We start from the raw sequence: 54,488 nt of genomic DNA on the forward strand, positions 1-54,488 counted from the left end.
GGGGGGGGGGGGGGGGGTGGGGGGGGGGGGGGGGGGGGGGGGGCGGGCCGGGCCCGGCCGGGCGCGGCCGGTGTCTTTCGCCCCCCCCGGCCCCCCCCCCCCCCGCGGCCCCCCCCCGCGACTCGCGGCCGTCGCCGGACGTGGGCATCATGAGGGTGGGCCCTTGGACACCGGGCCGCCGGGCAGGTGACCGGACCGGGAGGAGCGGCATGGGACAGCGCGGCACGCTCATCGTGACGGCGGGTCTGTGCGCGGCCGCGGTGCTCGGTCCGGCGGCGCCGCACCCCGCGTCGGCCGCCCCGGCCCGCTGTTCCTACACCCCGTCGGAGTACCGGCCCACGCTCACGTACGGCGACTCCGGTGCGGCGGTCAAACAGGCGCAGTGCCTGAGCAACGTGTGGGGAGGCGAGCCGCCCGAGCTGGCCCTGGACGGCCGGTTCGACGCCACCATGCAGAAGAAGATCGAGTGGATCCAGGGCTGCCACGGCCTGCCACAGAGCGGTGTCGTCGAGGGCCGCACCTGGCAGGTGCTCCACCATCCGGCCCTGGACTGCTACGACCCGTATCCCACCTGAGCCGGGCATCACGCCGTGGGTGTGTGGCGGTCACGACGACAACGCCCAAGTGCCGCGAGTCGGCCGCTGCTTCAGTCGGGTCGGCCGGTGCCGTCGCCAAGGGTTCGCCGTACGGCCGGAGTTGCTGCGAGGCGGGCTCCGAGGACGCCGCGGGTGCGCAGTTCGTCGAGGTCGGGGAGGCGGACTCCGGGCAGGGAGTCGAGGAGGTCGGCCGGCACCGCGTCGAGAGCGGAAGCCTGGGGGCCATAACCAAGGGTGCGGCGCACTGTCACGCGATCATCGTACGAGCAACTGGCGCCCCGTGGGCGACAACCCCGGCCGACGAAATGCCGGCCGGGGTCCGTGAACGGCCCCGGTCTCGCCCCGAACTCCCCCGCCGGGGCGCGGAGTTGCCGCCGAACACCTAGGAAAGGTCGCCGCCACGGCGGCCGTTGCCCGGCGACGCGGAACCGGCGGACGGACGGCGACCGCTCCGGCGACCCGAGCTGCGACCGCCGGTCCCGGCGGCGCCGCCCGTGGCCGAGCCGCCCGCCGTTCGCCGACCGGACCCGCGGGCGGCCGTGCCGGAGGCACCACCGGTCGCCGCACCGGCCGCGGGCTGACGGCCCGCGCCACGACCGCCCGCCGCGCCGCCGCCTGTGGCGGCGGCACCACCGGAGCCCGCTCGCCGGGCGCTCCCGCGCCCGCCGGTCGTGGAGGTGCCGCCGGACGCCTTCGCCCCGGTCTCGGACCGGCGGTCCGAGCCGCGGCCCCCGGTCCGGGTGGCGGTGTCCGTCGCCGCTTTGGCCCCGCCGCCGTTCCGGCGTCGGCGGCCTGATCGCCTGCCGGGCTCGGTGCCGGACTTCCGGTCGGCACCGGACGCGGCCGGTGCCGCCGGCTGGGGAACCTCGATGGTGACGGCCACCCCTGAGGGTTCACGGGCACCGGTGATGGTGGCCAGTTCCTCGTCGCCGGAGGTGACGCGGGCCGTCCGGGGGCGGATGCCCGCGTCCGACATGAGCCGGGTGACGTCCTGCTTCTGGGTGGGCAGCACCAGCGTGACCACACTGCCGGACCCGCCGGCGCGGGCCGTACGGCCACCCCGGTGGAGGTAGTCCTTGTGGTCGGTGGGCGGATCGACGTTCACCACGAGGTCGAGGTCGTCGATGTGTATGCCGCGGGCCGCGACGTTCGTCGCCACCAGGGCGGTGACCTGACCGTTCTTGAACTGTTCCAGGGTGCGATTGCGCTGCGGCTGCGAGCGGCCCCCGTGCAGCGCGGCCGCGCGGACACCGACGGCCAGGAGCCGCTTGCTGAGCCGGTCGGCGGACCTCTTGGTGTCGAGGAAGAGGATGACCCGGCCGTCACGGGCCGCGATGCGCGTGGTGACGGCCTTCTTGTCGGTCTCGTCCTGGACGTGGAACACATGGTGCTCCATGGTGGTGACCGCTCCCGCGGACGGGTCCACGGAGTGCACCACGGGGTCGGTCAGGAACCGCTGCACCAGGCGGTCGATGTTGCGGTCCAGGGTGGCCGAGAAGAGCATGCGCTGGCCGTCGGGCCGTACGTGCTGGATCAGCTTGGTGATCTGCGGCAGGAAGCCCATGTCGGTCATCTGGTCGGCTTCGTCCAGGACCGTGATGCGTACGTCGTGGAGCAGGCAGTCCCCGCGTTCCACGAGGTCGTTCAGCCTGCCGGGGGTCGCCACGACCACCTCGGCGCCGCGCCGGAGCGTACCGGCCTGCCGGGTGATCGACAGCCCGCCGACCACGGTGGCGAGCCGGAGGTTCACCGCCGTCGCGTAGGGGGTCAGCGCGTCCGTCACCTGCTGGGCGAGTTCCCGGGTGGGCACCAGCACGAGGGCGAGGGGCGCCTTGGGCTCCGCGCGCAGTCCGGCCGTACGGGCCAGGAGCGCCAGCCCGAACGCGAGGGTCTTGCCGGAGCCGGTGCGTCCCCGTCCCAGCAGGTCACGCCCGGCGAGCGAGTTGGGCAGGGTGGCGGCCTGGATGGGGAAGGGCGTGGTCACGCCCTGCGCGGTGAGGGTCTTCAGCAGCGCCGCGGGCATGTCCAGACCGGCGAAGTCCTCGACGGCGGGCAGTGCGGGTGTCGTACTTTCCGGCAATCGGAATTCCCTGGGCGCCGACACGGACGGCGAGGGTGACGAGGCGCGTCGGTTGGTCTTCTGGGGTCTGCGGGACATGCAGTTGTCTGCCTTCCTGGAAACAGCACAAACCGGGGTCCGCACCGTCATGGTGTGGACCCCGGTGAGCGAATACGCGCCCGGCGATCAGGCGGGGACGATGTTCTCCGCCTGCGGGCCCTTCTGGCCCTGCGTGACGTCGAAGGAGACCCGCTGGCCCTCCTGGAGCTCACGGAAGCCCTGGGTCGCGATGTTCGAGTAGTGGGCGAAGACGTCGGGACCGCCGCCGTCCTGCTGGATGAAGCCGAAACCCTTTTCGGCGTTGAACCACTTGACGGTTCCCTGTGCCATGACTTTCTCCTTCTGTAGGCAGAGGCCCCATCCGGAGATGCCGGAAAAACAAATAATGCGCCTGAAGGAGAAGCATTCCCGTCAGGCGCACATAGGTTCATGGGTACCACAACTGCAACATCAAAACCGTAGCACAACTCGGTGGCCCCCGGTGGATCACCGGGGTGCGCGTCGGGATGCCGCGCGGTCCGCCGGTGACCGCGGGTTTCGCCCGTCCGGCCCGAGGGCGCCCAACAGGGCCAGCCGCTCGGCGGTCGGTGTGCCCGGGACCGGGGAGAAGAGCGCGAGGACCTGGGTGCGGTCCTCGTCGACGAGCGACTGGCACTCCAGTTCGAGGAGACCCGCGTCGGGATGTCTGACGCGCTTGCGCCGGCGGCGGAGCACACCGACGTCGTGCAGCGGCCAGAGCGCCGCGAACTCCGGGCTGTCGCGCAGCAGCCGGGCCACGAGGTCCCGGGCCGGCCCGTCGTCGCGGCGCACGACCGCGGCCCTCAGGTCGGCGACGAGTGCCCGGGACTCCGTCGCGTGGTCCTGAACGGGATAACCGGTCCGGGCCCCGGGGTCCGTGAACCAGCGGTGGATCATGCTGCGGCCGGGCCCGGTGAGGTGGGTGAGGTCGCCGAACACGGCGCGCGCCAGGTCGTTCTGGGCCAGGGTGACACCGAGGTCCGTCATGACTTGGGCCGGTACGTCCGTCAGCCGGTCCAGTACGCCGAGCAGGACGGGCGAGACATGGTCGTCGGCGCGCCTGCGGTCGGGCACGTTGTGTCCGGCGAGACGGAAGAGGTGGTCGCGCTCGTCCAGGGTGAGCCGCAGCGCGCGGGTGATCGCGCGCAGCACGGCCGGTGAGGGCTGCGGAGCGCGGCTCTGCTCCAGCCGGGAGTAGTAGTCGGTGGAGATGTCGGCCAGCCGCGCGACCTCCTCGCGGCGCAGTCCGGGGGTACGCCGTCGGCCCGTGCCGGGCAGCCCGACGTCCTGGGGGCCGAGCGCTTCCCGGCGGACCCGGAGGAAGTCGGCCAGCTGCTGGGTGTCCACCCGGCCAGTGTGCGTGTCCGGCCGGGCGGTAGCCAGGGACCGCCGGTCCCTGGGTAAGCCGACTCTGGTTACCCCGTCGGCGCGGAAGCACGCTGGTCGCACGGCCGGGAGACACCCGGCCGCGGACATGCGGAGATCTTTCATGAGCACTTCTCAAGCCCCCCGGACCTGGTTCCTCACGGGTGCGTCCCGCGGGCTGGGCGCGCACTGGGCCGAGGCGATCCTCGCCCGCGGCGACCGGCTGGCGGCCACCGCCAGGAACGTGGACGCGCTGCGCCCGCTGGTCGAGCGCCACGGCGACCGTGTGCTGCCCCTGGAGTTCGACGTCACGGACACCGCCGCGGTGGACGACGCCGTGCGCACGGCCGAGGAGCGGTTCGGCGGGATCGACGTCCTGGTCAACAACGCCGGGCACATGCTGGTCGGCGCCGTCGAGGAAGTCACGGCCGACCAGGCCAGGGCGCAGATGGACGTCAACTACTTCGGGGCGCTGTGGACCACGCGCGCCGTGCTGCCGGGCATGCGGGAACGCCGCGCCGGCCGGATCATGCAGGTCTCCTCGATCGGCGGCCTGGTCGCCTACCCGGCGCTGGGCATCTACCAGTCCTCGAAGTGGGCGCTGGAGGCGATGAGCCAGTCGCTGGCCGCCGAGGTCGCGGCGTACGGCATCCACGTCACGCTCATCGAGCCGATCATGTTCCCGACCGGTCTCGCCTCGGCCTCTCCCCAGGCCCGCCCGGACCCGGCCTACGCCCACGCGCGTGAGGCGCTGTTCGCGGGTTCCCTGACCGAGGGGTTCGTCCCGGGCGACCCCGCCGCGACGTCCGACGCCGTTCTGGCCCTCGCCGACACGCCGGCGCCGCCCCTGCGTGTCCTGTTCGGCGTCAACGGCGTGGAGGCGCTGCGCACCGAGTACGCCGGCCGCCTCGCCGCCCTGGAGGAGTGGGAGCACGTCTCGCGCCTCGCCCAGGGAGGAGGTGCGGCGGACCCGCAGGTCCGCTGAGGCCGGTCGCGGCGGGGCGATCCTCGCGGAACGGCGGCCACCCGGGGCCGGCCGGCACGGGATTCGGCCAGGTGGCCGGTCGTGACGCGCTGTGGAATCGTGGCGAGAGGAGGCGAGGAGTGCCCATTCTTCATTGCGCCGCACGCGAGCGGGGAATCCTGGCCCTGCTCCTGGCGTACGTGTGTGTCATCTCCTTGGTGCAGGCCCTCGGGAGCACCGGGCTCGTCCGGTGGTCGGGCTACTCGCTGCTGGTCCCGCTGGTGGCCAGCGCCCTGCTGCCGTTCAGGCTCACCCTCTTCGTCAACGCGGTGACGCTGGCCGCGAGCGTCGGCATCTACGGGTTCCTGGTGTCGGGCGTGTCCGCGGGCGGCCGTTTTGTCGTGACCCTGGTCGTCGCGCTCGCCTCGGTGATCAGTCTGGTGGTCTGCCGGGTCCGGCTGGAACGCGAGGAACAGCTGCGGCAGGCCACGATCTCGCGTGCGCGTCTGGCGCTGCTGAGCCAGGCGAGCGACCGGGTCGGCAGCACCCTGGACGTCGTACGGACCGCGGAGGAGCTGGCCGACGTGGCCGTTCCGCGGTTCGGCGACTTCGCGTCGGTCGACCTGCTCGACGCCACCTTCCAGGACGCCTCCCAGGACGGCTGTGGCGCTCCCCTCGCGGCGGACGCCGGCCCTGTCGTCATGCGCAGGGCGGCCCACAGGTCCGTGCTGGAGGGGACGCCCGAGGCCGTGGTCGCGGTCGGCGCCGAGCTCTCGTATCCGAAACACTCCGCGCCCGCCGTCGCCCTGGAGACCGGCACGCCGCGCATCGTCCAGGTGCGGCAGGACGCGGCCTTCGCGCGCTGGATGGCGCAGGACCCCGAGCGGGCGCGGCTCGTCGAGTTGTACGGAATCCATTCGATGATGATCGTCCCGCTGTGCGCGCGGGGCGTGACCCTGGGCATCGCGGTGTTCATCCGGCACCTGCGCGCGGAACCCTTCGACGAGGACGACCTCGTCCTGGCCGGGGAGATCGCAGCCCGCGCCGCCGTGTGCATCGACAACGCCCGCCGGTACACCCGGGAACGGGAGACGGCCCTGACCCTCCAGCGCAGTCTGCTGCCCCGGGCCCTGCCCCACAGCGCGGCGGTGGACGTCGCGTACCGCTATCTGCCCGCCGACTCGCGCGCCGGAGTGGGCGGCGACTGGTTCGACGTCATTCCCCTGTCGAGCGCGCGCGTCGCGCTGGTCGTGGGCGACGTGGTGGGACACGGGGTGCAGGCGTCGGCCACCATGGGGCGGCTGCGCTCGGCCGTGCACACGCTCGCCGACATCGATCTGAGCCCCGACGAGCTCCTCACCCACCTCGACGACCTGGTCATCCGGCTCCTCGACGAGACCGGGACGGACGGCGCGCTCGGCGCCACGTGCCTGTACGCGGTCTACGACCCCGCCTCACACGGGTTCTCGGTCTCCGGCTCGTCCCATCCGCCCCCGGCCGTGATCCGTCCGGACGGCACCACGACGTTGCTGGCCTCCGCCACCGGACCGCCTCTGGGGCTGGGCGGTCTGCCGTTCGAATGCTCCGAGGTGACGCTGCCGGAGGGCAGCGTCGTCGCGCTCTACACCGACGGCCTCGTCGAGTCGCGCGAGCGGGACATCGACGCCGGTCTGGACGACCTGCAGAAGGCCCTCGGCCGACCGGCCGCCTCACTGGAGGACATGTGCGACAACGTCCTGGAGGACCTGCTGCCGCACCGGACCAACGACGACGTCGCCCTGCTGCTGGCCCGCACCCGTGTGCTCGACGCGGACCACGTCGCCAGCTGGGACCTCCCCGTGGACCCCGCCGGCGTCGGGCCGGCCCGCCGGTGGGCCACCCGGCAGCTGGCCGCCTGGGGACTGGAGGCCGCGGCCTTCGTCGTGGAGCTGGTGGTGAGCGAGCTGATCACCAATGCCATCCGCTACGGCGCGCCGCCGATGCGGCTGCGGCTCATCCGTGACGACATGCTCATCTGCGAGGTGTCCGACGGCAACAGCACCTCCCCGCACATGCGCCGCGCCCGCGTCTACGACGAGGGCGGGCGCGGTCTCTTCCTGGTGGCGCAGCTCAGCAAGCGCTGGGGCTGCCGCCAGACGGACACCGGGAAGACGATCTGGGCCGAGTACGCGCTGAACTGATGTTCCTGGCCCCTTCTAGTCCTTCGGGACGACAAGCACGGGGCAGTGCGAGTGGTGGAGCAGCGCCCGGACGACCGGGCCGGGTTCGGGGACGGGACGGTGGCCGCGACGGGCACCGACCACCACGACGGCCGCCTCCCGGGTGGCTTCGGGCAAGGCGTGCGTCGGCGCGGTGCGGACGGTGCGGAGGTCCACGTCGACCAGCGGATGCAGGTGCCGGAGCGCGGCGACGGCGAAGCGCGGTACGGCCTCTTCGGAGCGGTCCTCCTCGGCGAGGCGCCGTTGCCCCGGGCTCGTCCCGGGGATCGGTGAGGCCATCTCGAAGGTGACGTGGCGGTGGGTGACCGAGTGCAGGATCCGCAGGCGTACGGCACGGCGCTCGGCCTCCTCGAAGGCGTGGGCGGCCACCTCCGTGTCGGCGTCGTCCTCCAGGCCGAGCAGGACGTCACCGCCTTCCCTGGCCGGGTGGTCACCGCGCACCACCAGCAGCGGGGCGGGCGGGCACGCGGCGAGCCGCAGACTCACCGAGCCCGCCAGCCGGCCGGTGAGCGGGCCGAGGTCCCGGTGGCCCACCACGACCAGGGCCGCGTCCGCACCGGCCCGGACGAGGGCCCGTACCGCACCGCCTTCCACGGCCTCCGTCTCCACCGGCAGGTCGGGACGGCGCGCGGCCACGCGTGCCAGTGCCGAGTCGAGGACCGGCGCGGCCCCGTCGAGGTCGGTCACCGCGTACACGATGCGCAGGGCGCACCCGCGCGAGGCCGCCTCGCCCGCCGCCCGGTCCAGCGCCCGGACGGAGACCGGCGAACCGTCGACCCCGACGACCACATGACCGTTCTTCATCGTTCCTCCCCAGCGGGTACGACCACGACCGGGCAGTCGGCGTGGTGCAGGAGTGTGTGGGCGACCCGGCCGAGGTGTCCGGGGCGGCGCCGGCCGACGACCAGGAGGTCGGCGTCGCGGGAGGCGGCGAGGAGTACCCGGCGAGCGGGGCCCTCTGCGGTGCGCGGGCGCAGTTCCACGTCCGCGGGGGCGCCGGCGAGGGCCGCCTCCAGCTGTTTGGCCGCCCGCTCCTCGTGCAGGCGCTCGGCCTCGCCCGTGACCAGCGGCAGGTCGGCGGTGTCGTGCGTGGGGCACCGCCAGGCCCGTACCGCGTCCAGTACGGCGCCGCGCCGTCGTGCCTCGTCGTGGGCGAGGCGCACCGCCGCCGTCGGTGTGTCGGACGCGCCGACGACAACGCGGCCGTGCCGTCCGTCGGCGGCCCTGCCGCCGTCGCCGCCGCGGACCACGACGACCGGGCAGTCGGCCGCGGTGGCCACGGTCAGGCTGACGGAGCCGAGCAGCAGTTCGGCGAGTCCGCCGCGTCCGCGGGTCCCCACCACCACGGCGGTGGCGCCGTGGCCCTCGCGGACCAGGACGTACTCGGGTTCCTCGGGCACCGACACCGTGGACACGGGCAGGTCCGCGTGGTGACGGCGCGCGCGGTGGGCGGCGAGAGCGAGGATGTCCTCCGCGCCCACGTGCTCGGACGGTGTGTTGATCTCCCGGGCGAGCGCGGCGCCCTCGTAACGCTCCCACAGGGAGGCGTACACGATCCGCAGGGGTGCTCCGAGCAGGGCGGCCTCGTCGGCCGCCCAGTCGACGGCGCGGAGGCTCGGCTCGGAGCCGTCGACCCCGACGACCAGGGGCGGGTTCATCGTTCCCCACCTCCCGCGGCGAGGTCGAAGACGATGCGGGCCTTGACCTGACCGTGCAGGACCTCGTTGATGGACTCGTTGACCGCGGCGAGCGGGCGAGTCTCCAGGACGACCTTCGTCCGGCCCTCGGCGTGGAGTTGGAAGACCTCGGCGAGGTCCTGCCGGGTGCCGACGATGGAGCCGATCACCGATGTGCCGTTGAGCACGGTGTCGAAGATGGGCAGTTGGACGGTGCCGTGTGCCGGAAGGGCGACCATGACGAGCTTCCCGCCGCGCCGCAGGCCGGAGTTGGCGGCTTCGAAGGCGGCGGGGTTCACGGCGAGGGCGAGGGCGGCGTGGGCGCCTCCGTGACGCCTCAACTCCGCGCCGACGTCCTGCTTCCGGGCATCGATGAGGATGTCGGCGCCGAGTTCCCGGGCGAGTTCGAGCTTGTCGTCCGTGACGTCGACGGCGGCGACCCGCGCCCCGGCGATCTTCGCGTACTGCACCGCGAGATGGCCCAGTCCGCCCACCCCGGAGACGGCGACGAGCTGGGCGGGCCGGACGCCCGCGACCTTGAGTGCCTTGTACGTCGTGACGCCCGCGCAGGTCAACGGGGCCGCGTCGTAAGGGCTGACGCCGTCGGGCACCGGCTGCGCGAAGTCCGCCCAGGCCAGCATCTTCTCGGCGTACCCGCCGTCGCAGCCGTAGCCCGTGTTGACCTGGCTCTCGCACAGGGTCTCCCAGCCGGACCGGCAGTGCTCGCACCGTCCGCAGGCCCTGCCGAGCCACGGCACGGCGACACGCTGTCCGACGGCGAGGTGGGTGACGCCTTCGCCTAGTTCCTCGACGAGTCCGACACCCTCGTGGCCGGGGACGAACGGCGGGGTGGGCTTGACGGGCCAGTCGCCGTGCGCGGCGTGGATGTCCGTGTGGCACAGCCCGGACGCCTCGACGCGTACGCGGACCTGGCCCGGACCGGGCACGGGGTCGGGGCGCTCCTCGATGACCAGGGGCTCGCCGAACTTCCGTACGACCGCTGCCTTCATGATGTCTGCTCCTTCCGTACTTCTGTGGCGACCGCGTCGGTGGTGCGCGACGGCGGTGACGGGGTGGTGACGGGGGTGGTGGTGATCGTCCGTGCGGCCGGCCCGGACGGGCGGGCGGGCCCGGTGCAGGGCCCGCCCCTGCGGTGGTGCTCAGCGCAGCCACGTGTGGTCGCGGACGAAGGGGAGTCCGGCCCAGAACCGGCCCAGGCCGAGACGGTTCCCGGCGGAGACGGCCGCGAGCACGATGAGCAGCACGGCGTAGAGGAGGTGGTAGTCGGCGAACGGGTTCGTCGACGCGCTCGGGGAGCCGTCCGACAGGTGCTGGGCGGGCGGCCACTCGGCGATCCACATCAGCGCCATCATCACGGTGCCCGCGACGGCCGCGAGCCGCAGTGCCACTCCGGCGATCAGGGCGACGCCGACACCGAGCAGGCCCAGCATGAACAGCCAGTCCGCCCAGGCGTCGCCGGCCCAGGAGTGGAACGTCGACTCCAGCGGTCCGACGGCGACGTGGCCGAGGAATCCCTCGGTGGGCGAGCCACCGTCGATCCAGCCCTTGCCGGACTGGGTGGAGTAGCCGAGGCCGAAGACCTTGTCGAGGAAGGCCCACAGGAAGACGAAGCCCAGCAGCAGGCGGGCGACGCCGAAGACGTAGGCCCGTGCGGTGTGCGGGTCGGCGTGTGTGCCGGTGTCGGTGTCGGTGTCGGTGTGGGTGTGGGTGTCGGTGTGTGCCGACACGGTGGACTCGGAGGAGGAGGCGGTCCGGTTCCCGCGCAGGGACAGCAGGTGGGAGCCCGCACTCCGGTGAGGGCGCTCATGGACAGCCATGACGGTGATCCCTTCGGAACGGTCCTGGTGGTTCCTGACACCACTTACTCTCGATGCAGGTACCGGTACCGCGCCGGACGCCGATGGTCCGCAGTCGGGGGTCCAACAGCCCCCTCCTGGAAGGCCGTTCGGCCACCCCTCCCGGTCAGCGGCGGGTTCGGAGGGCGTCGAGTGCCAGGTCGAGCAGGCGCCGGGCCTGTTCCCGGCCGTCCGCCCCGGGCGCGACACGCCAGGTGCAGCCCATCATCAGGAGTACGTCGTACGGGTCCAGGCCGGGGCGAATGGACCCGTCCGCCTCTCCGGCCCTGAGCAGCTCACCGATGGCCTCCGTCACCGGGCCGTACGTCTCCGAGGTCACGGCGTCGTGGCGGGCGGTCGTGAGCGCGTCGCCGAGTCCGCGTTTGATCATGATGTACGAGGCGAGGCGCTGGAACCACAGGCGCAGGGCCTCCACCGGCGGTTCGGTGGCCAGCAGTTCGGAGGCCAGGTCGCCCATCTTGTGCATCTCCGACCGGAAGACCTCCAGGACCAGGGCCTCCCGGTTGGGGAAATTGCGGTACAGGGTGCCCGGTCCGACTCCGGCCCGTTTGGCTATGGAGTTGAGCGAAGCGGCCCCGTCCTGCGTGAGCACCTCCCTGGCGGCGGCGAGGATCCGTTCCCGATTGTGCTGCGCGTCGCTCCGCTGATGCTGATGCCGAGACACGGGCCTCTCCCCTTCCGACCACTCACGGGCAAGCCCACGTCTCGCACAATGATACGGAGACATCTCCGCTTGAGGGGGAACGGTAACGGGCCACCGAACCGCACGTCAACGCGGGGTACTCGGCAGTACACCGAGTGGAGCCCGGCACCTCGACGCGCGTGCGCGGCACCTGGACGCGCGCTTCCGGCGCCCCGAAAAGCCTTCGCCGTCCGGCGGCCGCCGGCGTTAGCCTCGCCGATCATGGGAGCACGAGCGCAGTACGTAGTGATCGAGAACGGCACCTGGCAGCGGTACCACTCGCACTGGGCCGCCAACCGGGTCGTCCTGGACCTGCTGCCCGGTCCGGTCGCGGCGACACGCTGCTTCCGCGCCAACCGGGAGATCGACGAATGGCTCGACGACGTGTGGTGCGAGGGCGCCGCACTCGTCGACCACGACCGAAAGGTCCTGCTCTGGTACGCGTTCGCCGACAGCTGGGCCAGCCATGTCGCCGCCCGCGCCGCACTGGCCAGGACATGGCCCGGCTGGGACGTCCGCTTCGCGCACGACGGCATGGGCGACCTGACCCAGCACGTGGGCCTCGGCAGGGACCTGACCCGGGCTCCGGGCTGGTTCGAGACCTTCGAGCCCAGCTGGTTCTCGGACACCGAAGACACCGAGCCCTGGTCCGTCGTCTCCCTGCGCCTGCCCGACGGGGACGTTCACGCGTGGGGCAGCGGCCGGGAGCCCATCGAGAACATCGCCGACGGCCCCGGCGTGATCGACCTGATCGCCGCGTCGCCGGCCACTCCCACGCTCACCGACATGCCGTACGGCGGCGTCCACGTCGACCCGCGGGCCCGCACCGTCTCGCTCTGGGCGGTGCAGACCGCGGCCGGCGTCCACGACTGGCCGCTGCCGGGCTGGGAGGGCTGGGAGCTGGACTTCCGCGGCGACGACCACACCCACCAGGCCGGGCTGCTCCCGGCGGACTTTCCCTTCCCCCGGCCCCCGCTCGCGCCCCCGCTGCGGCGCCTCGTCGACAGCGTGGGCACCCCGCCGCCCGACACCGGCGCCGTCATCGCCCGCGCCATGAGCGCGCCCGGCCCGGAGGGCACCACCCCCGTGGTCAACCCCGCCGCGCCGACCCCGCCCGACCCGACCGACCCCACCCCGGCCGAACTGGCCGAGCTGCACACGGTGCTCGACACGCTGATCACGAAGGCCGAGGCCGTCTGACCGCCGCCCGGCGCACTCCCCGTACCCGGCCAACTCCGCGCACCCGATGGACTCCCCCCGCCACGACCTCCAAGGCGTCTTCGACGCCCGCGAGATCGAACGCATCAAGGCCGCCATCCCCGGCTACGCCAACGTCTGACACCGCGTCGGCGGCTTCCGACGGGTGCCGCCCCGGCGGCCGGAGGAACTACCGCTCTTCGCCCGGAAGATCAACGAGGTACGCGACGAAGCTCTTGCAGGCAGCGGCGTTGCGGTAGCCCGACGTCAGCTCCCCTTCCTCGCTCCTGCACCTGGTGACCCAGCGCAGCACCGAGCGCTTCGATGTCCTCGTAGACCGTCCTTGCTTACGTGCCGCTCGACCTCCGTCCACCTCGGATCGGCCCCCTGGAACACGCAGCCCGCCGCGTGCGCATGCTGTTCCGGTGCCCGCGCCCGCGGAACCTCCGCCGACTGCCCCTGTTCCTGCCCCCGTTGCAGGGCCCGCGCCTGCTCCTGGGCGGAGTGTCCTCAGGGCCCGGCGACATCCGCGAGCCGGGCGCCGGGGCCGGGGGCGTGGACGACCTCGTGTACGGAAGGAACGTCGTGTCCGCCCGCGCAGTGCAGTCGGGCCGACACCTCGGCTCCGCAGTCGCGGTGGAGCATGACGAGCGGGGCGCCCGCGGCGTCGGCCTCGTAGTGGTCGCCCCACTGCCGCAGGGCCACGAGGATGGGATAGACGTCCTGCCCCTTGGGGGTCAGGACGTACTCGGCACGGGGGCGCACCCCGGGTTCCCGGTAGCTCTGCTTGCTGAGGATTCCCCGCGAGGTGAGGGTGGACAGCCTGTTCGACAGGACCTGGCGGGGTATCCCGGTCCGGGCGATGAAGTCCTCGAACCGGCGTACCCCGCGGAACGCGTCCCTGAGGACCAGGAACGTCCACTTCTCGCCGAGGATCTCCAGGGTGCGGGCGATGCTGCAGTTCTCCATCGAGTAGATCGGTGCCTCAACCATGCACCCCAGGCTAAGTCTCCTTGACAGACCCAGCAAGAGCGGTGAGGCTGAGTCCGTCGAAGAGACTCATGCCGAGTCGAGCCGGATCCACTCCTGGCCACCGGTACACCCGACACACCCGACACCGCATCGAGAGGCACGTCCGACCATGACCGACCTGCTCGACTTCGTGCTGGAGGCCCACGGAGGTCTGAAGCGCTGGAGCGATACGACGACGATCCGCGCGAAGCTCGACATGGGCGGTCCCAGCTGGGCGTCCCGGGGCCAGGACGGCATCCTGTCCGGGGTCGGCGTCACCGTCGACCTGCACCGGCAGCACCTGGTCTTCACCGGCTTCACCGGCCCCGGACTGCGCGGGGTCTTCACCCCCGACCGCGTCGCCGTCGAGGACGAGGACGGGGCCGTCCTGATGGAGCGCCACACGCCCCGTGACGCCTACGCGGGCCACGACCGCACCACCGCCTGGGACCCGCTGCACGCGCTCTACTTCGGCGGGTACGGCATGTGGAACTACCTCACCGCCCCTTATCTGCTGACCCTGCCGGGGGTCCGGACCGAGGAGCTGGACCCCTGGCAGGAGGCGGACGAGCGGTGGCGGCGGCTCCACGTGACCTTCCCGTCGTACATCGCCACCCACAGCACGGAACAGACCTTCTACTACGACGCGTCGGGGCTGCTGCGCCGCCAGGACTACCGGCCGTTCGTCATGGGGGGCCGCCCGGCCGTCCACCGGGTCGAGGCGCACCGCACCGTCTCCGGCCTCGTCTTTCCGACGCACCGGTACGTGCTGCCCGTCGTCGACGGCAACGTCCTGCCCAGCCCGATCATCACCGTCGACCTCGCCGACATCGGCATCGAATGAGAGCCGGACATGACGAACCGTCCTTACGCGGAGAAGAAATTCGCCGAGATCAACGGTGTCCGGATGGCCTACATCGACGAGGGGGAGGGTGACGCGATCGTGTTCCAGCACGGCAATCCGACGTCCTCCTACCTGTGGCGCAACGTCATGCCCTATCTGGAGGGGCTGGGCCGGCTGATCGCCTGCGACCTGGTCGGCATGGGCGACTCCGGCCGGCTTCACCCCTCCGGCCCGGACCGCTACACCTACCAGGAACAGCGGGACCACCTGTTCGCGCTCTGGGAGCACCTGGACCTCGGGGACAACGCCGTGCTCGTCCTGCACGACTGGGGTTCCGCACTCGGCTTCGACTGGGCGTTCCACCACCAGCACCGGGTGGCGGGGCTCGCCTACATGGAAGCCATCGTCGCCCCCATGAGCTGGGAGGACTGGCGGCAACCCGCGCGGGACACGTTCCAGCGCTTCCGCTCGTCCGCCGGTGAGGCCATGGTGCTGACCGACAACATGTTCGTCGAGGGAGTGCTGCCGAGGGCGATCCTGCGCCGACTGGACGAGGAGGAGATGGCCGTCTACCGCGAGCCGTACCGCGTCCCCGGGGAGAGCCGCCGGCCCACGCTGAGCTGGCCGCGCCAGTTGCCGATCGACGGCGAACCCCAGGACGTGGTGCGGATCGTCGAGGACTACGGCCGGTGGCTGGCCGGGGCGGACGTGCCCAAGCTGTTCGTCAACGCGGAACCCGGCGCGATCCTGATCGGCGCGCAGCGCGAGTTCTGCCGGACCTGGCCGAACCAGACCGAAGTGACGGTCCCCGGCCTGCACTTCGTGCAGGAGGACAGCCCCCACAGCATCGGCGCGGCGGTGGCGGACTTCGTCCGGGACATCCGCGGCATCGACCACGACTGAGCCCGGCCCCGTGCTGCCCGTGCCTCGGGCGCCCTGCCCGCGCCTCGGAGCCGGTCCGTCGGCCCCGGGGCGCGTCAGGGCCGCCCGGAGGCTCCGGGTTCCGGGCGCCGCAGCACGGTGAGGGGCAGCTCCCGCCGTACCTCGAACCCGAGGGTCCCGTACAGCCGCACCGCGCCCGTGTTGGTGGCCACCACGTGCAGGAAGGCCCGCTCCCCCCGGTCCGTGATCCGAGCCGTCAACGTCCTGACGAGACCGGTGGCGAGGCCCTTGCCCCGGTGCTCGGGCGCCGTGCACACCGCGCTGATCTCCACCCAGCCCGCGGCGCGCATCCGTTCGCCGGCCATGGCGACCAGCACACCGTCCTGGCGGACGCCGAGGTACGTGCCCAGTTCGATGGTCCGGGTGCCGAAGGGGCCGGGGGCCGTACGGCGTGCGAGGTCCACCATCTCCGGCACATCCGCGGGGCCAAGAAGCACCGCCCGTGTATCGGAAGCGCCCCGGGTGGTCTCGGACGCGATCATCTGTGTCACGTCGAACCGGTCGAGAACCGTCCACGCCTGCGGGATCGCCCCCAAGTGGTGGACGAACGCCGCCGTCCCGTCGCCCACCACGTCGGCCGCGTCGGCCCAGTCCTGCTCCGTCGGCCGGTCCGGGAGGCCCAGGAACGGCGCGACGTCGTCGAGGTACCGCAGGGCGCGTCCTCGCCCGCGGGCCAGATGAGCCTGCTGCGGACCGGAGAGCGAGGCGTGCACCGGGTTGTCCAGGACGTGCCCGGTGCCGGCCCGTCCGGCCTTCGCGAAGGGGTGGTCCATCCCAGACCTTCCTGTCGATCGGTGGGGTCATCCTGCATTCGCCTCCTGAGTCCGTCAAGTAGACTCAGGAGGTCCGTGGGCAGACGCGCCCGGACCGTCGCCGGCGGACCGCGCCCCGAGAAGGAGATGACGATGCCTGTGCCCCGTTCCGGCGGTTCACCGCAGAGCGTCCCGGCGCGGCCGGCCACCGCGGCGGACCGGCCGCGGAAGGGCCATCGCCCCGTGCGCACGGGGTTCCACTGGCAGCCCGGATGGAGTCCGTCGCCGTACGGCGTCACCGCCCCCGCCGCGTACCGCGGGGATCCGGCCGAGGCGGAAGCGAGGTTCACCGGTCCCGCCGACCCGGAGTTCGAAGAGACCGTCGGGCGGCTGGGCCGTGACGGCCGCACTCCCGTGACGTGCCTGGACGTCCTCCTCGACCCGGACCTGCTGCACCGGCCGTCCGCCCTGGCGCTCGGCCTGCCCACGGGGGAACTCCTGGCGAGCGCCCAGCCGGACTGGCGGGCGCCCCAACTGCACGGCTGCACCCTGCACAGCGGCGAACTCTCCCTCGCGGGTGCTCCCGGCAGCCGCCGGATCACCTGGACGCCGGACACCCTCCTCCTCGTCGAGGACGTCCCCCGTACGTCACTCGACGCACTGCCCGCGGATGCCTGCACCGTCGTCCGCACCAGCGACGACGACCCCGCCGACGCCTTGCGCCGGCAGGCGTTCGCCCTGCTCGGCACCCGGTACCACAGTGACGTTCCCCCTGCGCCCGACGATGCCGTTCCGCCCGAACCGGGAGGGGAGGACTCCCCCGGCCCCAGGCAGGTGCCGACCGACTACCCGGGGCTCTCCGGCGCCTCCGAGGTCTTCGTGGACGACCGGCGCTCGACCGTGACCGTTCGCCGCTTCGGGCACGACGGCCGGGGCACCGAGTACACCCTTCCCCTGACACGGGAGCGCGCCGGTCTGATCGACCGGATGGTCGAGGAGTACGAGCACTCCGTCACCGCCTATGCCAGCGTCGGCGCCGACCAGGACGCCGCGAGGGCGCTCAGGTCCACCTCGTGGACTCCGGCTGCCCTGCGGCTGCTGCTCCCGGTCATGCGGGTCGAGGACGCCGCCGACGCCGCCCGTCTGACCGCGCGTTCACCGCAGGAGTGGAGCCGGGACGGCTGGGACCTGCACGCGCCGAACAGTGTGCACGTGCTGCTCCAGAACGCCGATCCGCAGCGGAGCTGGCGGGCCTCGGAGGCCGCGGCGCTCGCCGCGGCGGGAATCTCGGCCGACCGTGCCCGGGAACTGCGGACCGCGGGCCTGCGCTCGGTCGAGACGGCCGTCGCCGCCCATGCGCGGCGCCCGACCGCCGCGGCCAGGCTGGCACGGGAGTTGGTGCGGTCGTCGCAGACCCCCGTGCCGGACGAGATCGGCGCCCGGCTCGCCCGGGCCCGGGAACACACGGCCCAGGAGATCGACTCCTGGCGGCACGACCACCGCAAGAGCTGCGGCCCCGAGGGCTGGGGCGTGTGGGTGAGCCTGACGCGCCACTCCTTCGGCCTGCGCGACGGCAGCGTGTGCGTGCTCTGGGACGTCACGAACGGCTGGTGGGCCATCAGCGACGAGGGCGAGGAGGGGCAGAGCTGCTGCCTGTTCACCGACGAGGCCCAGGCGCGGGACTCCTGGCGGTCGACGCTCGCGGCGCTCCAGGAGTACGAGCGGCAACTGCTCCAGGAGGACACCGAGGTGTGGAGCATCGAGCCGTCCGGCGCGAGCGGGGAGGCCGACGCGGAGACCGGCTGACCGGCGTCGGTGCCGACGACCCGGGCGGGGTGCGACGATCGAGCGGTCAGGCGCCGGCCAGCCTGCGGCGGTCGGAGAGCGTCGGCAGGTGACCGGTCGTCCCACCGTCGACGTAGATCAGTTGGCCGGTGATGAACTTCGACTCGTCCGACGCGAGGAAGACGACCGCGTGGGCGACGTCGACCGGCTCCCCGGGCGTGCTGAGCATCTGGGAGTCCAGGACCAGCTTCGCCGGGGTCACGCTCTCCAGGCGGTGCGCGGGGGCGCCCGGACGGGCGGGCGGCGGGATCAGTCCCGGGGCCAACGCGTTGCTGCGGATACCGAGATGGCCGAACGAGGTGGCCATGTGCTGCGTCAGGTAGTTGATCGCCGCCTTGCTCGTGCCGTAGGCGACCATGGTGAGTTCTCCGCCCGCGGCCTGGATCGACGAGGTGTTGATGATCGATCCGCCGCCGGACCGGGCCATCACGGGAACGGCGTGCTTGGCGCCGAGGAACACGCCGCCCGCGTTCACCTCGATGGTCCGCATCAGGTAGTCGCGGCTGACGCCCAGCACGTCCGTGTCCTGGAGGACCCAGTCGGCGCTCATCAGCCCGGCGTTGTTCCAGAGCACGTCGAGCCGTCCGTACGTCCCGGTGGCGAGCGCCACGACACCCGCGACGTCGTCCTCCACGCCGACGTCACCGACGTACGGCGTGACGTCGAAACCGTCCTCCGTGAGCTCCTTCGCCCGCTCGGCGACGGTCGGGGACAGGTCCATCATCACGACGCGGGCACCCTCGGCCGCCATCGCCCGCACTCCGGCGAACCCCAGGCCACCGGCCGCACCGGTGGCGATCACGACCTTGCCCTTCAAACGGTCCATACGGAACCCTCCTCGGGATAGTTGAAATTTCAGCACCGGATGCGACGATAGCATTGGGTGCTGAAATCTCAACCAACTCCGAAGAGGTCACGATGGCTGAGCCCCGCTGGCTGGACGACGAGGAACAACGGACGTGGCGCAGCTTCCTCATGGCCAGCCGGCTGCTGTTCGACCGGCTGGAGCGAGACCTGAAACAGGACTCGGACCTCTCGTTCGCCTACTACGAGATCCTCTCCAGGCTCTCGGAGGCGCCCGGTCGCTCGATGCGGATGGCCGACCTCGCGGCGGCGTGCGTCTTCGACCGCAGCAGGCTGAGCCACGCCGTCGACCGCCTGACGCGTGACGGCTGGGTCCGCCGCGTACCGTGCCCCTCGGACACCCGTGGCCAACTGGCGCAACTCACCGACGAGGGCATGGAGAAGGTCCGACGGACCGCCCGCGACCACGTCGAGCGCGTCCGGACCCTGCTGTTCGACCGCCTCACCCGAGAACAGCAGGCCGACCTGCGCGAAGCGAGCGAAGCGCTCGCCACGGGCATCGTCGACATGCCGAAACTCCTGTCCATGGGCTGGCCGTCAACACCCTGACCAGCAGCTCCCCCGCCCCGGGATACACTGCTCGGCCCCACCCCGACCGGAGGTCGTCCCAGTGTTCCCGTTACGGGTACTTGCCGGTGCCCCGTTGGCCCTGGTGGTTCTCACCCTGTCCGGCTGCTCCTCCTGGGGCTGCACCGACACGACGGCGAAGCGCGGTGAGGCCGGTGTGAGGGTGCAGGTCGTGAACACGTACGGGCAGCGCTCCGGCGTCACCGCCGAGGTCGTCGACTGGCGCCTGGAGCCCCACCCGCAGGAGCCCTCCGAAGGCGACCGGGTCCACTTCGACTACCGCTTCGATGGCGCCGACGAATATTCCGGCCCCGCGGTGGACGCCTGCGCGGTCGACAAGAAGCGGGTGGCATTGGGGTGCCTGACGATCCATTCGTCCGCGGCGCGGCCCCGGCCGGACGGTGCCCGCCGCACGGGCGACGACTGGCTCTTCGTCGAACACCCCGAGCGGGTCGCCGGAGTGCTGGTGATCCCCAACGACCAGTCCTACAACCGACGAACCTGCGACGAGGACGTCAAGGACGGCGGCGGACCACATCCCCCGGAACCAGCGACCGAGGGCGACCAGTTGTAGGAGACCAGGGCGGTCGAACTCACGACACGGGCCTGCCGACACCCCGGTGCCTGCGCCGAGGTACGTCGACGTCCAGAACGCCCATCCGGTCGGTCTCCCGTGTCATCCGCGCGCCGTCGGGCCCTCCCGGCTCGGTCCGGCCGGTCGGCCGGTCGGCCGGTCAGAGTACGGCGAGTCGGCTCACCAGTAGTTCCGTTCTGCGTTCGGTGTCCTCCGGTGGTAGCCGTCCCGCTCGGGTCAGGGTCGCCAGGCCGTGCAGGGCCGCCCAGAACACCTCGGTGAACAGTGCCGGGTGGACGCCGTCGCCGGTGGCCTCCGTGAGGGTCTCCAGCAGGGCGGCGAAGGCGTCCTTCAGAGGTTCCGGGGTGGCCTCGTCCGCGAACGCCAGGCCGCCGTCGAGCTGGAACATCGCGTCGTAGACCGCCGGGTTGCGTGCGGCGAAGTCGAGGTAGGCGCGGGCGAGGGCGGTGACCCGGGCACGCGGGCCGTCCGCGGCTGCGGTCGAGGCCCGCAGCGCCGCGGCCATCTCTGCGGCGCCCTGGAGAGCGACGGCGCCGATGATCTCCCGCTTGCCGCGGAAGTGGCTGTAGAGGACGGGCTGGCTGTATTCGATGCGCTCCGCGAGGCGGCGGGTGGTGACCGCGTCCCAGCCCTGCCGCTCGGCGAGTTCACGGGCCGTAGCCAAGATGAGGCGCTCGCGGTCCGCCCGTTCGCGCTCCTTGCGTTCCTGTACCGACATGATTCGATCCTAGCACCGCTAGACAATCGAGCGGCATTAGAACTAGCGTTGACTCATCAGCTAGCGGCGCTAGATCCCAGGAGGGGTCGTCATGCTCGACGCACTCGAGATCGTCACCACCGTGGTCGTCGGAGTGATGGTGGGGGTGGAGTTCTCCGTCGCCTTCTTCGTCAACCCGATCCTCAACGCGCTCCCCGGCGACAACGCCCTGCGCGGCCGCACCCACGGGGCCCGGCTGCTCGGTGCCGTGATGCCGTTCTGGTACGTCGCCTCGCTCGTCCTCGCCGCCGTCTGGGCCGTCGCCGGACGGCACCACCCCGGCACCGGCCTCGTCGTCACCGCCGCCGCGCTGCTGATCCTCAGCGTGATCATGTCGATCCTGCTGCTCGTCCCGATCAACAACCGGGGCAGGACGTGGACCACCGAGAACCTGCCCGCCGACTGGAAGGAGCAGATGAACCGCTGGGACCGCTACCACTACGTCCGCGTCGCCGTCGTCATCGCCGCCTTCGCCCTGCTGGTCACCGCCCTCACCTGAGCCGATACGCGCGCTGGTTGCCGGCAAGGGTCCTCCTCCGCACGGGCCTCGATCAGGTCGGCCGGCCGGTGCAGCACCCGGGCGCGGTCGCGGGGCCGGAACTCGCACCACGGACCCTCGAAGGCGCGTCGGGCCGCGGCGACGGCCAGGCCGACGTCGGCGGCGGCGCCGCGTGCGAGCGGAGGAAGTGCGCGGCCGATGGTCGGATCGACCGACTCCACGGTCTCGCCGGACGGCGCATCGACCCACGCGCCGTCGATCGGCAACTGCCTGGCACGCCCGGTCGTGAACTCCGGGATCGGGCACTCGCCCCCGCAACTCCTCCTCGTCATCGCCCGCTCATCCAGGCGTCGGCCGCCGGTCACGACATGACGGGAATCTCCGATCCTCGTCAGGCACTTGGCCCTCGTTCGTCATCCGGCGTCCGCCCGGCCCCGGCCGCCCCTGGCTAGCGTCGTCGCTGTTCGCATCACCGACCAGGGAAGACCCCCATGTGCAAGCACGGTGACACCCCGTCCCAGGAGACGACCGGACAGAGTCGACGAGGTTTTCTGCGCAACGCGGCGCTGGCCGGCGCGGGAGCGGCCACGGTGGGCGTCGGCGCGTCCGCACTCGGCGAAGCGCCCGCGTCCGCCGCCGAGAACACCGAAAGCTCCAAGACCGGTAGGACCGGCTCGTGGAGACCGGATCCGACCGCCCTCCGGTTCACTCTCGCGGTCATGCCCGACACCCAGTTCCTGTACTGGGGCAGCCAGGACAGCGTCGATCGGACGCCGCAGGAGGAGTCGTTCCGCTACATCGTCGACAACAGCGCGGACCCCGACAACAACATCGTGTTCATGGCGCACCTCGGTGATCTGACCCAGGACGCCGACCCGTTGTCGTTCCAGCAGGTCGACAAGGCGTTCGGCGTGCTCGACGCGCACGGTGCCGCGTACAGCGTGCTGGCCGGCAACCACGACGTGAGCGGCGACGACAGCCGCGGCGACACGGCGTACCTGCGGACCATGGGCCCGCAGCGGTTCAAGCGCTCGAAGACGTTCGCCGGATCGGACCCGACCGGCTACAACACCGCGCACATCTTCCAGGCCGCCGGCCGCTCCTGGCTGGTACTGGCCCTGGACTGGCGGACCAGCGACCAGGGTTTCGCGTGGGCCGACGGCGTCATCAAGGCCCACCCGAAGATGCCGGTGATCCTCACGACGCACGACCTCGTCTACTCCAACTACGATGACAACGTTTTCCCGTACGAGTCCGGCGACCCGGAGAACAACGCCGTGCTCTCCGACTACGGCCGGACGGTCTGGGACAAGCTGATCGACGACAACGACCAGATCTTCCTGACCCTCAACGGCCATTACTGGCCGCCCGCCCGTACGACCGGGAAGAACGCCGCGGGCAACGACGTGCACCTGCACATCACGAACTACCAGAACCGCTACTTCGGTGGCGGCGCCATGATCCGGCTGTACCACTTCGACCTCGCCCGGAACACGATCGACGTCGAGACCATCAACCCGTGGATCCTGGCGCAGGACCCCGAGTCCCGCAGCGAGTTGGCCGCCGAGCACGCCCGGATCACCGGCCCGGTCGACAACTTCTCCCTGTCGATCGACTTCGAGGAGCGGTTCTCCGGCTTCGCCCCGGTTCCGGTGCGGCCCGCGCGTCCGGCCAACAGGGAGTTGGTGAAGGGCACGTTGGCGTACTGGCGGTTCGACGGGCAGGGCGCGCCCGGCACCGCGCTCACCGCGGGCCAGACGGTCCACGACCTGTCCGGCAAGGGCAACGACCTGACGGTGGTGACCCTGCCGGGCACGGCGGCCGACGCGCTGACCTGGTCCGCCGACCACCACCCCGACCAACCGGCGCACGCCAGCCTGAAGTTCGTCGGTGGCAGGAACCCGCTCCACGGCTCGTACCTGACCACCGGGGCGAAGGCTCCGCTGAACACCGAGACGTTCACGTCCGGGTACACGTTCGAGACGTTCGTGATGATGCCGCTCGACTGGGACGCCGGCAACAACGGCTGGGCGGCGATACTCAGCCGCCGGGGTTCGGCCGGGGCCGCGGGCAAGCACGGCAGGAACACCGACCCGGACGAGCCCCTGGTCCAGTTCGCCATCTCGAACAACGGCCGCGAGCCTCAGTTCAACCACTACCCGCTCAACGACACCTACCCGACGACCAACTGGGGTCACGGGCTGGTCGAGCTCAAGTGGTGGCACCTCGCGGTGGTCAACGACGGGCGCTACACGAGGCTGTACGTCGAGGGCGCTCCCGTCGTCGACAACCCGCGCCGCGAGTCGGTCGGCCTCACCTCGCTCGGACTGCCCTGGCTGGTGGGCGGCCACGAGAACGCGGGCGCCGTCGACATCGTCTTCCACGGCAACGTCGGCGACATCCGCATCGTCGACCGCGCCCTGTCCCCGCGCGAGTTCCTGACCGCCGGATGAGCCGGCGTCTCCCGGCCCCGGCCCACCCGCCGGGGCCGGGAGACCCCCGCCGGGCATCACCCTGGGCAGCCGCAGCATGCTCTTCGTTCCTGTCCTGCTTCGTCCACGCCGAACCGGCCGGCGTGGTCCGGGATGCCATCCTTCCCGCGGGCCGATGACGCCCGGGGCGGGGTAGGTTCGGTCCATGTCCGAGTTGCAGCGGCTGCGCGCCGAGCACGCGTCGGCCGTCCTGGCCTTCGAGTTGGCCAACCGCGGGTACTTCGCGGCCACGGTCTCCGACCGCGGTGACGCCTACTTCGACCGGTTCGCCGAGCGGCACGAGGCCCTGCTGGCCGAGCAGGAGGCGGGTGTCTGCGCCTTCCACGTGCTCGTGGACGGGGACGGCTCGGTGCTCGGCAGGTTCAACCTCGTCGACATCGAGGACGGCGCGGCGTCACTCGGCTACCGGGTCGCGGAACACGTGGCCGGCCACGGCGTAGCGACCGCGACCGTCCGGGAGTTGTGCGAAGTGGCGGCGGCCCGGTACGGGATACGCACCCTCAGGGCGGCCGTCGCCCACGGGAATGTCGCGTCCCGGAAGGTTCTGGTCAAAGCCGGGTTCGTCCCGGTCGGCCCGGCCGATCCGGCCGATCTCGGCGGACGGCAGGGCACCTGGTACGAACGTGGGAGCGGGCCGTCAGACGGAGCGGTCGGTGGGCAGCGGGTTCCTGGGCAGCGGGGACGCCGCGGCGAGGCCGGGTCCGATCAGGAGGGGTCCGGGGGCGAAGGCCCAGGCGTCCGGGGTGCCGGCGACCGGGGCCAGCAGGACGCCTACGCCGACCGCGGCGAGGGTGAAGCCCGCCATGACGAGGGTGCGTTGGGCGCGCCACCTCGCCCACCCCGCAGGCGGCCATGAACCGGGTGGCCGACACCGCGATGTCCGAGAGGTACAACCGCCGGCCCGTGGCCTCAGCTTCGGCTTCGGCTTCGGCCGGAAGATCCGCGGCGCGCCGGAACGGCCCGCTCGAAGCGGACCGTCCTGACTTTCGGCACACGTGCGTGTGCACCGCCGCGCGCATCCCAGGCACCGGCAACCGTCTCCGCGTGTCGCCGACGGCCTCCCCGCGTCGGTGATCGAGAACAAGACAGCTGGTGAGAGCTAGTGCGCGGGGCCGGGATCACATGTTGATCAAGGACCTTCCCCGGGTCGCGCAAGTACCGTGCCGGGTCTGTCACGGAACGGGCGCGACCGGTCGGCACGCCGTGTCGGCCCACCCGCGGCGCACGCCCCCGCGATCCGATTGTGACTGTCCGCATTGGATCTAGTGCGGTGAGTAACTATCCCTTTATGGTCAAAGCGACGCCAACACCGCATCCATGGAGGATTCATGGCAAGCATCCGTACTCGCCTGGCCATGCTGGGTTCGACCGCGGCTCTCGCCGCAGGCGCCCTCGCGCCGGTGCAGCTCGCCGGGGCGCAGCACGCCGCCGCGGCGGCGACCTACCAGTGGGTCGCCCTGGGCGACTCCTACACCGCCGGGGTCATCCCGGCCGCGGGCGACACCTTCGAGGTCCCCCGTGACGGCTGCGAGCGCACCGACCAGTCCTACCCGCAGGTCGTCGACCGCGACCTCGGCTCGCTCTTCGACCTGACCAACGTCAGCTGCGGCGCCGCGACCGTCGAGCACGTCACCTTCCGGGCCCAGGAGCCGATCGGCCGCCACCTGCCGCCGTTCTCCGAGGACCCGGACTACCCCTTCCCTGCCGTACCTCCCCAGTCCGCCGCGGTGGGACCCGGCACCGACGTGATCACCGTCGGGGCGGGCGGCAACAGCCTCGGTTTCGCCGACATCCTCTTCCAGTGCCTGCAACTCGGCGCGGGCAGCGGCGGCGTGGGCACACCGTGCCGGGACGAGCTGGCCGCGGACGTCCCCGGCCGGCTGAACAAGGTGAGCAGAGACTACGACGAGATGCTCACCGTGCTCCACGAGCGCGCCCCGCACGCGAAGATCCTCACCGTCGGCTACCCCACGGTCATCCCCCAGGACACCTCCAAGTGCCGGTACAACGACCTGGAGCAGTTCGCGTCCATCACCCGGGGCGACCTGGACTGGCTGCGCGAGTCGGTCCTCGGCCCCCTCAACACGGCCATCGAGAAGTCGGCCGCCGCCCATGACTCCGCGAGCTTCGTCGACCTCCACGACTCCTCCCGGAACCACAGCGTCTGCGACACCGGCAAGTGGGTGGACGGCGTCTTCACCCGCGTCCCCGATCAGCCGGCCCTCGTGCACCCCAACGCCAGGGGCCACCGCAACGCCGCCGATCACGTGGCGGCGGCGATGCTGAACACCATCGGCGTGGACTGATCCCCACCCGGCGTCCCGCGCGCGACACCGTGGCCAACCGCCTCCGGAATCAGGGCCGGAGGCGGTTCCGCACGTCCGTGTGCCGTCCGGCCTTCGCTCACGGACGCCGCGCCAGGAAGACGAACTCCCGTCCTGGCCGGTCGGGTGCGTCGCGCACGTCCTCCAGCACATAGCCGTGGTCGAGCAGGTCCCTCTCGACCTCCTGCCGCTCCCGGAAGCGCAACGTCGAATCCGAGGTGAGCACCCGACCGTCCGCGGCGAACACATAGGTCTGGCGGAACGTGACCAACGGCAGGCAGACGTCGACGAGTTCGACCCAGTACTCGACGGCGCCGACGCCCGGCACCTCCGTCACACGGTAGGAGTCCGCGCGGTTCCACTCCTCCCAGCCACACCTGGCCGGGTCGCGGGTCTCGAAGACGAGACGGCCGCCGGGCCGCAGCGCTTCGTGGGCTCCCCGCAGCGTGTGGTGCCAGACCGACGGTTCGACGACGGCCTGGGCGACGTTTCCCGTCATGGTCGCGAGGTCGACCCGCAGCGGCGGCAGGTCCCTCGCGTCGCCGTGGATCCAACGGACCCGCTCACCGCCCGGTTTGGCACGGGCGACATCGAGGGACGCCCGGGCGGGATCGACGCCGACGACCTCGTACCCGCGGTCGGCCAGGAGCAGCGCGAACACTCCTGTGCCGCAGCCGATGTCGAGCACTCGGCGGGCCTCGAACTCCTGCGCCGTCCGGAGGTACGCGTCGAGATCGCCGCGGTCGGGGTCGAGCGGGTCGTAGACCGCGGCGAGCCGCGGATGCGCGAAGCAGTCGTCGGCCATGCGGCCGAAGGTACGCGGAACGAGGCGCGAAAAGCCACGCCGCAGCGATGACTTCGCGCTGCGCGGAGAGTCTGACCACCGTTGTCGAGAGAGTGAGGGATCACGGGTGACCACTGGCGAAGACAAGAACGAAACGGCTCCGGACGGCGAGATCAAGGCGCTCCTCAGGGCCTTGCGCGGGCAGCGGCGCCATGTCCTGGGCATCCTCGACGGGCTCGACGAGGACGCCCTGCGACGGCCCGTGCTGCCCTCCGGATGGAATTGTCTGGGACTGGTCCAGCACCTCGCGCTGGACGTCGAGCGCTTCTGGTTCCGGGCGGTCGTCGCCGGGGACGAGGAGGTCATCAGCGGACTGCCGAGCGGCGACGAGGCATGGATCGTGGCTCCGGGAGTCCCGGCCGCCGACGTGCTCGACCACTACCGGCGGGAGACGGAACTCGCCGACGCCGTCGCCGAGGCCGGCTCGGCCGATACGGAGCTCGCCTGGTGGCCCCATGACCTGTTCGGCGAGCCGCACCTGCACACGCTGCGAGACGTCCTGCTGCACGTCATCACCGAGACCGCGTGCCACGCCGGTCACCTCGACGCGGCCCGGGAACTCATCGACGGCCGCCGCTGGCTGGTCCTCACCTAGGGCCCGTCTTCAAAGAAGGTCTGGGTGGTGGATCAGGGAGGACCGGCAGGTCATCAACGGGATGGTCGGCAAGATCCGCACGGGGATCTCCTGGCGTGACCTGCCGGAACGCTACGGACCGTGGAAGACGGTGTACACCCGGTTCCGCCGGCACGCGCTGGACGGCGTGTCCACCCGGGCCCTCCAGCAGGTCCAGGCTCATGCGGACGGGGTCGGAGACATCGACTGACTCATCCGGATCGACTCCACCATCGTGCGTGCCCACCAGCACGCCGCTGCCACCGGCCGAAAAAGGGGGGATCCACACGCACGACGCGGGGCCGTCCGGCAGAACCTGGCTCGTCAGCGTGGCGTGGCGGCTTCGGAGTTCCCTGGTACCCGGCCACACTCTGATCGCGCCCACTCTGCGGAATCAACGGACTCCCCGTGACCGCGCGTATCGCCCAAGACCCCGTCCGCAGTGGACGCCGCCCTTCCCCCACCCGTTCCGAACTCGGAGGAGCCCCCTGGTGCCCAGCGACAAAAGGGCCATCGAGTGCCCGTTCGATTTCAGTGAGGTACTTGAGTTCGATCCCGCGCTTGCCGACCTGATGCGACGGGATACCCCTGCCCGCATCAGACTTCCCTACGGCGACGCCGACGCCTGGATCTTCACCGGCTTCGACGCCGTTAAAAGGGTGACCACGGACCCCCGGCTGAGCCGGGCAGGCATCACCGCCCACGACTACCCCCGGCTGACGCCGGAGCCCATCGTCTCGCCCGAGTCGATCAACGTCATGGACCCGCCGCACAGCAGCCGTGTCCGCCAACTGGTCTCGCAGGCGTTCACCCAGCAGCGGGCCGATGAGATGCGACCCCGGATCGTCCGACTCGCGGACAGCCTTCTGGACGAGATGGAGGAGCACGGTCCGCCGGCCGACGTGGTGGAGATTCTGGCCGACACGCTTCCCCAGCACACCGTCATGGACCTTCTCGGCGTCCCGCGCAAGGACTGGGCGCGCATGCAGGATTCCGTGCGCCGGCTGCTGGTCGTCGACGCCGGCACCAAGGAGACCGCCATGACGGCCAAGGCCGACCTCACGTCCTACTTCGGTGAACTCGTCCAACAGCGCCGGAAGTCACCGGGCGAAGACCTCATCAGCCTGATGGCCGAAGCCCGGGACGGCGAGGACTGCCTCAGCGACCGGGAACTGGCGATCATCGCCCTGACCCTGGCGCTCAGCGGGCAGGACACGGCGACCTGCCAGATCAGCAACATCGTCTACTTGCTCCTCACCTGCCCCGAGCCGGCCGAACACCTCCGGCGCCGACCCGAGGATCTGACCGGAGTGCTGAACGAGATGCTCCGCTACATCCCGTTCCGCAAGGGCGTCGGAATCCCCCGGCTGGCTCTCGAGGACCTGGAACTGGGCGGCGCGCAGATCCGGGCGGGAGACTTCGTCCACGTGTCGTACCTCGCGGCCAACCGCGATCCGGAGCGCTATCCGAACCCGGACGTCATCGACATCCACCGGCCCAGTCGTCCGCACATGACGTTCGGCTGGGGTGGACACCGCTGCATCGCCGTGCCCCTGGCCATGGCAGAACTCGAAGTGGCCATCGGGCGGCTCCTGGAGCGCTTCCCCGGACTGCGGCTGGCCGTGCCGCCGGAGGAAGTGCGCTGGGACACCGAGACGATCCGGCGGTTTCCCCTGAAGCTGCCCGTGGTCTGGTGAACCGGCGCTCGCCGCTGGCACCCGGCAGCCCCGCCGCGCCCGTGCCGCCGTGTCGGCCGCGGCTCGCTCACATGGTGCGCAGGCGCGGTCGGCGAAGGTGATCAGCCACTCGAAGCTCTCGTCGATGTCGGTGCCCCACTGGAAGCCGCCCGCCGCCTGCAACGTGGCGAAGCCGTGGCAGAGGCTGCGGAGCAGGCGCAGGGCGTGGTTCACGTCGGACTCCGCGATCTCGTAGCCGCGCAGGACCGCGAGGAACGCGCCGAGCAGCCGCTCGCCCGCGGTGGCCACCGGATCGTCCGGACCGGACGGCTCCACTCCGATGGTCGCGGCGTACCGGCCGGGGTGCTCCAGGACGAAGGCCCGGAAGGCACGCGCCGCCGCGGCCAGCGCGTCGCGGCCCGCGTATCCCTGGACCGCGCCCCCGACGGCGTCGGCGGCCTCGTTCAGCGCGAGGGCCGCGATTCGGCGGTTGAGGTCCTCCTGGCCGTCGACGTGCTTGTACAGGGACGGGGTGCGCACCCCCACCCGCTCGGCCAGCAGCCCCATCGTCAGGTGCGCCAGGCCCACTTCGTCGGCGAGGGCGGCGCCGGCCGCGACCACGGCCGACGGGTCGAGGCCGGCCCTGGGCACGGGCGGCGTCCGAGCGGAGGAAGGAGAGCATGAGCGACACCACCTGGTCGGGGAACTGGTCGTGCGGATAGTGACCGGCGCCCCCGATCATCTCAAGGCGGCCCAGGCCGGAGGGCAGCGCGTCCACGATCGCCGAACCCTCGGCGCGCGGGTCGGCCCAGTCGGGGTCGAGCGTGCCCATCACGACGAGGACCGGGCGGCGGACGTTGCCGAGCTGTGCGCCGGCGTCGGTCGGGGCGCTGCGGCCCATGCCCTGCATGGCCTTCATCCGGCCCGGCTCGCGCATCAGGGAGTCGACACGGCCGATCCGCGCGTCCCAGTCGGCCGGCCTCACCCCGGGACAGGCCACGTCGAGGTACGAGCGCCACAGCGGCACGCTGCCGAGCACCCCCGTGCCCAGCAGCCGCAGCATCCCCTGCCGCATGCGCTTCACCCGCAGGTCACCGAGGTGGATCGACTGCTTGCGGGTGAACGGCGCCAGCTCGACGACGGCGGTGACCAGCGAGGGCTCGCGCGCCGCGGCAATGGTGGCGGCGCCGCCGGAGATCGAGTGGCCGACGAGCACGGCCGGGCCGCCCAGGTGACGGACGACGGCGAGCAGGTCACCGGCGATGTCGGTACGGCTCCAGGCCGGCCAGTCGACGCTGGACTCGCCGCAGCCGCGGTTACCCCCACGGCCCGCTTGGCTAACTTTGTTGGCCAAAAGCCAATGTGGTTGTCCGAGCTTGTCAACGACGGGACGGGGCACCCGAAGGTTCGCCCGGTGTTGATCAATGGCGGGCGACGGCCGTGGGCGGCCGCTCACGCAGGGAGAGGGATGACCATGACGCTGTCGGCCGAGAAGGAGTTGCGTGCCGCGCTGGCCCGGTTCGCCGAGGTGCGCATCGAGCACGACGTGCGCCCGACCGGCCGTACGAGCCGCGCCCTGGAGGACGCCACCCGCACGTTGTGCGTGATCACCGGGGCCGGCACCGCCGAACAGGCACTGCTCGCGGCGGACGGACTGATGGACCAGTACCGCGCGGGCCGTACGGGCGCCGCGCGGGAGGACGAGACGCTGGCGGCGTAGCGGTGCACTAGTCTCCGGGGCGGCCCGCGTCGCGGTACTCGCTCGGTGTCATGCCGGTGGCGGCGCGGAAGGCGCGGGTGAAGTCGGACGGTCTCGGATACCCCCAGCGCAGGGCGACGGCGGCGATGGAGAGGTGCCGGTCGGGGTCGACCAGGTCCCGTCGGCAGCGGTCGAGGCGCTGCTGCCGGATGACGCCGCCGACCGTGGTGCCGTGCTGCTGGAAGATGCGGTGCAGATAGCGCGTGGAGATGAAGTGCGCCTCGGCCACGGCGCCCGGCGTGAGCCCCGGGTCGTTCAGGTGCGTGGTGATGTAGGCGCTGATCTGCTCGACCAGCGCACGTCTCCGTGGACCGGCCGGCATCACGCTCGTGCGGTCGGCGTGGTGGGCGAGCACGGCGGCGGTGAGGTCGACCGCGGTGCCGCCCAGCCGGACGCGGTCGCCCGGGGCGAGGTCGGCGTGTGTGTCGACGAGCCCGGTCAGCAGCCGGCTCAGCACCTGCCCGACGCCCGTCTGCCCCGGGATCACCGTTCCGCACAGCGGCGCCACCGCCTTCTCCGACAGCGGCAGCAGACGCCGGGGGAACTGGAGCAGCATGGCGCGCGCTCCGGGCAGACCCGGGCCCGCGACGGCGGTGAACGGTCTGGAACTGTCGTAGAGGAGCAGGTCCCCGGGGCCGAGCGGAGCGTACGTCCGCGCCTGTTCGATGCTCTGGCGGCCGGCGACGGTCAGCGCCAGTTGGTACATCTCGGGATCGGACTGCCGGATGAGCCGCGCCGTGCGCTGGGACGACAGCGGTGTGTAGGACATCAGCGAGAGCTGGACCGGGCCGAGCGCCATGGTCTCGATCCGGGCCTGGACCCGGTCGGGGTCGAGGAAGTTGATGCGGGTGGGGAGCAGGGACTGCCGTGTGGCCTCGGACCACGCGGCGGTCCGGTCCACGGGTGGCAGATGAGCCGTGTCCAGCACGGTGGTCAGCATGACGTCCTCCGGGTGGTGCCGCCGGGCGGGGCGGATGTGACGGAGATCGGGTCTTCGCCCGCCCACGCACACGACCCTCGCGGGTGCACAGTCATCCCGATAAGTGCGTTGTGCGCCAAGTTGAGTGCACTGAGCGCTCGTTACACGGACGGGGTCCGACGGCAGGCTGATCCCCGGGCGGCCCGAGTGGGAGCCACCCCCCACCACTGCGGAAAGGACACCATGCGACCGAGTACTTTGATGAGGACACTCGTCAGCGCCACCGCCGTCGTCGGAATCGCCGCCGGAACCCTGGCCGCGGGCGCGGGCCTCGCCGCCGCCCAGCCGGCCGCGAAGCCCGCCGCGGTGAGCGCCCAGGACTTCTCGATCCTCGCGGTGAACAACCTCGGCCTGAACACCACCCAGGCCAAGAACTGGCAGTGCTGGCTGCGCGACACGGGCTACAGCCCCGGCGCGATCGACGGGCAGTTGGGCACCAACAGCTGGAAGGCGGCGCAGAGAAAGTTCAACGACCTCGGCCTCGGTGCCGGCACCGTGGACGGCGTCGTGGGCCCCAACACCGTCAGGGCGCTGCAGCGCTACCTGAACATCTTCGGCTACAACCTCGCCGTCGACGGGGACGCGGGCCCCGCGACCAGGGCCGCGTTCGCGGACTTCAACTCCACCGGCTGCTGAGCCGGTTCGGACCGTCACGCGCGTCCGGCCGGGCCGGTTGCCTTCAACCGCCCGGCCGGACCGGCGAGAACGGGCCGCCTACTCGCACTCGGCGGCGGACAGGGAGTCCAGGGTCGTCGCCGCCTCCAGCGAGACCAGGCGCGCGTTCTGCAGCGCCGCGACCTCCCAGCGGCCGTTCTGCCGGACCACGGCGAGGAGTTGCATGGAGCGGCGACTCGGAAGCGGTTCCTCCTCACCCGGCATCAGCAGGCTGACACGGTGGTGCACCACGCCCCAGCCCGGCTGGACGATCCGGGCGAACGGCACCTCGCCCCCGACGAGCCGGGACCCCTTCAACACCGTGTCGAAGACCGGCTGGTGGAACGCGATCATCTCCGCGCGCCCCTTGTGGAGGGTGCCCTCGAAGTCCACGAACTCGGCGTCGTGCGCGAAGTCGGAGAAGAACGCGGCGGCGTCACCCCGGTTCCACGCCTCGTTCATCCGGGCCGGGACGGCGCTCATCGCCTCGACGGACTGTTCCATGCGATCACCTCTCTGCGCTGTTCAGCCGCCATCCTCTCCGGGCCGGTCGGCGACCGCATTGACCGTCCGCGCACGGCTGTTGGACCTGAGCGCCGCGGCGCCGCAGCCGTACGCGGCCTTGAACAACCGGCTGAAGTGTGCCGGGTCGGCGAACCCCCAACGGGCGGCGACGGCCGCGACGGTGTCGTCAGTCCGGATCAGGTCCGCGTGGCACCGCGCCAGACGCCGCTGCCGGATGAGGGCCGCCACGGTCAGCGGCTCGTCCTCGAAGAGCCTGTGCAGGCGCCGTACGGACATGTGGTGCGCCGCGGCCACCGTCGCCGGGGTGAGAGCACGGTCGGACAGTCGCGCCTCGACGAAACCGACGATCCGCGCGCGCAGCGCCTCGTCGGGAGCCGGGCGCTCGTCGCCCAGCTGAGCCGACAGCGCCACCGCGATCAGCTCGATCACCGCGGCGGCCGACCTGGCCGCCTCGTCGGCGCGGAACCCGGTCAACGACCGCGCCATGTCCCGCGCGAGCGAGGACACCAGGGCCCCCGGGCCGTGGTCGCCGCGCACGCGTACCCCGGCCAGCCGGTCGGCGTCCCGCGGCCGGAGCCGCAGCGAGCGCCGCGGCACCAGCAGGGTCACGCTGGTGGTCTCGGTGCTGGCGAAGCGGACCAGCCGTACCGGGTCGATCAGGACCAGGTCGCCGGGTCCGAGCGTGGCGGTGCCGCGCCCCTGCTCGGCGTGCACCCACCCGTGCGTCAGCAGGTCGATCTGCCACAACTCGGCGTCGGCGGCGCGGGCGGAGCGGCCGTCCCGGAAGCACTCGCCCTCCGGGGTCTCCAACTCGACCAGCCGTATGGGCCCCAGGTCGCGGGCGACGACACCGGCGCGGAAGCCGTCGGTGGCGTGCCGTCGGCTGAGCAGCGGCGGCACACCGCTCGCCGCGAGCCTCTGCGCGAAGGCGTTGATGCCGGTCATGCGGCACCGGGGCGCGGAACCCCGCGTAACGCCGCTGGCGGGACGACCGGGCGGGTCGGTTCGCACCGGGCGCGGCCGTGGGGCCTGTACCGGTGACATCGCGGGCCTCGCATGGGCCCATCCTCCCAAGGTCCTGGCCGCGTGTGTCACACGGCCGGAAGGGAATGGCCACGGCTCGCGGCCCGAGCGGGTGGGAGAGCCCGGCGACCGTCGAGAGGGCCACGGCCTCCCCCGGCGGCCACACCGCCCACGCCCACCGGGCCCGCCGCAGTCGCGGTCCCGAGGAGTCCGGGTCCCCGGTACGGCGGTCCTACGCCGTGGGCGGGAAGTCGGCGGATCGGCTCGTCCCGGCCCACTTCTCCGTCTCCGCCTCGCGGACCCGGCCGGCTTCGAGGGCCGCGGTGACGGCCTGGGCGCCGAGCAGGAGGCGGCGCGGCGGGTCGTCGTGGTGGACGACGTCGAGGATGGCCTTCGCGGCGCGCGCAGGGTCACCGGGCTGCGTGCCGTCGTTCTCCCGCCGGTACGTGTTCATCGCGCCGACCGTCTCCTCGTAGTCGGCCCCGACCGCGGACAGCCGCATGGACGATCCCTGCCAGTCCGTACGGAACGCGCCCGGCTCGACGATGATCACCTTGACGCCGAAGGGGGCCACCTCGGCGGCCAGGACCTCGGAGAAGCCCTCCACGGCGAACTTCGCGCTCTGGTAGGCACCCATGCCCGGGGTGCCGCCCACCCGGCCGCCGACCGAGGAGAACTGGACGTAGACGCCGGAGCGTTGCTCGCGCAGCACGGGCAGGGCGGCCCGGGTGACGTTGACGACTCCGAAGAAGTTGGCCTCGAACTGGGCGCGGAAGTCGTCCTCGGCCATCTCCTCGATGGGGGCGCTGTTGGCGTAGCCGGCGTTGTTCACCACGACGTCCAGCCCGCCGAAGGTGTCGACGGCCGCCTGAACCGCGGCGCGCGCGGCGGCGGCGTCGGTGACGTCCAGCGGAACGGCGCGGATCCGCTCGCCGTACCGGGCGACCAGGTCGTCGAGTTGCCGCGGGCGCCGGGCCGTCGCCACCAATCGGTCACCGGACTCGAGAACCGCCTCCGCCAGCCGGCGCCCGAACCCCCTGGACGCACCGGTGATCAGCCAGATACCAGCCATGATCGACCCCTTTCCTCCTACTTCGACACATGGGGAACGTCAGTCGTGCGCGGGACCGCGCCCGAGGTGGCGCGCTCGGCCCCGATGCCGTGGAGCACGGCGTCGACGGCCACGTCCGCCGCGCGGGCGGTGCCGAGGTGCGGCAGGTTCTGCGACACCTCGCGCACCAGCAGCGGGACGAGGGAAGCCGCCCATCCCGGCGGGAGGCCGGGACGGAGCAGTCCCTCGTCGGCGGCGCGCCGGAAGAACGCCTCGACGTCGCGCAGGATGCGGTCGCGCCGCGCGCGGGACGGGGCGTCGGCCAGCATGCGGGTGAGGTCGACGGGCCAGGTGCGGTTGACCTCGACGACGCCCTCGACGAAGCGGCGCAGGGCCACCTCGACGGGCGCCTCGCGCAGCCGGGCCCGTGCGATCACCTCCTCGATCGCACCGAGCCGGGCTTCGTAGACCGAGAGCAGGAGCGCCTCGCGGCAGGCGAAGCGGCGGTGGACGGTACGGCGGTCGACGCCGGCCGCCGCGGCGATGCTCGCGATGCTCGCGCCCGGGTCGACGGCGAGGAGGCGCGCGCCGGCCGTCAGGACGGCCTCCATATTGCGTGCCGCGTCAGCTCTCACCACGGAAGAGTATCCCCGGGGTGCCCGTTTTAGAACTTAGCTCCACCATGAAGTGGCTCGATCCAATAGAAGTGCTACATTGAAGTGACAGTTAAGCTGAGTGCTGGATGAGTACCGAAAGGAAGACGTCATGCCGACCTACGACCGGCTTTTCATCGGTGGTGTCTGGACCGAGCCGAGCAGTGCGGAGTTGCTGGACATCGTGTCGCCGCACGACCGGTCCGTGATCGGGCGTGCCGCGCAGGCGCGGCCGGCCGACGTGGACCGGGCGGTGGCCGCGGCGCGTGCCGCCTTCGACGAGGGCACCTGGCCGCGGACCGCGCCCGCGGAGCGTCTCGCGCTGGTGCGGCGGTTCAACACGTTGCGCGAGGAGAGCGCGGCGGAGATCGCGGCGTTGATCTCGGCGGAGAACGGTTCGGCGGGCTGGTTCACGCTGGCCGGCCAGCCGGGGCTGACCCGGCAGGCCAACGCCTACTTCGCGGCGGCCGAGGAGTTCGGGTGGGAGGAGACGCTCAGGGCCTCCGACCCCGCCGCTCCGTTCCGCAGTGTGGTGCGCCGTGAGGCGATCGGGGTCGTGGCGGCCGTCATCCCGTGGAACTCGCCGTTCTCCGCCGCCACCGCCAAGATCATCCCGGCGTTGCTCGCGGGCAACACCGTGGTGCTGAAGGTGTCCCCGGAGAACTCGCTGAGCATGGGCTTCCTCGCGGGACTTCTGGAGCGGTCGGGGCTGCCCGAGGGAGTGATCAGTGTGCTGCCCGCGGACCGTGAGACCAGTCAGTACCTGGTGTCGCACCCGGATGTCGACAAGATCGCCTTCACCGGTTCGACCCGGGCCGGCCGCATCATCGCCTCCCTCGCGGGGCAGCAGCTCAAGCGCGTGAGCCTGGAGCTCGGGGGCAAGTCGGCCGCGCTGATCCTGCCCGACGCCGACATCCCGGCGGCGGTGCAGGGCCTGAAGTTCGGCTCGCTGCTCAACAACGGCGAGGCGTGCATCGCCCAGACCCGTATCCTCGCTCCCCGCGCGCGGTACGAGGAGGTCGTCACCGCGCTCAAGGACCTCGTCGAGTCGCTGAAGGTCGGCAACCCTTCCGAGCCGGACACCTTCATCGGCCCGATGGTCCGCCCCGACCAGCAGCAGCGGGTGCGCGACTACATCACGCTCGGCATCGAGGAGGGCGCCCGACTCGTCACCGGCGGCCCCCAGGTCCCCGAAGGTCTGGAGGCGGGCAACTACGTCACCCCGACCGTCTTCGCCGACGTCGACAACTCCATGCGCATCGCCCAGGAGGAGATCTTCGGCCCGGTCCTGGTGGTCATCGCCTACGACGACGAGGACGACGCCGTGCGCATCGCCAACGACTCGGAGTACGGCCTCTCCGGCGGCGTCTGGTCCGCCGACCCCGAGCACGCCCTCGCGGTCGCCCGCCGGCTGCGTACCGGCACCGTCACCGTCAACGGCGCCCCCATCGGCTTCGACGGGCCCTTCGGCGGCTACAAGTCCAGCGGCGTCGGCCGTGAGTACGGCGCCGTCGGCCTCGGACAGTACGTCGAGTACAAGACCGTCACCCTCTGAACACCGGAACCGTCGCCCCCTGGGGCGAGTTCACGGTCACCCGCCGACCGGAGGCGGATGCCGTGGGGCCGGGCAGGTCCGCCGACGTGCCCGGCCCCGCCCGTGCCCGCCCCCCTGCCTCTCCCGTGTTCCACCGCCGGACCTCGGTCCGCCCGATCCGCCCGATCCACCCGATCCACCTGGTACCCCCGCTACACCCGCCCGTTCCCGAAGGCCCTCCCCATGTCACACGTCCGCCCGTCCGCACCGACCGCACCGGCCGCCCCCGGAGTGGCGGCGGCGATGACCGCCCTGGTCCTCGCCGTGCTGCTCGCCGCCCTCGACCAGACCATCGTCTCCACCGCCCTGCCCCGCATCGCCGAGGACCTGAACGGCTTCGACTCCATCGCCTGGGTCAGCGCGGCCTACCTCCTGGCCTCCACCGCGGCAACTCCCCTGTGGGGCAAGCTCGGTGACATGTTCGGGCGCAAGCGCCTCTACCTCGCCTCCACCGGCCTCTTCCTCGTCGCCTCCGCCGCCTGCGGCCTCGCCCGGACCCTCCCCGAACTCATCGGCGCCCGCGCCCTCCAGGGCATCGGCGGAGGCGGCATGATCGTCCTGACGTTCGCCCTGGTCGGCGATGTCGTCGCGCCCGGTGAACGCGGCCGGTACCAGGGCATGTTCGGGTCCGTCTACGGCGTCGCGAGCATCGTCGGCCCGCTCCTCGGCGGCGTCTTCACCGACCAGCTGTCCTGGCGGTGGGCCTTCCTGATCAACCTTCCCGTCGGGGCGGTGACGCTCGTGATCGCGGCCCGCGTCCTGCCGCCCGGGGTCAGGAGGGCGACCGCACGCGTCGACCACGCCGGTGCGCTGCTGCTGGCGGCCATGGCCACCGGGATCGTGCTCGTCACCTCCTTCGGACACCGCTGGGGCTGGGGCTCCCCCGGCATCATTGGCCTGATCGCCGCCACCGTGGTCCTGGGCGCCCTGCTGCCGGCCGTGGAGCGCCGCGCCGCCGCGCCCGTCCTGCCGGTGACGATGCTCGCCTCCCGCACCGTGGTCTTCGCGTCCCTGATCGGATTCGTGGCCAACGCCGCGATGTTCGGTGTGCTGGTCTATCTGCCCACGTACCTCCAGATCGTGGACGGTGTCTCGGCCACCCTGTCGGGGGTGCACCTGCTGCCCCTGGTCGTCGGCCTGGTCGTCAGCCAGTCCCTGGCCGGACGGTGGGCGGCGCACGTCGAACGGCTGCGCCCGATCCTGCTCACCGGGCTGCTCCTGAACGTCGTGGGGCTGCTGCTCCTGGGCACGGTGCACTCCGGTACGTCCGCGGTGGTCCTCAGCGGCTATTTCCTCGTCACGGGAATCGGCATCGGCATGGTGCCCATGGTCGTGCTCACCACGGTGCAGAACACGGTGGCCGCCGAGGACATCGGAGCGGCCAGCGCGGTCGTCACCTTCGCCCGTTCCATCGGAGCGGCGTTCGGTGTGGCGGTCTTCGGCACCCTGCTGACCGGCAGTTTCACCCACCGGCTGCGCCAACTGCCGTTGCCCGCCGCCTTCGACCCGTCCCGGCCGGAAACGATCGCGGCACTGCCCGCCGCCGTCCGGCCCGCGGTGCTCGACGCCTTCGCCCACGCCACCGGCACCGGCTTCCTCTGGCTGACCCCGCTCGTCGCCACCGGCACGGTCCTGGCCTTCTTCCTGCGCCCGGGCCGCGAGGACACGGCCGCTCCCGCGCGGCAGACGACCGTGTCCTCCTCGTCCCGGTAGTCACGTGGGGCCTGATGGCGGCAACCGGGGTCAGAGTGCCGGCGGGCCCGCCTCGATGCGGCGCAGCACCGCGGGCAGGCGGTCCAGGTCGGGGCCGGTCTGCAGCTGGCGTTCGTCCCACCAGGTGGCGCCGGCGTCGCGCAGCGGGGCGATCACGTCCCTGGCCCTGGCCGGGTCCGTGGGCGTGGCACCACCGAGGACGAGCTCAAAGGGCCGGTCGGTACCGGCCGTACGGTGCTCACGCACGTAGCCGATCAGGTCCCGGACCTCCGCCACGTCCGGCACCTGGCCGTGCCTGGCCGTCTCGAACAGCGGCACCGCGCCGTCCCAGCGCGCCGCCCGCCGCATGGGAGCGCGGCGTGGCCAGAAGCCGCCGATCCACACCGGCGGGCCGGGCCGCTGCGCGGTGGCGGGCAGCAGCGTCACGTCCGTGACCTCGTAGTGGCGGCCGTGGTGGTCCACGCGCTCGCCCGACCAGAAACGCCCCAGCAGTTCCAGTCCCTCGTCGAGCCGCTCGGCCAGGACAGGGGGCTCCGCGGTGTCGCCGAAGCTCTGGTACTCGTCCTCGATCGGGCCGCCGAGACCGGCGGCGAAGATCACCCTGCCGTCGCTGAGGTGGTCCAAGGTCGCCACCTGGCGGGCGAGTTGCTGCGGACGGTAGCGCGGGACCGGCGTCAGCAGCGGGCCCAGACGGATGCGCGAGGTCGCGAGCGCCGCCGCCGTGAGCAGCATCCAGGGGTCGCCGAAGGGACGCCCCTGGTGCCGCCGGTGCAGGATGTGGTCCCAGACGAAGAGTCCGTCCCAGCCGGCCTCCTCGGCGGCTGCCGCGACGGTCGCGACGTTACGGGGGTCGGCGAAGTCGCCGAAGTTGGGGATGTTGATGGAGAAGCGCATCCCAGCAGGATGGGCAGCCCGCCGCTCCGGGGCAATCCGATTCGGGACGGCACACTGCGAAGCGACGCGATCAGGCCGCCAACGACGCCATGTGCAGACGCAGTTGTTCCGCCACCTGATCGAAGGGCCGCATCGACCGTTCGGCGCGGGCGAAGACCAGGGCGCCCTCGCAGGCGGCGATGATCAAGGCCGCGCAGCCGTCGGCATGGCGGCCGTCGAGACCGCCCTCGCGCAGCAGCTCGGCCAGTCGGCCGCGCCAGCCCCGCAGGACGGCGGCGGCCCGGTCGATGATCTGGTCGCTGTCCGCCGTGACGGTCACGGTGAGGATGGCGCAACCACCGCGGAGTCGGAAGCCCTGGATGAAGGACCGCCAGAGCGCGACGTACCGCTCGGCGATCTCCTGTGCGTCCCGGCCGGCGTAGACCTCGATGGGCGCGAACGCCTTCTCGGCCAGCAGATCCAGGGCCTCTTCGACGAGTTGGGTCTTGCCGCCGGGGAAGTGGTACCCCTTTGTAGGCCACGGTGTCCGCCCGATGAAGGATCTAACGGGCAGAGTCCCGTGCCCCCGAGGTCTCGTCGTCCGCCGTGTCCCGCGTGGTCAGAAGGCGTCGGACCGTCCGGTTCCCGGCCGTGCGCTGCAAGAAGTCCAGGCGGGTGAGCACCGACTCCCCGGGAGCGGACCGCGCGACGCGGCTGCTCGGGCGCGGTGTCCCGGAGACGGCGGAAGCGTTCCCGGACGCCATGGTCTGATCCCCCTCGCTCCGGCCTCTTTCCGCTTCGAAGCCCTCGACCTACAGCTGTCCGACAACCGTCCTACGCCGTTCGGAGCCGGGGACCGTCCACGACGGATGGGGGGCCGGTGGGGCCCGGCCGGGTGTGTCCGGGGTCGCGGCCGGGGCCGTCGTACGCCGACGGGGTGGCCCCTGTGCGTCCGCGCACGGCGGGGCGCGTACCGTGCGACCAGGCAGGACACGCTCTCGCGGAGACGGCGGTACGAGACCGGCCGCCCCCGGCGACCGCGGGCCCCTCCCCTCCGGCGCACCCGGCGCCGGCCCGTACGCACCGCCCCGGAAGGACGAGCCCCGTGCTCAGCTCATACGCAGCCCGCTTCGACACGCCCGCCGGGTATCTCGACTTCGCGCGGTTCGGTCCGCCCTCCCGGGACACCGTCGCCGCCACCACGCGCGCCCTGGAGGCGTCCGCGCTCGCGGACCACACCACCGTGGACACCCTGATGATCGCGGAGGGGACCGCGCGGGACACGGCCGCCCGTCTGGCCGGCACGGACGGCTCACACACGGTGCTGCTCCCGAACGCGTCGACCGGCCTGTTCCACGCCGCGTTCGGTGTCCGGGAGGGTGTGGTCCTCGCGCCGCGCACCGACTTCCCGTCCAACCAGTACCCGTGGCACCGTGCCGCGGACCTCGGCCGGGCCACGCCCCGCTGGCTCGACCCGGCCCCCGGCGCCGGTGTCACCCCGGACCTGGTCCGCGCCGCGCTCACCGACGACGTCGTGGCCCTGTCCGTCAGTGCCGTCGACTTCCGGACCGGGTTCCGTGCCGACCTGGCCGCGCTGCGCGAGGCGATCGGACCCGACCGGCTGCTGATCGTGGACGCCATCCAGGCGTTCGGCGTGGCCCGGCTCCCCTGGGACGCCGCGGACGTGGTGATCGCGGGCGGTCAGAAGTGGCTGCGCGCCGGATGGTCCACCGGGTTCGCCACGCTGTCCGACCGCGCGCTCGACACCCTGGAACCCGTGCTCACCGGCTGGACGGGCGTGCGGGACGTCGGCCTCTTCGACGGCACGGAGCATCCGCCCGCCCCGGGCGCGCAGCGGTGGTCGATCACCAACCTCAGCCCGGTGGCCGCCGCAGGGTTCGCCGCCGCGCTGGATCTCGTCGAACAGCACGGTGTCGCCGCCGTCGAGGCCGCGATCAGCACGCGGATCGACGAACTCATCGGCGTCGTCGAGAAGTTCGGCGGCCTCGTCCTCTCCCCCACCGACCCGGCCCGGCGTGCGGGCATCCTCTCCTTCACGATGCCGGACCACGAACCGGCCCTCGTCGCGGAGGCGTTGCGGGCCGAGGGCGTCACCGCGACCGTACGCACCGACTCGCTCAGGCTCTCCCCGCACGCGTCGACTCCCCCGGAGGCGAGCGAGCGGGTCGCCGACGCCCTGGCGTCCCTGGGGAGTTGAACGACTCGGGTGGTGACCCGGGTCGGTGACCACGGCGATCGACGGGGTCAGCAGGACAGGCCCGCCGCGGTCAGGGTGAGGTGGCGGGACAGCAGTTCGGCCGCAGTGTCGGCGTCGCGGGCGAGCACCGCCTCCTCCAACCGCCGATGTTCGCCGACGTGGTCCCGCCGGGTGCGGTGCGCCGACCACCGGCGGGCCAGTTCGCTCGCGGTCCACATCCGGTCGAAGGTCTCCAGCAGGACGGGGTTCGCGCACCTTTCCAACAGCGTGCGGTGGAAGGCCCGGTGGGCCTCGGACCACGCAGCGCTGTAGTACTCGCCCTCGTCCGGGGCGTACGCCGGGGTGCGGTCCAGCCGGTGATGGGCGGCCCGCGCCGCTACTTCGTCGTGGTGCACGCCCTCGACGTGGGGTCCGTCGGCCTCCCGGCCGAGACCACCCCGGCCTACCTCGGCTTCGTCATCTCCGGGCACATACTCGGCCGCGCGGTCCTGACCGCCACGGCCGAGACCGCCGCCTGACCGTCACCGCTCCCGGCCCGGCCTTCGGCGTTCCCGTCCGGCGGCCGGTCACAGCTTCCGGACGAGGATGTGATCGGCCGCCCCGGGGACGATCTCGGCGGTCTCGCCGCCCGAGCCGATGAGCACACCGCCGTCGGTGGCACGCACCGACACGGTCTTGTCCGGGGTGGCTCCCACCCGGCGCAACGCGCTCATCAGGATCTCGTCCTTCTGCAGTTCCTCGGAGATACGGCGGACCAGCACCGTCTCGTCCCTGGCGCCGGCCGCGTCGGAGAGCGGTTCGAGACCGGTCGCCGGCTCCTCGTCGGGGACCCGCACGCCGAGTTCGCCGAGGCCGGGGATCGGGTTGCCGAACGGTGACTCGGTCGGGCGGCCGAGCACCTCGAGGAGCCGCCTCTCGACCTGCTCCGACATGACGTGCTCCCAGCGACACGCCTCCTCGTGGACGAGTTCCCAGTCGAGACCGACCACGTCGACGAGGAGGCGCTCCGCCAGACGGTGCTTGCGCATGACACGGGTGGCGAGGCGCAACCCCTCGTCGGTGAACCTGAGTCGGCGGTCGTCCTCCACCGTGAGCAGTCCGTTGCGCTCCATCCGGGCGACGGTCTGCGAGACCGTCGGGCCGCTCTGGTGAAGTCGCTCGGCGATACGGGCGCGCAGCGGGACGACTCCCTCCTCGACCAGTTCGTAGACGGTCCGCAGATACATGCCGGTGGTGTCGATGAGATCGCTCATGCGTGGCACTCCTGCCGGTGACGAGGGCCCGCGGCCGGGCGTGTTGTGCGGTTCACGGGGATGCGGCCGGGCGGCGTCAGCCGGGCCCGATGCACCGCCCCGGTCCATTCGGCCGCCCGGCCGTCGAACGGTCAGAAGCCGGGGAACACCCGGCGCAGCGCGTCGAGGGTCACGTCGCCGTCCACGGCGACGCCCTGGGCGTACGGCTCCTTGAGGCGGCCGTTCACCAGCCGGACGAACGCCTCCGGCGAGCCGCGGAAGGTGGCCGACGGCGACTCGAGGTCGGCGACGACGGAAGCCTTGTCCTCGATGACGAGGCCCGCGCCCGGTACGGCGATCGACGCCGGCTCGGGCAGTTCGGCCGGCTTGGCCAGGAAGCCGAGGACGAAGGCCAGCGGTCCCGCGAGGAGGTCGAGGAGGACCGCGGCGGAGTCCGCGTCGACCTCGGCCTTCGGGTCCAGGCCGGCCCGTACGTCCCACGAGTGGTTGGCGACCTCGTTCAGCCGCATGCCCAGCGCGGTCACCAGGGGCACGGGCTCGAGGAGGAACCCGAGATCGACGGCCAGCGACGACCTCTGTTCGGGCGTCAGGGCCTCGACGGTCTCGATCCAGCGGGTGTTGGACTCGACGAAGCCGGACGCCTGGTCGGTGGCGGCTGCCGCGTCCCAGCGCGCCCAGACGGCCTCGTTGGGCTCGGCCTCCACGGCTTCGCCCGCCGCCCTGGCGATCGGCACCCGACCGATCTCGGCGCCGCTCCCGAGATGCGAGAGCACCTGGGCGATCGTCCACTCGTCGGCACCACTGGGTGCGGTCAGCTTGTTGTCGTCCAGGTCCGCGAGCAGCGCCACCAGGGTGTCGTGCTCGGCGCGCAGGGCCGCGATCGTACGGTCCACGAGTTCACTCATGGCACCCCCAACCCCCCACCCGCCGGGATCATTCCCTCCGCCCAAGGTCCCCGACCGCCCGGCCGAACCCTCCTCATGCGATACATGTGGTGGAGTGGCGTGACCGCCGGAGGGCTCGCGCGCGACGTGGCCCTGAGGCCGAGTCCGGCCGAAGGGCGGGGTGTTTCGTGACGGTGGGGGGAGAAGAGCGGTGGGGATGACGGTCGGGGTGATCGGGGTGGGGCGTATGGGTGCTCCCATCTGCGCGAATCTGGCGCGGGCCGGCCATCGGGTGCGTGTCTTCGACGTGCGGGACGACATCGAGGACACCGCTCGTGCCGTGGGGGCCGAGTGGGGCGGGTCGGCTGCGGGGGCGGTCACGGGGGCCGACGTACTGGTGACCGTCCTGCCCGGGCCGGCCGAGGTGACCGCGGTGATGGACGACGTCCTCCTCGACGCGCTCGCGCCGGGGGCGACGTGGATCGACATGAGCAGCAACACGGCGTCCGCCGCGGCGTCCGTGCGTGCGCGGGCGCTCGCGCGAGGCGTCGGTGTCCTCGAAGCCCCGATGGGCGGCGGGCCCGACGACGCCGTCGCGGGACGGCTGCGCCTGTTCGTCGGAGGCGACGTCGCTCTGCTCGAACAGCACCGGCCCCTGCTGTCCGCCGTCGCCGACCGGATCACGCATCTCGGCGGGCCCGGCACCGGCTACACGGTCAAACTCCTCGTCAATCTGCTCTGGTTCGGCCAGGCGGCGGCGACCGCCGAGGCCCTGCTCCTCGGCCGACGCGCCGGTGTCGACCTGGACGTGCTCACCGAAACCCTCGCGACCAGCGCGGCGTCCAGTGCGTTCATCCGCGACGACCTGCCCGCGCTCCTCGCCGGCGACTACCTCAGGACGTTCGGCCTCGACCACATCCACGACCAGCTCTCCGCCGTCACCGAGCTGGCGCGGGACCTCGGAACACCGCACTCCGTCGCCGAAGCCGTCCGTCTCCTCCACCGGCGGGCCCTGGACCGCTTCGGCCCCGCCGACGGCGAACTCCTCGGCGTCGCCCTCTTGGAGGAACAGGCCGGAACCACCTTGCGCACCCGGCGGACCCTCCCGGACTGAACGCCGTGGCATCGGGCTGCGGCGATGAGAGGTACGTCACCTCCCCTTCCCTGTCACGCGTGCCCGGTCTTCCCGGTCAGGAGTGTGTATCCGCACTCGGCAAGGAGATCACCGTGGAAGCACGTCTCGACTACTTCGGTCACCCGCTCGCGGGAAAGGTGCTGAGGCACATCAACTCGGCAGGGAAGGCGGTGTCGGACTCGGGGCTCTCGCCCGTGGTCCAGGAGTTGGTGAAGATTCGCGCCAGCCAGATCAACGGCTGCGGCTTCTGCACCGACATGCACACCAAAGAGGCCGCGCTCGCGGGAGAGAGCGTGCAGCGGCTCAACCTCGTCGCGACCTGGCGTGAGGCGACGGTGTTCACCGACGCCGAGCGCGCCGCGCTGGAGGTGGCCGAGCAGGGCACCCGTATCGCCGACGCGGCCGGCGGTGTCACCGACGACGCCTGGGCCGACGCCGTCAAGCACTTCGACGAGGACCAGCTCGTCGCCCTGATCTCCCTGATCGCCGTCATCAACGCCTACAACCGCATCAACGTCGTCAACCGGCAGCCCGCCGGCGACTACCAGCCCGGCCGGTTCGCCTGACCTGCCTCGCGCGACCGACGGCCGCGTGCGCCTTACTGATCCGCTCTCGACAATGGAAGTGCGATCGACGTGCTTCCGCCGCAACGTATTGGGGATGGTGACCATGTCGTATCCGGAACAGGTCTACTGGGGAGACGAAGGGGAGGTCAGCGCCACCTTCCGGCCGGTCGGCACCGGGGCGGACGTCGGTGAGGCCGGGAAGGACGCGATCCACTACCTGGCGACCACGGCCACCACCCGGGGTGAGTTCGGCCTCTACCGGGTCGAGATGAGCGCGGGGGCGGGCGGGCCGGCGACACACTTCCACAAGACCATCTCGGAGTCCTTCTACGTCCTCGACGGCACCGTCCGGCTCTTCGACGGCGCCCAGTGGATCGACGCCGTCAAGGGCGACTTCCTGCACGTACCGCAGGGCGGGCTGCATGCCTTCCGCAACGACTCCGACGCCCCGGCCGACATGCTGCTGCTGTTCACCCCGGGTGCGCCGCGCGAGGAGTACTTCGAGAAGTTGTCACTGCTGAGCGACGCCACCGACGAGGAGCGCGCCGCGTTCCTGGACAAGCACGACTCCTACTTCGTGGACTGACACAGCAGCGGTCCCCGCCCCCCCCCCGGCCGCCTCTCAGGTGGTGGGCCGGGGGGCGCGCAGGTGGGCCCGCTCGGCCAGTTCCTCCTCGGTGACCAGTTCGAGCATGGGCCTTCCCGGTGCGCACATCATGGTGACGACGAACCGGGTCCGCGCGTCCGTCAGCGCGTTGCCGTCCTGGTAGTGGATCGTGTCACCGCCAGGCTCCCAGAACGTCCCCCCGGCCTCGACCACCCGCTCGGGCTCGCCCTCCAGCTCGAAGCGGACCGCGCCCTCGACGACGTACCCGAAGGCCGGTCCCGAATGGCGGTGCGGCGGGGTCCCCGGGTCCCCGGGCTCCCACTCGACGTGAATGGTCATCGCCGATGCCCCCTCGGGAATGTCCAGCGGAGCGGCGTCCTGAAGCAGCGTCGCCGCCGTCCTCCACGCCTCCGACCGGGGCCGTCCCGCGGTTTCGCGCGCCAGGTTCTTGTCCGACATCGTGTTGCACCTCCATGGGTCCACCGCGTCATGGGACCGGCACACACCGTCGACCACACACCGTCGACCGGACGCGTGTGCTCACACGTCCGTGTCCCGTGAACGTCTCCCCGTGATGACCGGACGGACGACGGATCTGTGACAGGGGGTACTCCACCCGCTCGACACCGCCGACGGCCCCCGCCGTACACGTGACATGCTGGGCCGACTTGGAGCACGGTGATCCACTGCTGGAGGACATGTATGCGCGCCGGTGACAACGCGGGCTCCCTCGACCAGGCTACGAGGGATTTCGTCGCGGCGCGCCCTCAGCTCTTCGGCATCGCCTACCGGGTGCTCGGCAGCGTCACGGAGGCCGAGGACGTCGTCCAGGAGGTGTGGCTGCGCTGGCAGAAGGCGGACCGCGGCGACGTCCGGGAACCAAGCGCGTTCCTGACCACGGTCACCACCCGGCTGGCCATCAACGTCGCCCAGTCGGCCCGGGTGCGCCGTGAGTCGTACGTCGGGCCCTGGATCCCCGAGCCCGTCGACACCAGTCAGGACCCCCAGCTGGGCGCGGAGCGCGCGGAGGCGCTGGACCTGGCGGTCCTCTTCCTGCTGGAGAAGCTGAACCCCGTGGAACGGGCCGCCTATGTGCTGCGGGAGGCGTTCGACTATCCGTACCGGCGGATCGCGGACATGTTGGAGACCAGCGAGGCCAACACGCGCCAGCTGGTCAGCCGCGCCCGCAGACATCTGGCCGCGGAGCGCAGGGAACCGGCCGATTCCGGGGCGCACCGGCGCCTGCTCGAAGTGTTCCTCGCCGCGGCGCGGACCGGCGATCTGGCCGTGCTGGAGAACGTCCTCACGGAGGACGTGGTGAGCTACTCCGACGGCAACGGCATGCGCGGCGCGACCAGGATCCCGGTCGTCGGACTGCCGCGGGTCTCCCGGACCCTCGCCGCCTTCGCCCCGCGGTTCTGGCCGGACACGGACATCCGCTGGGTCGAGGCCAACGGCAGGCCGGCCATTCTCGTCTCGTCCGGCGGGTCCGCGATCGCCCTGGTGACCGCGGACGTGTCGGAGCGCGGCATCGAACGCCTCCTGTGGGTGCTGAGCCCCGCCAAGCTGGCACCTTACGTGGCGTCACTGGCCCACTGAGGGAAGAGGCTCCACCGGAACGCCGCACGCCGACTCCCACGGCGGTGTGACGGACCGGTGAACCGTACGACCCCGTGCGCGGCCCTGTCCTAGGGTGTGGCGTCAGTTGACCGCACTCGTCCCGAGACGGAGTCGCCATGCGCCCGCTGTCCCGCCTGCACCGCGCAGGAGTTGTCGGTGCCCTGCTCGCCGGGCTGTCCCTGCCCGGCGTCGCGTACGCCACCCCGGCCGGACCCGGTGTCACGGGGACGATCATCGCGCGGTCCACCGTCGGCGGGACCGACTACATCTGGCGGGAGGTCACCGTTCCGCCCGGTCAGGCGACCGGCTGGCACTACCACGACGGTCCCCTGTACGGGTACGTCAAGCAGGGGACGCTCAGCCACTTCGCGGCCACGTGCGCGTCCGACGGGGTGTACCGCAAGGGGAGTTTCCTGGAGGAGCCCTCCGGTCCCGACCATGTGCACATCGGCCGGAACCTCGGTACGAAGGACGTCGTGCTGGAGGTGCTGTACGTGCTGCCGCACGGCGCGCCCCTCTCCGAGGACGCCCCCAACCCCGGCTGCGACTTCGAGTAGCCCCGCCTTCCGGCAGCCGTACGACAGCCCGCGGCGGGCCGTGGAGGATTCCCGCGCGAGGTGCGGCTCGGGCGATGCTTCCCGGCACGCACGGGCCCTGCGGTGATCCGTGTCGGCGTGACGGCCGTCTCCCGCGTTGTCGCGCGGAGGCCGGTCGCTAGCGTCGGAGGTCCGCCGTCGGCAAGGCAACGGAAGGACTGTCCGATGAAGGACGACATGGTGAAGGCGCATCAGGCGATCCGGGACCTGATGAGTTCCGCCGGCCCCGAACTGCAGCGGCAGCGCGACGCCTACGACCGGTGGGGCGAGGCGTTCCCGCTCCCGGAGGGGACCGTGATCGCTCCGCTGGAGTTCGCGCGGGGCACTCTCGTGACGACCCCGCGGTCGGAGCCGGACCGGTACGTGCTGTATCTGCACGGCGGTTCCTACCGGATGGGATCGTCCCGCAGTCACCGGGAATTGGCCGCGAACGTCGCCGACGCCACGCGGGCGGCCGTGGCCCTGCTGGACTATCCGCTCGCCCCCGAACACCCTTTTCCCGCCGCCCTCGACGCGGCCCGGGACGCCTACACGGCCCTCCTCGACCGGGTGCCCGCGCACCGCATGGCCCTGGTCGGGGAGTCCGCGGGCGGCGGGCTGGCGATCGCCACCATGCTGCGGCTCAAGGACGAGGGCCTGCCGCTGCCCGGCGCTGCCGCCGTCAACTCGCCCTGGGTGGACATGGAGGCCACCGGCCGGTCCATGATCGAGCGCGAGGCCCGTGACCCGCTGGTGTCCCGGCAGCAACTGCTGGGGTCCGCCGCCGACTACCTCGCCGGCGCCGACCCCGGACACCCGTACGTCTCCCCCGTCCACGGCGACCTCACGGGGCTCCCGCCGCTGCTGATCCAGGTCGGCACCGAGGAGACCCTCTACGACGACGCCCTCACCCTGCACGGGCTCGCCGTCGAGGCCGACGTCGAGGCGACGCTGATCGTCGTCCCCGGCGCGCCCCACGTCTGGCACCATCTGGCGTCGTGGCTGCCCGAGGGCCGCGAGGCCGTCGAGGCGGTCGGCCGGCACGTCGTCAAGAACACCGCGCACGCACCGCGGTCCTAGCGAGCCGCAGCGGGTCCGTCGGGGTGGCGGTGGGTGAATGCCGCGGGCGGGAAGCTGAACGCCACGTAGGTGCGGCCGACGGTGTCGAAGGGGGGTGTCTCCGTCATGCCGTAGTGGCGGTGCACCGTCAGGGAGCGTTCGTTGGTCGTCTCCACGAAGGCGACACCGAGGTCGTAGGTGCTCTCCAGCGCGTGGCTCAGTCCGGTGAGCAGCTTCGTCAGCACTCCGCGTCCCTGGAAGCGCTCGTCGACGGCCACGGGGCCGTAGAGGAACAGCCGTCCCGGGTCGTGTCCCTCCGTCGTCGCGGTGACCGCCCGGACGGCCGCCGACGCCGGGTGCTCCGGCGGGAGCAGGCCCGGTTCGCTCGTCATGGCGAACCCTGCCAGTTCCCCGGCCTCGTCGGCGACGAAGATGCCGGGGTCCCGCGCGAAGCGGTCGAGGAGTTCGCCCGACATGCTGCCCTGCACGAACCCGCGGCGTGCCCGTTCCTCGTCGTTCAGCCCCTCTCCGCGGGCTCTGTCCATCAGGGACAGGATCGCCGGGTGGTCGTCGGGGCGGGACCTGCGCACATCGATCGTCACCGGGCCGACCCTACGCGGGGAGGGTGCTCAGTCATGGGACGGGGTGGCCATGACGCCCTCGTACCACCCCGCGTAGCGTGCGAAGGTCTCCCGGAAACCTGCCTCGGGCGGGAGGTCCACGGCTCGCCGCAGTCGTCCGCCGTCGTAGTAGTGGTCGACGTCGAGCAGGCTCAGGGTGCGGGCCGTGGCGTCGCCCAGGAGGGCCAGCGCCGCGTCGTGGTCGATCTCGTCGGTGAGCGGGGGCAGCAGGCCGTGCTCGGTGAGCGTGTCGAGGATCTCGCCGAGGGCGGTGGGGGCGGGGGGCGTCGCGTGCAGGACCGCCCCGTCCAGGCCGGTCGTCGGCAACCGGGCCACGGCGCACACCGCTTCGGCGAGGGCGTCGACGGAGACGAGGGACAGTCTCGCCCTGCCGCCCGCCGGCCGCGCGCCCAGGCGGAGCGCCAGCCGTGCCACCGTCGGCACGAACCAGCGGTCGCCGTCGCCGTACACGAACATCGGCCGCAGGACGGTTCCGCCGACCGCCAGGACGCTGCCCTCCGCCTTGAGGCGGGAGCGGCTGGTCGGCGACACGGGGGCCGGCACGACGGCGTCCTCGGTGATGCCCCGGTGGACGCCCTGGCCGTAGACGGCCGCGGTGCTGACGTAGACGATGCGGCGTACGCCCGCCCGCCGCGCCTCGGCGACCAGGGCGGCAGTGCCGCGTTCGTTGACGGACCGGCACGCCTCCTCGCTGCCGTTGATCACGGACGCGGTGTGCACCAGGGTGGTGACGCCCTCGCAGATGCCCCGCAGCGAGTCGGGGTCGCCCAGGTCGCCCCGGACGAGTTCGTCCGCGTCGGTGTCGGCGTGATGGGCGAGCACCCGTACGGGCGTGCCGCGCGAGCGCAGCCGTCGGCGCACATGGGATCCGATGAAGCCGGTCCCGCCGGTCAGCAGCACGGGGCCGGACGCGAACGGGTTCACCGCTGCCGCGCTCATGGGTTCACTGCTCCTCTTCTCCGCCGGTCACCACGCGGATCAGGCCCGCGACCGGTACGTCACTGTCCTTGCTCAGCAGGGCGGTCGCCACACGGTACGGGTCCGCGTACCCCTGGCGCCCGGTGATGCCGGTCAGGTAGGGGGCCGGTTCGGCGGTGGCGCCCGCGTGGTCCGCCAGGAGCCGTCCGGCCCGGCGGACCCAGCGCTCCAGCGGCCGCAGGGCGAAGGACTGCGCGGCGGTCCGGCCGAGTCCTGCCACCAGGTAGAGCCGCAGCCCGAGGCGGAACGCGGCCAGTCCGTGCCTCTCGATGAGGGGCCCCTGGAACGCGTCGAGCGTGTAGCCCTCCCAACCGCCGGCCCGCGCCGAGCGGGTGTTCCCCTCCAGCGGCACCCGCGGCACCTCGAACCTGACCACGCGCGCGCCCAGGGTCTCCAGGACGTGCGCCACGGTCCGGTAGTCGTGGCGCAGTTCCACGTCGTGGGCGAGGACCACCAGGTCGTACCGCGGAAGCACCGGTATCAGCTCGCGCAGGAGGTAGAGCAGGTAGTTCGACTGCCCCTCCTCGTTGAGGACGGACCGCAGCGGCAGTCCCCTGCGGGTCGCGTCCAGGTAGACGGGGGCGCCGAGCGGACGCCCGTCCAGGCACACGGCGTGACGGGTCATCAGATCGATCACCTCGTCCGCCGGGGCGAGTTCGGGGCGACCGCGGCCGAGGCCGGGGTCGGTCATGCCGAGGCGCCGGTAGTGCCGCTCCCACAGGTCGAGCAGCCGGGCGGTGACGGGGTGGGTCCAGCCGTCCTCGGCGCGGCGCACCATGGGCCGGATCGACGCGTAGGGGGCGGGCTCGTCGCGATGGTGGGCGACGTAGAGGTGCCCGATGTCCTCCTCGCTGAGCGCGTCGGCGTCGAGTCCCGGGTGACGGCGTTCGAGGTAGTCCCAGAAGCCCGCCACCTGACGGCTGCCCGTGTACACCGCGTGGTGGTAGGCCACGTCGACGTCGGCGAAGGCCGAGGTGGCCCGGCGGATCATGTCCAGGGACAGCAGGTACTTCACATGGGTCGGCGTCAGCGGCTTGGTGGGGCTCACCGTGACCGGCGCGAGCAGCACCCGCTCGCGCCCTGCGGCGGCCCGCGTGGCCACGGCTACCACGTGACCGGGAGCCTTCGAACGCCGCGGATGTACATGCCGGTACGCCATTCGAGCTCGTCCTCCGGTACGGCCAGGCGGAGTCCGGGCAGCAGGTGCAGCAGTGTGCCGAGGGCGACCTCCAGCTCCATCTGCGCCATCGACGCGCCGAGGCAGCGGTGGCGGCCGTGCCCGAACGAGAGGTGCGGGTTGGCGGGCCGGTCCGGGCGCAGGGTGTCCGGCTCGGGGAACACCTCGGGATCGCGGTTGGCGGCGTCGGTGACCGGCAGGACGACCGTGCCGGGTTCGAGGCGGACCCCACCGAGGGTGACCGGCCGCTGGACCATGTGCGGCACACCGCCCGCGGCGTTGAGCGAGGTGAACCTGAGCAGTTCCGCCACGGCGGCGGGCAGCAGTTCGGGCCGGGTCCGCAGGCGCTCCATCTCCTCCGGGTCGCGCTGCAACACCAGGACGCACATGGCGAGTTGGTTGGCCGTCGTCTCGTGCGCGGCGATCAGCAGCCCGTACGCAAGGTGCACCGCCTCGCCGGGCATCAGCTCGCCCGCGTCACGGGCCCGGGCGAGCCTGCCGAAGAGGCCGTCGGGGTCCTCGTGCGGGCCGGCGAGGTACGTCTCGAACTCCGCGAACATGGCGTGGTGCGCGTCCTGCACCTCGGACCTGTCGTACGCGGTGGTGGACATCATGCGTTCCACGAGCGGCAGCAGCCGGCGCACCTCGGACTCGGGGATGCCGAAGATCCGGCTGATGACTCCGACGGTGAGGGGCACGGCGTAGTCGGCCAACAGGTCCGTGGGGGCGCCGCGTTCGAGCATGCCCGCGACCAGGTCCTTGGTGAGGCGTTCGACCTCGGGCCGCAGCTGGTCGGCCTGCTGGCCGGTGAAGGCGTGAGCCACCAGGCGCCGGCGGCGGGTGTGGTCGGGCGCGTCCACGGAGTTGAGGGCGAGCGACTCGGTGGAGCGGGCGCTGAGGCCGAACTGCGCGGCGGGGAACCGGGCGAAGGCGGGGTCGGTGAGCACCTGACACATGTCCTCGTACCGGTGGACGAGGAGCGCGGACGCGCCGCTGCGCAGCGTGGCCGGCACCAGTCGCCCGAGCCGGGCCAACGTGCCGAATTCGGGGGCGGGTTCGACACCCGCGTGGTCCGGGAAGGGGAACCGCAGGTTCTCGCTCACGCGCCGGCCTCCGCCCCGTCGCGGCTGTCGAGGGCCTTGCGTATGGCGTGCGCGGCCTCCTCCGCCTCGGCCGCGGTGCAGTAGCCGGGATTGCCGATGAAGTGCCGTCCGCTGGGCACCTCGGTGACGCGCGGCACCAGCCAGGTGTGGAAGTGCGGGGTCCCCTCCATGTTCGACCACACGTGCACGCGCGGTGCACCGGTGGCCGCCTTGATCGGTTCGCTCAGCCGGCGGATCAGCAGTCCGAGCGACACGGCCTCGTCGGGCGTGATCTCGGTGTGGTCGAGGAAGTGCCGGTGGGACTCGATGAGGAGGGTGCCACGCGGCCAGAAGCCGGCGGGGCCGTGTCCGACCCGCCAGGTGCCGTCGTCGACGAGGTGGCCACCGGGCGGTACGGGACGGCCGGCCCAGGCGGGTACGGCCTCTCCCGCGTACTTGGCGCAGATCAGGCAGCGTTGCGGGTCGCCCTCGGCGTCGCCGAGCAACCGGCTGACGGGGTCGCCCACTTGG

General features: G+C 72.1%; 56 protein-coding genes and 5 pseudogenes (1 of these 61 running past the window's edge). 28 read left to right on the plus strand and 33 right to left on the minus strand.

The window, feature by feature from the left end; all coding sequences use genetic code 11:
- Positions 1–209 precede the first annotated feature (209 nt).
- Positions 210–575, plus strand: coding sequence for a peptidoglycan-binding domain-containing protein (locus AB0F77_RS25200; protein ID WP_361952871.1), 366 nt, complete (start codon positions 210–212; stop codon positions 573–575).
- Between the two features lie 71 nt (positions 576–646).
- Here the strand turns inward: AB0F77_RS25200 and AB0F77_RS25205 are convergent, their stop codons facing one another.
- From AB0F77_RS25205 to AB0F77_RS25220, 4 genes are all read right to left on the minus strand, one after another.
- Complete coding sequence (locus tag AB0F77_RS25205) at positions 647–847, minus strand: hypothetical protein (RefSeq protein ID WP_361952874.1); 201 nt, start codon at positions 845–847, stop codon at positions 647–649.
- A 131-nt stretch (positions 848–978) separates the two neighbouring features.
- Positions 979–2,754: a DEAD/DEAH box helicase gene (locus AB0F77_RS25210; protein ID WP_361952876.1), complete on the minus strand. Its 1,776-nt coding sequence runs from the start codon at positions 2,752–2,754 to the stop codon at positions 979–981.
- An 87-nt stretch (positions 2,755–2,841) separates the two neighbouring features.
- Positions 2,842–3,045 (minus strand): cold-shock protein, encoded by a 204-nt coding sequence (locus AB0F77_RS25215; protein ID WP_023544341.1) that lies wholly within the window; start codon positions 3,043–3,045, stop codon positions 2,842–2,844.
- Between the two features lie 156 nt (positions 3,046–3,201).
- Entirely contained in the window at positions 3,202–4,080 is an 879-nt protein-coding gene (locus AB0F77_RS25220) for a helix-turn-helix transcriptional regulator (RefSeq protein WP_361952879.1), read from the minus strand.
- Positions 4,081–4,222: 142 nt separating this feature from the next.
- Between AB0F77_RS25220 and AB0F77_RS25225 the strand changes: the two genes are divergently transcribed.
- Together AB0F77_RS25225 and AB0F77_RS25230 are read left to right on the plus strand one after the other, a co-directional pair.
- Positions 4,223–5,083, plus strand: coding sequence for an SDR family NAD(P)-dependent oxidoreductase (locus tag AB0F77_RS25225; RefSeq protein ID WP_361952882.1), 861 nt, complete (start codon positions 4,223–4,225; stop codon positions 5,081–5,083).
- A gap of 119 nt (positions 5,084–5,202) precedes the next feature.
- Complete coding sequence (locus AB0F77_RS25230; protein ID WP_361952885.1) at positions 5,203–7,242, plus strand: SpoIIE family protein phosphatase; 2,040 nt, start codon at positions 5,203–5,205, stop codon at positions 7,240–7,242.
- Between the two features lie 15 nt (positions 7,243–7,257).
- Here AB0F77_RS25230 and AB0F77_RS25235 read toward each other — a convergent pair whose 3' ends face one another.
- From AB0F77_RS25235 to AB0F77_RS25255, 5 genes are all read right to left on the minus strand, one after another.
- Complete coding sequence (locus AB0F77_RS25235; RefSeq protein ID WP_361952888.1) at positions 7,258–8,085, minus strand: universal stress protein; 828 nt, start codon at positions 8,083–8,085, stop codon at positions 7,258–7,260.
- A complete protein-coding gene (locus tag AB0F77_RS25240) occupies positions 8,082–8,939 on the minus strand; it encodes a universal stress protein (RefSeq protein WP_361952891.1) in 858 nt (285 codons plus the stop codon). Before AB0F77_RS25240 ends, AB0F77_RS25235 begins: the two co-directional genes overlap by 4 nt.
- Positions 8,936–9,967 (minus strand): alcohol dehydrogenase AdhP, encoded by a 1,032-nt coding sequence (gene adhP / locus AB0F77_RS25245; protein ID WP_361952894.1) that lies wholly within the window; start codon positions 9,965–9,967, stop codon positions 8,936–8,938. Before adhP ends, AB0F77_RS25240 begins: the two co-directional genes overlap by 4 nt.
- Positions 9,968–10,117: 150 nt before the next feature.
- Complete coding sequence (locus AB0F77_RS25250) at positions 10,118–10,795, minus strand: DoxX family protein (protein WP_361952896.1); 678 nt, start codon at positions 10,793–10,795, stop codon at positions 10,118–10,120.
- Positions 10,796–10,940: 145 nt separating this feature from the next.
- The gene (locus tag AB0F77_RS25255) at positions 10,941–11,498 is read right to left on the minus strand and encodes a TetR/AcrR family transcriptional regulator (RefSeq protein WP_361952899.1); all 558 of its coding nucleotides are present in this window, start codon (positions 11,496–11,498) and stop codon (positions 10,941–10,943) included.
- A 240-nt stretch (positions 11,499–11,738) separates the two neighbouring features.
- Here AB0F77_RS25255 and AB0F77_RS25260 point away from each other — a divergent pair, with 240 nt between their 5' ends.
- Complete coding sequence (locus AB0F77_RS25260; RefSeq protein WP_361952902.1) at positions 11,739–12,716, plus strand: hypothetical protein; 978 nt, start codon at positions 11,739–11,741, stop codon at positions 12,714–12,716.
- Between the two features lie 507 nt (positions 12,717–13,223).
- On the opposite strand, the gene AB0F77_RS25265 is transcribed toward AB0F77_RS25260, so the two are convergent.
- The gene (locus tag AB0F77_RS25265; protein WP_361952904.1) at positions 13,224–13,706 is read right to left on the minus strand and encodes a helix-turn-helix domain-containing protein; all 483 of its coding nucleotides are present in this window, start codon (positions 13,704–13,706) and stop codon (positions 13,224–13,226) included.
- Positions 13,707–13,854: 148 nt separating this feature from the next.
- On the opposite strand from AB0F77_RS25265, the gene AB0F77_RS25270 reads away from it, so the two are divergent.
- Positions 13,855–14,568, plus strand: coding sequence for a hypothetical protein (locus AB0F77_RS25270; RefSeq protein WP_361952907.1), 714 nt, complete (start codon positions 13,855–13,857; stop codon positions 14,566–14,568).
- 9 nt (positions 14,569–14,577) lie between these two features.
- Positions 14,578–15,471, plus strand: coding sequence for a haloalkane dehalogenase (locus AB0F77_RS25275; RefSeq protein WP_361952910.1), 894 nt, complete (start codon positions 14,578–14,580; stop codon positions 15,469–15,471).
- Positions 15,472–15,545: 74 nt separating this feature from the next.
- On the opposite strand, the gene AB0F77_RS25280 is transcribed toward AB0F77_RS25275, so the two are convergent.
- Entirely contained in the window at positions 15,546–16,283 is a 738-nt protein-coding gene (locus tag AB0F77_RS25280; protein ID WP_361952913.1) for a GNAT family N-acetyltransferase, read from the minus strand.
- A 132-nt stretch (positions 16,284–16,415) separates the two neighbouring features.
- Between AB0F77_RS25280 and AB0F77_RS25285 the strand changes: the two genes are divergently transcribed.
- On the plus strand, positions 16,416–18,068 hold the full coding sequence (locus tag AB0F77_RS25285; RefSeq protein ID WP_361952916.1) for a hypothetical protein: 1,653 nt from the start codon (positions 16,416–16,418) through the stop codon (positions 18,066–18,068).
- A 46-nt stretch (positions 18,069–18,114) separates the two neighbouring features.
- On the opposite strand, the gene AB0F77_RS25290 is transcribed toward AB0F77_RS25285, so the two are convergent.
- Positions 18,115–18,933: an SDR family oxidoreductase gene (locus AB0F77_RS25290; RefSeq protein ID WP_361952919.1), complete on the minus strand. Its 819-nt coding sequence runs from the start codon at positions 18,931–18,933 to the stop codon at positions 18,115–18,117.
- Between the two features lie 92 nt (positions 18,934–19,025).
- Here AB0F77_RS25290 and AB0F77_RS25295 point away from each other — a divergent pair, with 92 nt between their 5' ends.
- Both AB0F77_RS25295 and AB0F77_RS25300 read left to right on the plus strand, forming a co-directional pair.
- Positions 19,026–19,520, plus strand: coding sequence for a MarR family transcriptional regulator (locus AB0F77_RS25295; RefSeq protein WP_361952922.1), 495 nt, complete (start codon positions 19,026–19,028; stop codon positions 19,518–19,520).
- Positions 19,521–19,581: 61 nt separating this feature from the next.
- Complete coding sequence (locus AB0F77_RS25300) at positions 19,582–20,112, plus strand: hypothetical protein (RefSeq protein WP_361952925.1); 531 nt, start codon at positions 19,582–19,584, stop codon at positions 20,110–20,112.
- Positions 20,113–20,272: 160 nt separating this feature from the next.
- Here AB0F77_RS25300 and AB0F77_RS25305 read toward each other — a convergent pair whose 3' ends face one another.
- Positions 20,273–20,851, minus strand: a complete 579-nt coding sequence (locus tag AB0F77_RS25305; protein WP_361952927.1) for a TetR/AcrR family transcriptional regulator — start codon at positions 20,849–20,851, stop codon at positions 20,273–20,275.
- 91 nt (positions 20,852–20,942) lie between these two features.
- Here AB0F77_RS25305 and AB0F77_RS25310 point away from each other — a divergent pair, with 91 nt between their 5' ends.
- Positions 20,943–21,389 (plus strand): DUF1772 domain-containing protein, encoded by a 447-nt coding sequence (locus AB0F77_RS25310; RefSeq protein ID WP_361952930.1) that lies wholly within the window; start codon positions 20,943–20,945, stop codon positions 21,387–21,389.
- Here the strand turns inward: AB0F77_RS25310 and AB0F77_RS25315 are convergent.
- Positions 21,329–21,721, minus strand: a complete 393-nt coding sequence (locus AB0F77_RS25315) for an aldehyde dehydrogenase family protein (protein ID WP_361952933.1) — start codon at positions 21,719–21,721, stop codon at positions 21,329–21,331. The genes AB0F77_RS25310 and AB0F77_RS25315 overlap by 61 nt on opposite strands.
- 159 nt (positions 21,722–21,880) lie before the next feature.
- Here AB0F77_RS25315 and AB0F77_RS25320 point away from each other — a divergent pair, with 159 nt between their 5' ends.
- The 3 genes and pseudogenes from AB0F77_RS25320 to AB0F77_RS25330 all read left to right on the plus strand — a co-directional run bounded on the left by AB0F77_RS25320 (position 21,881) and on the right by AB0F77_RS25330 (position 26,187).
- Positions 21,881–23,842: a LamG-like jellyroll fold domain-containing protein gene (locus AB0F77_RS25320; RefSeq protein ID WP_361952936.1), complete on the plus strand. Its 1,962-nt coding sequence runs from the start codon at positions 21,881–21,883 to the stop codon at positions 23,840–23,842.
- 184 nt (positions 23,843–24,026) lie between these two features.
- A pseudogene (locus AB0F77_RS25325) lies at positions 24,027–24,506 on the plus strand (GNAT family N-acetyltransferase); the annotation flags it as partial.
- A gap of 703 nt (positions 24,507–25,209) precedes the next feature.
- Positions 25,210–26,187: an SGNH/GDSL hydrolase family protein gene (locus AB0F77_RS25330; protein WP_361952939.1), complete on the plus strand. Its 978-nt coding sequence runs from the start codon at positions 25,210–25,212 to the stop codon at positions 26,185–26,187.
- A 97-nt stretch (positions 26,188–26,284) separates the two neighbouring features.
- Here the strand turns inward: AB0F77_RS25330 and AB0F77_RS25335 are convergent, their stop codons facing one another.
- Complete coding sequence (locus tag AB0F77_RS25335; protein WP_361952942.1) at positions 26,285–27,010, minus strand: class I SAM-dependent methyltransferase; 726 nt, start codon at positions 27,008–27,010, stop codon at positions 26,285–26,287.
- Between the two features lie 106 nt (positions 27,011–27,116).
- On the opposite strand from AB0F77_RS25335, the gene AB0F77_RS25340 reads away from it, so the two are divergent.
- The 3 genes from AB0F77_RS25340 (at position 27,117) to AB0F77_RS25350 (ending at position 29,359) form a co-directional block, all read left to right on the plus strand.
- Positions 27,117–27,644, plus strand: a complete 528-nt coding sequence (locus AB0F77_RS25340; protein WP_361952945.1) for a DinB family protein — start codon at positions 27,117–27,119, stop codon at positions 27,642–27,644.
- A 31-nt stretch (positions 27,645–27,675) separates the two neighbouring features.
- Positions 27,676–27,873 (plus strand): transposase, encoded by a 198-nt coding sequence (locus AB0F77_RS25345; protein ID WP_361953255.1) that lies wholly within the window; start codon positions 27,676–27,678, stop codon positions 27,871–27,873.
- Positions 27,874–28,153: 280 nt separating this feature from the next.
- A complete protein-coding gene (locus tag AB0F77_RS25350; RefSeq protein WP_361952948.1) occupies positions 28,154–29,359 on the plus strand; it encodes a cytochrome P450 in 1,206 nt (401 codons plus the stop codon).
- Positions 29,360–29,443: 84 nt separating this feature from the next.
- Here the strand turns inward: AB0F77_RS25350 and AB0F77_RS25355 are convergent.
- Both AB0F77_RS25355 and AB0F77_RS25360 read right to left on the minus strand, forming a co-directional pair.
- Positions 29,444–29,959, minus strand: a pseudogene (locus AB0F77_RS25355) (TetR-like C-terminal domain-containing protein); the annotation flags it as partial.
- Positions 29,960–29,984: 25 nt separating this feature from the next.
- Positions 29,985–30,653 (minus strand): annotated as a pseudogene (locus AB0F77_RS25360) (alpha/beta hydrolase); the annotation flags it as partial.
- Between the two features lie 159 nt (positions 30,654–30,812).
- On the opposite strand from AB0F77_RS25360, the gene AB0F77_RS25365 reads away from it, so the two are divergent.
- A complete protein-coding gene (locus AB0F77_RS25365; protein WP_361953258.1) occupies positions 30,813–31,058 on the plus strand; it encodes a DUF5133 domain-containing protein in 246 nt (81 codons plus the stop codon).
- Positions 31,059–31,065: 7 nt separating this feature from the next.
- Here AB0F77_RS25365 and AB0F77_RS25370 read toward each other — a convergent pair whose 3' ends face one another.
- Positions 31,066–32,037: a helix-turn-helix domain-containing protein gene (locus AB0F77_RS25370; protein ID WP_361952951.1), complete on the minus strand. Its 972-nt coding sequence runs from the start codon at positions 32,035–32,037 to the stop codon at positions 31,066–31,068.
- 240 nt (positions 32,038–32,277) lie between these two features.
- Here AB0F77_RS25370 and AB0F77_RS25375 point away from each other — a divergent pair, with 240 nt between their 5' ends.
- The gene (locus AB0F77_RS25375) at positions 32,278–32,712 is read left to right on the plus strand and encodes a peptidoglycan-binding domain-containing protein (protein WP_361952953.1); all 435 of its coding nucleotides are present in this window, start codon (positions 32,278–32,280) and stop codon (positions 32,710–32,712) included.
- Positions 32,713–32,790: 78 nt separating this feature from the next.
- Here the strand turns inward: AB0F77_RS25375 and AB0F77_RS25380 are convergent, their stop codons facing one another.
- The 4 genes from AB0F77_RS25380 to AB0F77_RS25395 form a co-directional block, all read right to left on the minus strand.
- The gene (locus AB0F77_RS25380; protein WP_361952956.1) at positions 32,791–33,234 is read right to left on the minus strand and encodes an SgcJ/EcaC family oxidoreductase; all 444 of its coding nucleotides are present in this window, start codon (positions 33,232–33,234) and stop codon (positions 32,791–32,793) included.
- 21 nt (positions 33,235–33,255) lie between these two features.
- Entirely contained in the window at positions 33,256–34,200 is a 945-nt protein-coding gene (locus tag AB0F77_RS25385) for a helix-turn-helix domain-containing protein (protein ID WP_361952959.1), read from the minus strand.
- Between the two features lie 310 nt (positions 34,201–34,510).
- A complete protein-coding gene (locus AB0F77_RS25390) occupies positions 34,511–35,350 on the minus strand; it encodes an oxidoreductase (protein WP_361952962.1) in 840 nt (279 codons plus the stop codon).
- 17 nt (positions 35,351–35,367) lie between these two features.
- Entirely contained in the window at positions 35,368–35,940 is a 573-nt protein-coding gene (locus AB0F77_RS25395; protein WP_361953261.1) for a TetR family transcriptional regulator, read from the minus strand.
- A gap of 154 nt (positions 35,941–36,094) precedes the next feature.
- Here AB0F77_RS25395 and AB0F77_RS25400 point away from each other — a divergent pair, with 154 nt between their 5' ends.
- Together AB0F77_RS25400 and AB0F77_RS25405 are read left to right on the plus strand one after the other, a co-directional pair.
- A complete protein-coding gene (locus AB0F77_RS25400) occupies positions 36,095–37,537 on the plus strand; it encodes an aldehyde dehydrogenase (RefSeq protein ID WP_361952965.1) in 1,443 nt (480 codons plus the stop codon).
- A 222-nt stretch (positions 37,538–37,759) separates the two neighbouring features.
- On the plus strand, positions 37,760–39,289 hold the full coding sequence (locus tag AB0F77_RS25405; protein ID WP_361952968.1) for an MDR family MFS transporter: 1,530 nt from the start codon (positions 37,760–37,762) through the stop codon (positions 39,287–39,289).
- A 30-nt stretch (positions 39,290–39,319) separates the two neighbouring features.
- Here AB0F77_RS25405 and AB0F77_RS25410 read toward each other — a convergent pair whose 3' ends face one another.
- Both AB0F77_RS25410 and AB0F77_RS25415 read right to left on the minus strand, forming a co-directional pair.
- Positions 39,320–40,183 carry an LLM class flavin-dependent oxidoreductase gene (locus tag AB0F77_RS25410; RefSeq protein ID WP_361952971.1) on the minus strand — a complete coding sequence of 288 codons (864 nt, stop codon included), beginning with the start codon at positions 40,181–40,183 and terminating at the stop codon, positions 39,320–39,322.
- A 70-nt stretch (positions 40,184–40,253) separates the two neighbouring features.
- Positions 40,254–40,502, minus strand: coding sequence for a hypothetical protein (locus tag AB0F77_RS25415; RefSeq protein WP_361952974.1), 249 nt, complete (start codon positions 40,500–40,502; stop codon positions 40,254–40,256).
- Between the two features lie 765 nt (positions 40,503–41,267).
- Between AB0F77_RS25415 and AB0F77_RS25420 the strand changes: the two genes are divergently transcribed.
- Positions 41,268–42,380 carry an aminotransferase class V-fold PLP-dependent enzyme gene (locus AB0F77_RS25420; RefSeq protein WP_361952976.1) on the plus strand — a complete coding sequence of 371 codons (1,113 nt, stop codon included), beginning with the start codon at positions 41,268–41,270 and terminating at the stop codon, positions 42,378–42,380.
- A gap of 47 nt (positions 42,381–42,427) precedes the next feature.
- Here AB0F77_RS25420 and AB0F77_RS25425 read toward each other — a convergent pair.
- Positions 42,428–42,751: pseudogene (locus AB0F77_RS25425) on the minus strand (FCD domain-containing protein); the annotation flags it as partial.
- On the opposite strand from AB0F77_RS25425, the pseudogene AB0F77_RS25430 reads away from it, so the two are divergent.
- Positions 42,746–42,898 (plus strand): annotated as a pseudogene (locus tag AB0F77_RS25430) (YbhB/YbcL family Raf kinase inhibitor-like protein); the annotation flags it as partial. The pseudogenes AB0F77_RS25425 and AB0F77_RS25430 overlap by 6 nt on opposite strands.
- 48 nt (positions 42,899–42,946) lie before the next feature.
- On the opposite strand, the gene AB0F77_RS25435 reads toward AB0F77_RS25430, so the two are convergent.
- Positions 42,947–43,633: a metal-dependent transcriptional regulator gene (locus AB0F77_RS25435; protein WP_361952979.1), complete on the minus strand. Its 687-nt coding sequence runs from the start codon at positions 43,631–43,633 to the stop codon at positions 42,947–42,949.
- A 131-nt stretch (positions 43,634–43,764) separates the two neighbouring features.
- Positions 43,765–44,538 (minus strand): maleylpyruvate isomerase family mycothiol-dependent enzyme, encoded by a 774-nt coding sequence (locus AB0F77_RS25440; RefSeq protein WP_361952982.1) that lies wholly within the window; start codon positions 44,536–44,538, stop codon positions 43,765–43,767.
- A 190-nt stretch (positions 44,539–44,728) separates the two neighbouring features.
- Between AB0F77_RS25440 and AB0F77_RS25445 the strand changes: the two genes are divergently transcribed.
- From AB0F77_RS25445 to AB0F77_RS25455, 3 genes are all read left to right on the plus strand, one after another.
- Positions 44,729–45,631, plus strand: coding sequence for an NAD(P)-dependent oxidoreductase (locus tag AB0F77_RS25445; protein WP_361952985.1), 903 nt, complete (start codon positions 44,729–44,731; stop codon positions 45,629–45,631).
- Between the two features lie 113 nt (positions 45,632–45,744).
- Complete coding sequence (locus tag AB0F77_RS25450; RefSeq protein WP_361952988.1) at positions 45,745–46,218, plus strand: carboxymuconolactone decarboxylase family protein; 474 nt, start codon at positions 45,745–45,747, stop codon at positions 46,216–46,218.
- 97 nt (positions 46,219–46,315) lie between these two features.
- Positions 46,316–46,804, plus strand: coding sequence for a cupin domain-containing protein (locus tag AB0F77_RS25455; RefSeq protein ID WP_361953264.1), 489 nt, complete (start codon positions 46,316–46,318; stop codon positions 46,802–46,804).
- A gap of 36 nt (positions 46,805–46,840) precedes the next feature.
- Here AB0F77_RS25455 and AB0F77_RS25460 read toward each other — a convergent pair whose 3' ends face one another.
- Positions 46,841–47,284 (minus strand): cupin domain-containing protein, encoded by a 444-nt coding sequence (locus tag AB0F77_RS25460; protein WP_361952991.1) that lies wholly within the window; start codon positions 47,282–47,284, stop codon positions 46,841–46,843.
- A gap of 243 nt (positions 47,285–47,527) precedes the next feature.
- On the opposite strand from AB0F77_RS25460, the gene AB0F77_RS25465 reads away from it, so the two are divergent.
- The 3 genes from AB0F77_RS25465 to AB0F77_RS25475 all read left to right on the plus strand — a co-directional run bounded on the left by AB0F77_RS25465 (position 47,528) and on the right by AB0F77_RS25475 (position 50,100).
- The gene (locus AB0F77_RS25465) at positions 47,528–48,424 is read left to right on the plus strand and encodes an RNA polymerase sigma-70 factor (RefSeq protein WP_361952994.1); all 897 of its coding nucleotides are present in this window, start codon (positions 47,528–47,530) and stop codon (positions 48,422–48,424) included.
- Between the two features lie 137 nt (positions 48,425–48,561).
- A complete protein-coding gene (locus AB0F77_RS25470) occupies positions 48,562–49,002 on the plus strand; it encodes a cupin domain-containing protein (RefSeq protein WP_361952997.1) in 441 nt (146 codons plus the stop codon).
- Positions 49,003–49,206: 204 nt separating this feature from the next.
- Complete coding sequence (locus tag AB0F77_RS25475) at positions 49,207–50,100, plus strand: alpha/beta hydrolase (protein ID WP_361953000.1); 894 nt, start codon at positions 49,207–49,209, stop codon at positions 50,098–50,100.
- Here the strand turns inward: AB0F77_RS25475 and AB0F77_RS25480 are convergent.
- The 5 genes in view from AB0F77_RS25480 to AB0F77_RS25500 are tightly spaced (at most 27 nt apart) and all read right to left on the minus strand, a layout consistent with a single transcriptional unit that may run on beyond the window.
- A complete protein-coding gene (locus AB0F77_RS25480; RefSeq protein WP_361953003.1) occupies positions 50,097–50,681 on the minus strand; it encodes a GNAT family N-acetyltransferase in 585 nt (194 codons plus the stop codon). The two genes, AB0F77_RS25475 and AB0F77_RS25480, sit on opposite strands and share 4 nt — an antisense overlap.
- A 27-nt stretch (positions 50,682–50,708) precedes the next feature.
- Positions 50,709–51,659: an NAD-dependent epimerase/dehydratase family protein gene (locus tag AB0F77_RS25485; RefSeq protein ID WP_361953006.1), complete on the minus strand. Its 951-nt coding sequence runs from the start codon at positions 51,657–51,659 to the stop codon at positions 50,709–50,711.
- Between the two features lie 4 nt (positions 51,660–51,663).
- A complete protein-coding gene (locus tag AB0F77_RS25490; protein ID WP_361953009.1) occupies positions 51,664–52,800 on the minus strand; it encodes a hypothetical protein in 1,137 nt (378 codons plus the stop codon).
- A gap of 2 nt (positions 52,801–52,802) precedes the next feature.
- Positions 52,803–53,978 (minus strand): cytochrome P450, encoded by a 1,176-nt coding sequence (locus tag AB0F77_RS25495; RefSeq protein ID WP_361953012.1) that lies wholly within the window; start codon positions 53,976–53,978, stop codon positions 52,803–52,805.
- Positions 53,975–54,488, minus strand: the 3' portion of a protein-coding gene (locus tag AB0F77_RS25500; RefSeq protein ID WP_361953015.1) for a hypothetical protein. Its footprint extends 377 nt past the window's final position; the window shows 514 of its 891 coding nt (coding positions 378–891); its start codon lies off the right edge, out of view — the gene reads right to left on this strand; it ends in the stop codon at positions 53,975–53,977. Before AB0F77_RS25500 ends, AB0F77_RS25495 begins: the two co-directional genes overlap by 4 nt.

The organism is Streptomyces sp. NPDC026672 (assembly GCF_040638185.1).
Lineage (GTDB): Bacteria > Actinomycetota > Actinomycetes > Streptomycetales > Streptomycetaceae > Streptomyces.

Coding starts and splice junctions, on each gene's coding strand:
- AB0F77_RS25395 (WP_361953261.1), bottom strand. CDS start 35,940: ATGGAGGCCGTCCTGACGGCCGGCGCGCGCCTCCTCGCCGTCGACCCG.
- adhP (WP_361952894.1), bottom strand. CDS start 9,967: ATGAAGGCAGCGGTCGTACGGAAGTTCGGCGAGCCCCTGGTCATCGAG.
- AB0F77_RS25275 (WP_361952910.1), top strand. CDS start 14,578: ATGACGAACCGTCCTTACGCGGAGAAGAAATTCGCCGAGATCAACGGT.
- AB0F77_RS25235 (WP_361952888.1), bottom strand. CDS start 8,085: ATGAAGAACGGTCATGTGGTCGTCGGGGTCGACGGTTCGCCGGTCTCC.
- AB0F77_RS25315 (WP_361952933.1), bottom strand. CDS start 21,721: ATGACGAGGAGGAGTTGCGGGGGCGAGTGCCCGATCCCGGAGTTCACG.
- AB0F77_RS25410 (WP_361952971.1), bottom strand. CDS start 40,183: ATGCGCTTCTCCATCAACATCCCCAACTTCGGCGACTTCGCCGACCCC.
- AB0F77_RS25320 (WP_361952936.1), top strand. CDS start 21,881: ATGTGCAAGCACGGTGACACCCCGTCCCAGGAGACGACCGGACAGAGT.
- AB0F77_RS25375 (WP_361952953.1), top strand. CDS start 32,278: ATGAGGACACTCGTCAGCGCCACCGCCGTCGTCGGAATCGCCGCCGGA.
- AB0F77_RS25485 (WP_361953006.1), bottom strand. CDS start 51,659: ATGAGCGCGGCAGCGGTGAACCCGTTCGCGTCCGGCCCCGTGCTGCTG.
- AB0F77_RS25200 (WP_361952871.1), top strand. CDS start 210: ATGGGACAGCGCGGCACGCTCATCGTGACGGCGGGTCTGTGCGCGGCC.
- AB0F77_RS25240 (WP_361952891.1), bottom strand. CDS start 8,939: ATGAACCCGCCCCTGGTCGTCGGGGTCGACGGCTCCGAGCCGAGCCTC.
- AB0F77_RS25265 (WP_361952904.1), bottom strand. CDS start 13,706: ATGGTTGAGGCACCGATCTACTCGATGGAGAACTGCAGCATCGCCCGC.
- AB0F77_RS25215 (WP_023544341.1), bottom strand. CDS start 3,045: ATGGCACAGGGAACCGTCAAGTGGTTCAACGCCGAAAAGGGTTTCGGC.
- AB0F77_RS25390 (WP_361952962.1), bottom strand. CDS start 35,350: ATGGCTGGTATCTGGCTGATCACCGGTGCGTCCAGGGGGTTCGGGCGC.
- AB0F77_RS25225 (WP_361952882.1), top strand. CDS start 4,223: ATGAGCACTTCTCAAGCCCCCCGGACCTGGTTCCTCACGGGTGCGTCC.
- AB0F77_RS25335 (WP_361952942.1), bottom strand. CDS start 27,010: ATGGCCGACGACTGCTTCGCGCATCCGCGGCTCGCCGCGGTCTACGAC.
- AB0F77_RS25310 (WP_361952930.1), top strand. CDS start 20,943: ATGCTCGACGCACTCGAGATCGTCACCACCGTGGTCGTCGGAGTGATG.
- AB0F77_RS25465 (WP_361952994.1), top strand. CDS start 47,528: ATGCGCGCCGGTGACAACGCGGGCTCCCTCGACCAGGCTACGAGGGAT.
- AB0F77_RS25260 (WP_361952902.1), top strand. CDS start 11,739: ATGGGAGCACGAGCGCAGTACGTAGTGATCGAGAACGGCACCTGGCAG.
- AB0F77_RS25405 (WP_361952968.1), top strand. CDS start 37,760: ATGTCACACGTCCGCCCGTCCGCACCGACCGCACCGGCCGCCCCCGGA.
- AB0F77_RS25280 (WP_361952913.1), bottom strand. CDS start 16,283: ATGGACCACCCCTTCGCGAAGGCCGGACGGGCCGGCACCGGGCACGTC.
- AB0F77_RS25370 (WP_361952951.1), bottom strand. CDS start 32,037: ATGCTGACCACCGTGCTGGACACGGCTCATCTGCCACCCGTGGACCGG.
- AB0F77_RS25295 (WP_361952922.1), top strand. CDS start 19,026: ATGGCTGAGCCCCGCTGGCTGGACGACGAGGAACAACGGACGTGGCGC.
- AB0F77_RS25435 (WP_361952979.1), bottom strand. CDS start 43,633: ATGAGCGATCTCATCGACACCACCGGCATGTATCTGCGGACCGTCTAC.
- AB0F77_RS25270 (WP_361952907.1), top strand. CDS start 13,855: ATGACCGACCTGCTCGACTTCGTGCTGGAGGCCCACGGAGGTCTGAAG.
- AB0F77_RS25330 (WP_361952939.1), top strand. CDS start 25,210: ATGGCAAGCATCCGTACTCGCCTGGCCATGCTGGGTTCGACCGCGGCT.
- AB0F77_RS25385 (WP_361952959.1), bottom strand. CDS start 34,200: ATGACCGGCATCAACGCCTTCGCGCAGAGGCTCGCGGCGAGCGGTGTG.
- AB0F77_RS25475 (WP_361953000.1), top strand. CDS start 49,207: ATGAAGGACGACATGGTGAAGGCGCATCAGGCGATCCGGGACCTGATG.
- AB0F77_RS25460 (WP_361952991.1), bottom strand. CDS start 47,284: ATGTCGGACAAGAACCTGGCGCGCGAAACCGCGGGACGGCCCCGGTCG.
- AB0F77_RS25440 (WP_361952982.1), bottom strand. CDS start 44,538: ATGAGTGAACTCGTGGACCGTACGATCGCGGCCCTGCGCGCCGAGCAC.
- AB0F77_RS25210 (WP_361952876.1), bottom strand. CDS start 2,754: ATGTCCCGCAGACCCCAGAAGACCAACCGACGCGCCTCGTCACCCTCG.
- AB0F77_RS25305 (WP_361952927.1), bottom strand. CDS start 20,851: ATGTCGGTACAGGAACGCAAGGAGCGCGAACGGGCGGACCGCGAGCGC.
- AB0F77_RS25365 (WP_361953258.1), top strand. CDS start 30,813: ATGACGCTGTCGGCCGAGAAGGAGTTGCGTGCCGCGCTGGCCCGGTTC.
- AB0F77_RS25380 (WP_361952956.1), bottom strand. CDS start 33,234: ATGGAACAGTCCGTCGAGGCGATGAGCGCCGTCCCGGCCCGGATGAAC.
- AB0F77_RS25290 (WP_361952919.1), bottom strand. CDS start 18,933: ATGGACCGTTTGAAGGGCAAGGTCGTGATCGCCACCGGTGCGGCCGGT.
- AB0F77_RS25470 (WP_361952997.1), top strand. CDS start 48,562: ATGCGCCCGCTGTCCCGCCTGCACCGCGCAGGAGTTGTCGGTGCCCTG.
- AB0F77_RS25250 (WP_361952896.1), bottom strand. CDS start 10,795: ATGGCTGTCCATGAGCGCCCTCACCGGAGTGCGGGCTCCCACCTGCTG.
- AB0F77_RS25400 (WP_361952965.1), top strand. CDS start 36,095: ATGCCGACCTACGACCGGCTTTTCATCGGTGGTGTCTGGACCGAGCCG.
- AB0F77_RS25285 (WP_361952916.1), top strand. CDS start 16,416: ATGCCTGTGCCCCGTTCCGGCGGTTCACCGCAGAGCGTCCCGGCGCGG.